Annotated in this window: 47 protein-coding genes (1 of these 47 only partly in view); 30 read left to right on the top strand and 17 right to left on the bottom strand. The window is 60.8% G+C overall.

Annotated features, from left to right (window positions below; translation table 11 throughout):
* The 6 genes in view from CQ009_RS24200 to CQ009_RS24185 are tightly spaced (at most 2 nt apart) and all read right to left on the bottom strand, a layout consistent with a single transcriptional unit that may run on beyond the window.
* Nucleotides 1–144, bottom strand: partial view of a hypothetical protein gene (locus CQ009_RS24200; RefSeq protein WP_105708940.1) — the beginning only. It extends 246 nt beyond the left edge of the window; only the first 144 of its 390 coding nucleotides appear in the window; the start codon lies at nt 142–144; the stop codon falls past the left edge of the window.
* A complete protein-coding gene (locus CQ009_RS29875) occupies nt 141–398 on the bottom strand; it encodes a hypothetical protein (RefSeq protein ID WP_146117569.1) in 258 nt (85 codons plus the stop codon). The genes CQ009_RS24200 and CQ009_RS29875 overlap by 4 nt, the downstream gene beginning before the upstream one ends.
* Nucleotides 395–736, bottom strand: a complete 342-nt coding sequence (locus tag CQ009_RS24195) for a hypothetical protein (RefSeq protein WP_256585489.1) — start codon at nt 734–736, stop codon at nt 395–397. Before CQ009_RS24195 ends, CQ009_RS29875 begins: the two co-directional genes overlap by 4 nt.
* Nucleotides 733–1,356: a paar repeat-containing protein gene (locus tag CQ009_RS24190; RefSeq protein ID WP_105708938.1), complete on the bottom strand. Its 624-nt coding sequence runs from the start codon at nt 1,354–1,356 to the stop codon at nt 733–735. Before CQ009_RS24190 ends, CQ009_RS24195 begins: the two co-directional genes overlap by 4 nt.
* Nucleotides 1,349–1,486, bottom strand: coding sequence for a hypothetical protein (locus CQ009_RS30000; protein WP_158260954.1), 138 nt, complete (start codon nt 1,484–1,486; stop codon nt 1,349–1,351). Before CQ009_RS30000 ends, CQ009_RS24190 begins: the two co-directional genes overlap by 8 nt.
* Before the next feature lie 2 nt (nt 1,487–1,488).
* The gene (locus CQ009_RS24185; protein WP_105708937.1) at nt 1,489–1,986 is read right to left on the bottom strand and encodes a PAAR domain-containing protein; all 498 of its coding nucleotides are present in this window, start codon (nt 1,984–1,986) and stop codon (nt 1,489–1,491) included.
* 682 nt (nt 1,987–2,668) lie between these two features.
* Here CQ009_RS24185 and CQ009_RS24180 point away from each other — a divergent pair.
* Complete coding sequence (locus CQ009_RS24180) at nt 2,669–3,028, top strand: DUF6124 family protein (protein ID WP_105708936.1); 360 nt, start codon at nt 2,669–2,671, stop codon at nt 3,026–3,028.
* A gap of 224 nt (nt 3,029–3,252) precedes the next feature.
* Here the strand turns inward: CQ009_RS24180 and CQ009_RS24175 are convergent, their stop codons facing one another.
* The 3 genes from CQ009_RS24175 to gspI form a co-directional block, all read right to left on the bottom strand.
* Nucleotides 3,253–3,645: a hypothetical protein gene (locus tag CQ009_RS24175; protein ID WP_064387729.1), complete on the bottom strand. Its 393-nt coding sequence runs from the start codon at nt 3,643–3,645 to the stop codon at nt 3,253–3,255.
* A complete protein-coding gene (locus tag CQ009_RS24170) occupies nt 3,632–4,768 on the bottom strand; it encodes a polymorphic toxin type 44 domain-containing protein (RefSeq protein WP_105708935.1) in 1,137 nt (378 codons plus the stop codon). The genes CQ009_RS24175 and CQ009_RS24170 overlap by 14 nt, the downstream gene beginning before the upstream one ends.
* Nucleotides 4,769–5,281: 513 nt before the next feature.
* Nucleotides 5,282–5,668, bottom strand: a complete 387-nt coding sequence (gspI, locus tag CQ009_RS24165) for a type II secretion system minor pseudopilin GspI (RefSeq protein ID WP_105708934.1) — start codon at nt 5,666–5,668, stop codon at nt 5,282–5,284.
* Between the two features lie 147 nt (nt 5,669–5,815).
* Here gspI and gspG point away from each other — a divergent pair, with 147 nt between their 5' ends.
* From gspG to CQ009_RS24115, 10 genes are all read left to right on the top strand, one after another.
* Nucleotides 5,816–6,274 (top strand): type II secretion system major pseudopilin GspG, encoded by a 459-nt coding sequence (gspG, locus tag CQ009_RS24160; RefSeq protein WP_007918211.1) that lies wholly within the window; start codon nt 5,816–5,818, stop codon nt 6,272–6,274.
* Nucleotides 6,275–6,282: 8 nt separating this feature from the next.
* Complete coding sequence (gene gspK, locus CQ009_RS24155) at nt 6,283–7,242, top strand: type II secretion system minor pseudopilin GspK (RefSeq protein ID WP_105708933.1); 960 nt, start codon at nt 6,283–6,285, stop codon at nt 7,240–7,242.
* Nucleotides 7,239–8,417 (top strand): type II secretion system protein GspL, encoded by a 1,179-nt coding sequence (gene gspL / locus CQ009_RS24150; RefSeq protein ID WP_105708932.1) that lies wholly within the window; start codon nt 7,239–7,241, stop codon nt 8,415–8,417. The genes gspK and gspL overlap by 4 nt, the downstream gene beginning before the upstream one ends.
* Complete coding sequence (gspM, locus tag CQ009_RS24145) at nt 8,410–8,955, top strand: type II secretion system protein GspM (RefSeq protein WP_105708931.1); 546 nt, start codon at nt 8,410–8,412, stop codon at nt 8,953–8,955. The genes gspL and gspM overlap by 8 nt, the downstream gene beginning before the upstream one ends.
* Complete coding sequence (gspD, locus tag CQ009_RS24140) at nt 8,952–11,321, top strand: type II secretion system secretin GspD (RefSeq protein ID WP_105708930.1); 2,370 nt, start codon at nt 8,952–8,954, stop codon at nt 11,319–11,321. The genes gspM and gspD overlap by 4 nt, the downstream gene beginning before the upstream one ends.
* Before the next feature lie 151 nt (nt 11,322–11,472).
* Nucleotides 11,473–12,879 (top strand): type II secretion system ATPase GspE, encoded by a 1,407-nt coding sequence (gspE, locus tag CQ009_RS24135; protein ID WP_105708929.1) that lies wholly within the window; start codon nt 11,473–11,475, stop codon nt 12,877–12,879.
* Entirely contained in the window at nt 12,879–14,090 is a 1,212-nt protein-coding gene (gspF, locus tag CQ009_RS24130; protein ID WP_064387720.1) for a type II secretion system inner membrane protein GspF, read from the top strand. Before gspE ends, gspF begins: the two co-directional genes overlap by 1 nt.
* A 454-nt stretch (nt 14,091–14,544) precedes the next feature.
* On the top strand, nt 14,545–15,657 hold the full coding sequence (locus tag CQ009_RS24125) for a substrate-binding domain-containing protein (RefSeq protein WP_105708928.1): 1,113 nt from the start codon (nt 14,545–14,547) through the stop codon (nt 15,655–15,657).
* A 94-nt stretch (nt 15,658–15,751) separates the two neighbouring features.
* Complete coding sequence (locus CQ009_RS24120; RefSeq protein WP_038368811.1) at nt 15,752–16,858, top strand: substrate-binding domain-containing protein; 1,107 nt, start codon at nt 15,752–15,754, stop codon at nt 16,856–16,858.
* 221 nt (nt 16,859–17,079) lie between these two features.
* Nucleotides 17,080–29,577 carry a filamentous haemagglutinin family protein gene (locus CQ009_RS24115; RefSeq protein WP_105708927.1) on the top strand — a complete coding sequence of 4,166 codons (12,498 nt, stop codon included), beginning with the start codon at nt 17,080–17,082 and terminating at the stop codon, nt 29,575–29,577.
* A gap of 46 nt (nt 29,578–29,623) precedes the next feature.
* Here the strand turns inward: CQ009_RS24115 and CQ009_RS24110 are convergent, their stop codons facing one another.
* The 3 genes from CQ009_RS24110 to CQ009_RS24100 form a co-directional block, all read right to left on the bottom strand.
* A complete protein-coding gene (locus tag CQ009_RS24110) occupies nt 29,624–29,851 on the bottom strand; it encodes a type II toxin-antitoxin system RelE/ParE family toxin (RefSeq protein ID WP_241091113.1) in 228 nt (75 codons plus the stop codon).
* A gap of 46 nt (nt 29,852–29,897) precedes the next feature.
* Entirely contained in the window at nt 29,898–30,092 is a 195-nt protein-coding gene (locus CQ009_RS24105; protein ID WP_064120669.1) for a hypothetical protein, read from the bottom strand.
* Nucleotides 30,093–30,347: 255 nt separating this feature from the next.
* Nucleotides 30,348–31,295 (bottom strand): transporter, encoded by a 948-nt coding sequence (locus CQ009_RS24100; RefSeq protein ID WP_105708925.1) that lies wholly within the window; start codon nt 31,293–31,295, stop codon nt 30,348–30,350.
* A 211-nt stretch (nt 31,296–31,506) separates the two neighbouring features.
* Between CQ009_RS24100 and CQ009_RS24095 the strand changes: the two genes are divergently transcribed.
* The 11 genes from CQ009_RS24095 to CQ009_RS24040 all read left to right on the top strand — a co-directional run bounded on the left by CQ009_RS24095 (nt 31,507) and on the right by CQ009_RS24040 (nt 42,465).
* Nucleotides 31,507–32,604 (top strand): AraC family transcriptional regulator, encoded by a 1,098-nt coding sequence (locus CQ009_RS24095; protein ID WP_105708924.1) that lies wholly within the window; start codon nt 31,507–31,509, stop codon nt 32,602–32,604.
* A gap of 253 nt (nt 32,605–32,857) precedes the next feature.
* Nucleotides 32,858–33,745 (top strand): Dyp-type peroxidase, encoded by an 888-nt coding sequence (locus tag CQ009_RS24090; RefSeq protein ID WP_105708923.1) that lies wholly within the window; start codon nt 32,858–32,860, stop codon nt 33,743–33,745.
* A 10-nt stretch (nt 33,746–33,755) separates the two neighbouring features.
* Nucleotides 33,756–34,724: a Gfo/Idh/MocA family protein gene (locus tag CQ009_RS24085; protein WP_105708922.1), complete on the top strand. Its 969-nt coding sequence runs from the start codon at nt 33,756–33,758 to the stop codon at nt 34,722–34,724.
* 210 nt (nt 34,725–34,934) lie between these two features.
* A complete protein-coding gene (locus tag CQ009_RS24075) occupies nt 34,935–35,702 on the top strand; it encodes a GntR family transcriptional regulator (RefSeq protein ID WP_105708921.1) in 768 nt (255 codons plus the stop codon).
* On the top strand, nt 35,699–37,429 hold the full coding sequence (locus CQ009_RS24070) for a fumarate reductase/succinate dehydrogenase flavoprotein subunit (RefSeq protein WP_105708920.1): 1,731 nt from the start codon (nt 35,699–35,701) through the stop codon (nt 37,427–37,429). The genes CQ009_RS24075 and CQ009_RS24070 overlap by 4 nt, the downstream gene beginning before the upstream one ends.
* A 26-nt stretch (nt 37,430–37,455) precedes the next feature.
* Nucleotides 37,456–37,701 (top strand): ferredoxin family protein, encoded by a 246-nt coding sequence (locus CQ009_RS24065; RefSeq protein WP_003225615.1) that lies wholly within the window; start codon nt 37,456–37,458, stop codon nt 37,699–37,701.
* 231 nt (nt 37,702–37,932) lie between these two features.
* The gene (locus tag CQ009_RS24060; RefSeq protein ID WP_105708919.1) at nt 37,933–39,336 is read left to right on the top strand and encodes an ABC transporter substrate-binding protein; all 1,404 of its coding nucleotides are present in this window, start codon (nt 37,933–37,935) and stop codon (nt 39,334–39,336) included.
* A 264-nt stretch (nt 39,337–39,600) separates the two neighbouring features.
* Complete coding sequence (locus CQ009_RS24055; protein WP_105708918.1) at nt 39,601–40,383, top strand: ABC transporter permease; 783 nt, start codon at nt 39,601–39,603, stop codon at nt 40,381–40,383.
* Nucleotides 40,383–41,231: an ABC transporter ATP-binding protein gene (locus CQ009_RS24050; protein WP_064387707.1), complete on the top strand. Its 849-nt coding sequence runs from the start codon at nt 40,383–40,385 to the stop codon at nt 41,229–41,231. The genes CQ009_RS24055 and CQ009_RS24050 overlap by 1 nt, the downstream gene beginning before the upstream one ends.
* Entirely contained in the window at nt 41,228–42,190 is a 963-nt protein-coding gene (locus CQ009_RS24045; protein WP_105708917.1) for a HEAT repeat domain-containing protein, read from the top strand. The genes CQ009_RS24050 and CQ009_RS24045 overlap by 4 nt, the downstream gene beginning before the upstream one ends.
* The gene (locus CQ009_RS24040) at nt 42,187–42,465 is read left to right on the top strand and encodes a DUF971 domain-containing protein (protein WP_105708916.1); all 279 of its coding nucleotides are present in this window, start codon (nt 42,187–42,189) and stop codon (nt 42,463–42,465) included. Before CQ009_RS24045 ends, CQ009_RS24040 begins: the two co-directional genes overlap by 4 nt.
* A gap of 121 nt (nt 42,466–42,586) precedes the next feature.
* Here the strand turns inward: CQ009_RS24040 and CQ009_RS24030 are convergent, their stop codons facing one another.
* The gene (locus CQ009_RS24030) at nt 42,587–43,324 is read right to left on the bottom strand and encodes a TorF family putative porin (protein ID WP_105708914.1); all 738 of its coding nucleotides are present in this window, start codon (nt 43,322–43,324) and stop codon (nt 42,587–42,589) included.
* 184 nt (nt 43,325–43,508) lie between these two features.
* Nucleotides 43,509–45,251: an amidohydrolase gene (locus CQ009_RS24025; protein WP_105708913.1), complete on the bottom strand. Its 1,743-nt coding sequence runs from the start codon at nt 45,249–45,251 to the stop codon at nt 43,509–43,511.
* Nucleotides 45,252–45,354: 103 nt separating this feature from the next.
* On the opposite strand from CQ009_RS24025, the gene CQ009_RS24020 reads away from it, so the two are divergent.
* From CQ009_RS24020 to CQ009_RS23980, 8 genes are all read left to right on the top strand, one after another.
* Nucleotides 45,355–46,272 carry a LysR family transcriptional regulator gene (locus CQ009_RS24020; RefSeq protein WP_105708912.1) on the top strand — a complete coding sequence of 306 codons (918 nt, stop codon included), beginning with the start codon at nt 45,355–45,357 and terminating at the stop codon, nt 46,270–46,272.
* Nucleotides 46,273–46,442: 170 nt separating this feature from the next.
* Nucleotides 46,443–47,060 carry a transcriptional repressor LexA gene (gene lexA, locus CQ009_RS24015; protein WP_105708911.1) on the top strand — a complete coding sequence of 206 codons (618 nt, stop codon included), beginning with the start codon at nt 46,443–46,445 and terminating at the stop codon, nt 47,058–47,060.
* Nucleotides 47,060–47,677: a translesion DNA synthesis-associated protein ImuA gene (imuA, locus tag CQ009_RS24010; RefSeq protein ID WP_105708910.1), complete on the top strand. Its 618-nt coding sequence runs from the start codon at nt 47,060–47,062 to the stop codon at nt 47,675–47,677. Before lexA ends, imuA begins: the two co-directional genes overlap by 1 nt.
* Before the next feature lie 7 nt (nt 47,678–47,684).
* The gene (locus CQ009_RS24005; protein ID WP_064387699.1) at nt 47,685–49,100 is read left to right on the top strand and encodes a DNA polymerase Y family protein; all 1,416 of its coding nucleotides are present in this window, start codon (nt 47,685–47,687) and stop codon (nt 49,098–49,100) included.
* Nucleotides 49,097–52,174, top strand: coding sequence for an error-prone DNA polymerase (locus tag CQ009_RS24000; protein ID WP_105708909.1), 3,078 nt, complete (start codon nt 49,097–49,099; stop codon nt 52,172–52,174). The genes CQ009_RS24005 and CQ009_RS24000 overlap by 4 nt, the downstream gene beginning before the upstream one ends.
* A gap of 265 nt (nt 52,175–52,439) precedes the next feature.
* Nucleotides 52,440–53,126, top strand: a complete 687-nt coding sequence (locus CQ009_RS23990) for a CsgG/HfaB family protein (protein ID WP_161806640.1) — start codon at nt 52,440–52,442, stop codon at nt 53,124–53,126.
* Nucleotides 53,127–53,154: 28 nt separating this feature from the next.
* Entirely contained in the window at nt 53,155–53,523 is a 369-nt protein-coding gene (locus CQ009_RS23985) for a DUF4810 domain-containing protein (protein ID WP_064387696.1), read from the top strand.
* Nucleotides 53,520–54,179, top strand: coding sequence for a DUF799 domain-containing protein (locus tag CQ009_RS23980; RefSeq protein WP_064387695.1), 660 nt, complete (start codon nt 53,520–53,522; stop codon nt 54,177–54,179). Before CQ009_RS23985 ends, CQ009_RS23980 begins: the two co-directional genes overlap by 4 nt.
* A gap of 94 nt (nt 54,180–54,273) precedes the next feature.
* On the opposite strand, the gene CQ009_RS23975 is transcribed toward CQ009_RS23980, so the two are convergent.
* Genes CQ009_RS23975 through CQ009_RS23965 form a run of 3 tightly spaced genes read right to left on the bottom strand, consistent with a single transcriptional unit; the run spans nt 54,274 to nt 57,628 of the window.
* Nucleotides 54,274–54,936, bottom strand: a complete 663-nt coding sequence (locus CQ009_RS23975) for a flavin reductase family protein (protein ID WP_105708907.1) — start codon at nt 54,934–54,936, stop codon at nt 54,274–54,276.
* A gap of 11 nt (nt 54,937–54,947) precedes the next feature.
* On the bottom strand, nt 54,948–56,435 hold the full coding sequence (locus tag CQ009_RS23970; RefSeq protein ID WP_105708906.1) for an amidohydrolase family protein: 1,488 nt from the start codon (nt 56,433–56,435) through the stop codon (nt 54,948–54,950).
* Complete coding sequence (locus CQ009_RS23965) at nt 56,432–57,628, bottom strand: amidohydrolase family protein (RefSeq protein ID WP_105708905.1); 1,197 nt, start codon at nt 57,626–57,628, stop codon at nt 56,432–56,434. The genes CQ009_RS23970 and CQ009_RS23965 overlap by 4 nt, the downstream gene beginning before the upstream one ends.
* Nucleotides 57,629–57,671: the final 43 nt, after the last annotated feature.

The following is a 57,671-nucleotide window of genomic DNA, read 5'->3' as shown; positions in this document are numbered from 1 at the left end:
CTTGGATTTGGCCGCAGCCAAACGCTCACCGACGACGATGTCTGCTGGTCCTCGCCGGTCGTTTGGCGCCTGTGAGGCATCGGCAAACGTTGCGCTGATACCCGTGCAATAAAGTGCGACAAGTACGAGGGTTGAAGCCTTCATTTGGTTGTTCCTCCAGCCGATTTGTAGCTCGACAAAAACTCTGGATACTCGACGTAATGTTGCGGGGGATAGTGATTCTTTTTGCCGGGCCCTTCGGGAAGTGCCGCCCACCTTGTTGCTGCTTTAGGCATCGCGCCCGGAATGTCACCGGCCTTGATCTTGTCAATCACGCCTAGCAAAAAAGGGACTGATTTATTTCCATAAAATAAATCAGTCCACTTTGTTATCACTTTGTTTTCGATTTCTGGTTTCAATCCTTTTCAGGACATTTGAAGTTCCAGGAATAAACTTTCATGTCTTTGACTTCTTCGCCGACAGTTCCTACACCTAAACAAGCTCCGTTCTTGATGTAGTTGAAGCTGCAGAAACGGACGCCCTCCGTGCAAGACTCGATTTCATTGAAACCTTGTCTTTGTAGGACGTTTTCAACCCCGAAGTCACCTGAGTAGGACGGATTCGGCTTCCAGCCATTTTTGATCAACGCTTTTCGGGCTTTCGAAAATGGCATTCCCTCTTTGATAGGAATGTCTGCTGCGCTAGAAAATAAACTGACGCAACATAAAAGGCTGATGGCTAATATTTTTAGTTTCATTTAACAGTACCGCCAAAGCCTTTAAATATTTTTTCTACTTCGTCGTACTCAGTATAAGGTTGGCCGGACGGCTTTCCATTGATTGGTCGATTTGCCAAGCCCGGCCCCATAGGCAACGCTTCCCATTTTTTTGATGCTTTTCCAACTGCAGTTTTTAAGTCGCCACCGATCAGCGGTTCGATAGCACTCACGTTGCGGAGGAGTTCAACGGCAATCAAGTCCTGCGTTCCGGGGCTGAAGTCAGATAGCCCCATTGCTTTGATGGAGAGTTCCGACCAGGTGGCTTTCGTGATTTGGTACCTTCCAGAAGCTGTAGTTGAACCACCATGACCTGGTCCTGGGTGAGTAGACTCATCACTGAATGTCCACTTCCCGGATTTCCAGCCAGCTGCCCAACCATATCCGAATTTCGCGTGATAATCGCCACCCTCGACTTTTGCCAACGTATCCAGAAAGGCCTTCACATTCTTATTCTTTAGGAACTCCGCATTCTCGGCACGCCTCTTTTGTTGCTTTGCGTCTACGGATACAGCTTTAGGGCTGGAGTCTTTGACAGGCGTCACCGTTCTGGTAGCTACAGATGACATTTTTCGGCCGTTTTTGCTAATGACTTCAGCCATGAAGAAAACTTCCGTTATTTTCTTTGACGCTCGGCTGGCGGCGGTTTTGGAGAGTGGAAATAAAGAAGTTTATATTTTTGGCCATGGAGCCTTGTACACGGTAGCTTTCTTGAGTTTTATCTACATCCATTTTCAATCCTCCAAAAACAGTTGGATCGTTTCGGCGAGGTGCGAGCTAATTACGTGCGTATACCCCATTGAATCGCTGACACCGTGCTCAATGCTGCCGTCAGCTCGCTGGATGGCGTAATCAAGATTAGCTAGCGGCTCCCCTGACTCGTCGTCAATAAGCCTGAACTTGTCGCTGAAGTGCACTGGCATCGGCGTCAGACCGCTGAAAGGAGCTGATACGACGGTGTCGCCAATAATGACCGTTCCGGATCCGCCGATAACCACGTTGCCGTGGCCACCGGTACTGTCTTTAGTCGCAGCGTTCAGCCCATTGATGAAAACCGTAGCGCTGACGGCGCCCGTAATTGGGCTACCGCAGGCGGATTTGTCGGTCATTCGAGCGGCGGCAAGGCCGTCGAAATTCACATTGGGCGAGCCGCTGACAATAGGGTTTGTGCCATGCCCCGGGAGCGGGCAATTGGTTGGATCTGTCACTCGCGCAGCAGGTTTGCCACTCATGAAATGTTCCTTTTCAAAGTTTCAGTTTTCCTTGACCGGAATGGAGTCGATATGGGGCGAGGGGTATCGGCCGCCAAAATAATGCGGGGGTGTCCAGCGTGTACGCGCGAAGAAAAGGGCATGTCCTTGGAGGGGCGCATAAAGTTTTACTGTCCATGTAAATGTGCTGCGCGCAGCATGCCCCAGGCAGGCGGCGTGCTCAATATTTACTTACAAATTATTGGTTGACTGTTGGGTGTGGTCGCAACGCTGGGGGCAAGCTCGGGTGATCTCTGGCAACACGTGACAGGATCGATTTTAGAAAATCGGGATGCGATGAGGCTCGATAAACACCAACTTTTAAAAAGACATCTCCAGACACTCTCTCAGGCTACATATCCTTGCGCCTTTGCCTACAGCTACGCCAGAATCCGCCGGCTTGTGCGCCTAGGGTGCGGGTTCTATTGTGGTGCGGTCGCTGATGAATCAGCGACCGGGTTTAGCGACTCGACTTTTTGTAATAGGTGCATCAGCGTTCCATGCTTTGTCGCAGACTCGATGTCTGCGACTCCGCTATGGTGGCTGTATGCGGGAGACCCTCGGGTCTGCCGGGTGCCTATAACCGGTTCGCTAACCTGCGTACAGCCGCCACCTTTCTGTTTAGCGACAGTTATGGCGGCTCCACACTAATAGGAGCTTCACCATGATCAAACCAACACCCAACCCGCCCGAAACCGCCTCGGTTTCCCCCTACGAATCCATCGATTCCAGAAAACTCCACGAAGCCGCCGACCGCGCGCTCGACCATTACCTCTGTCCGCCCGGCTCCACGCCGCCGCCACGTAAAAACCGTGGGATGTACGCTGTGACAGCGGATAACAAAACCGAAGAACTGCTGGTCGATGCCAGTGCAACACTCGCTTCGGCCAAAACCATCGCCCAGAACGTCTCCAGCCTGTTGCCGGCGTCGCAGCGGCATGCGCTGGCGGGGATTGCGCAGTTGATCATGCTCGGGGAGTTGGCGGTGAATCGGGCGTTGGATAATCTGCAATTGCCGGGGTGATGCGGGTGTCGGGATCACCTGGTGATTGATCGGGTGTCCGTTCTGGCGCCTTCGCGAGCAGGCTCGCTCCCACCTTTGAGCATGTTCCAAGGTGGGAGTGCGCTGGCTCTCCAGTCGCGATAAGTTTCGAAACGATGAACATCCTCAGAAATCACAGCAAGGGTTTGCGAAACCGTTTTTACGTACTCTGGGCCGAAAGCAGCCACCTATAGCTTGGCTAAATCCTACTTGCAAACCTTCAATCGCGTTCCATCAGTGCCACTGCTTTCACTGGTGTCAATCTCGCCGTTACGGTCAATATGAATTTCCGTTGTCGGCCACTGGGGAGTAATGCTGATGCAACGGTTCTGGCCCTTTGCATTCCACCAGTCCAGACGCATGAAGAACTCATCGTCAGGAAAGATATGTCCCGCATCACCCGTTGTTTTTCCCGGCAGCAGTTCACCGCGAACGATGGTGTGCTGTGTGTTCAGGACGTAATTAATGTTCTTGGTGCCGTCTTTTGAGTAGTAAACGACAACTCGCGGTATAGCTATGTACCAGCACGCCACAGCACCAATGAGAAATAGCCCTATCCACCGGCCAATATGTCGTGGTCTATTTTCACTTGCAGACATGTATTTGAACCCCTGTACCCCAGTCAGCAATTGGCACGGCCAACACCTTGTCCATGATGATTTGTGCAGTGACACCGCTGTTCGGATATTCCTTGTAGAGTTCCATTCCGAGGATGATCGACACTCTATCAGGCGCATCGTCCCATGCTCGCATCCCTTCGACACCTTCTGTCCTTCGTGGGCCATCAAACCTCTTGGGGTCTTTGAGGAAGCGCCAACTGTCTGATCCTATTTGCTCAACTCCAGCGCCATCCAACTGCACGCTGTCAGAGAGTCCACCGGCTAAGCCGACGTACCCATAATGGATGTTCGACCAGATATCGTAGTAGAAGTCATACGGCCCCTGTTTATGCCAAGGTGCGCCAAATAGTTTGGCCAATTTGGGCTTGTGATCCCAATCCTGACCCTGTCCCACCTTATTCGTCCAGATGGCGAAAGCCTTCGCCTTTTTTCCAAGTGCCATGCTGTAAAACTGGGGGGCCTGCCCTAGGCGTAGGTAGAGCGGAAGCTCTATGAATTTCTTGGTTTCCCCCTCAGGATCGAAGCTGTTTAATTCTTTCATTTCCAAGACTGCTGGGTCATTGATATTGCGGTTCATCTCATCGGCGATGTAACTGGCCAGTTGCTCCATCATGTCAGGGTCTTTGCACGTTGTAGGTGCTTCCGGCTCTGTCTTCGCTTCGGGTTTTTCGGTACTGGCTTGCGGATCTACCAATGCATTCGCCGCCAGAGCTTTCTCTGTCAAATTTGGATCTGCGAGCAAGGTCGCCATCTTTTCATCGTCCACGGTCCCATCTGGGCGGAACGCTCCCAGTGCCATGAAGTTGATGATGGATGCACCGCCAGCATCGCCCATGACAAACCCGCCACCTACATCGCCTGACCCGGTGATGATGGTTCCACCATGGCTGGTAGGACTGCCAAGGTGGGCCATAGGACGGCCATTCACTTGAATCGATGAGAAACCTGTGGTGATTACAGCGCCACACCCACATGTATCACCAACGCGGGCGGAGCCCATAAAGTTGATATTTACGTCGCCACTGGCGGAGGCAATCGGGGTAGTGCCATGGCCGGGCAAAGGGCAGACATGTTTATTACCCAGTCGTGCAGAAGCAATCATGTATCGTCCTTGAATCGTTGCGAGGCGTGCCAGCTTATGGCTGCGGTAGTCTGACTTTACCGGGAAGCTCAAAAAATGGCTGCAAGACAAATCCTAAAAGCCTTGTTGAAAAATCTCCCTTTTCCGTGTCAGTTGTTTTCTATGACTGAGTTGTCTTGCGGGGTACGGCGACCTAGAAGACCTTGGCGATTATGGCTTTGGTTAAGGGCCTTATCGGTTATGGCTTTGGTGATTCTGGAGGCTGCGTGAGTGGACGCGGCCCTCACCCCAGCCCTCTCCCGGAGGGAGAGGGGGCCGACCGAGGTGTCTTGCGGGGTACGTCGACCTGGAAGATTCTGGCGATTATGGTTCGGTGAAGGAACGTAGCGATTATGGCTTTGGTGAAGGGCCTTCGATTTGGCTTTGTGAGCTTGGCGATTTTGGATTCAACGAAAGACGTTCAAGTCGGTGTAGCTCTCGAATTTCCCCGAATCGGTCCCCTCTACCTCTGGGCGGTCCGACGTTTCGGGAGGGCTAGGGTGAGGGGCTTTCCGTTCGTGACAACAATGTCTCCAGCCTGGCCAACGGCGGAGCATCCTGATTACGGTCAAATACCTGAATACCAATCTTGAGCAACCGCCCATTTTCGGCTGCACCAATCACCTGCTCACACCGCAACAACAACCGCCCCTGATCACACTCAACGGCCTTCATGCCAACCGGCAACCGACCCTCAAGCCGCAACTCCGCCATCCGACTCTGCGCCGCAATCATCGCCACCGACCGATCCCGTAAAACCCCGCTGCTCTGCGTCATCAACCCCGCCACCCGCACAGCCGCCGACATCGCCACGGCAATAATCGCCAGCGCCACCAGCACCTCAATCAACGTGAAACCCGCTTCCCGCGAACGCGCACGCATAAACCGCCCAAAACCAAAACCCAGCCCTCGACGCTAACCCGCGTCCTTGACGGCTTGACGACGAAAACACCCGAGGATTTTCAACATCACTGACATATCTTCTTGCAACACTGCGCGTCGAATCGAATCAAGCCAGGGTATGTCGAGATGGATATCGCACCTTTCAAATCGCTTCAGCAACCGTTGCGCACGCCGCGTGGGCAGCAGGGTTTTACCCTGATCGAGATCATGGTGGTGGTGGTGATTCTGGGGATTTTGGCGGCGATGGTGGTGCCCAAAGTGCTCGACCGGCCGGATCAGGCGCGGGCGACGGCGGCGAAGCAGGATATTGGTGGGTTGATGCAGGCGCTGAAGTTGTATCGCCTCGATCACGGCACTTATCCGAGCATGAACCAGGGGCTGAAGGTGTTGGTGGAGCGGCCGGCGGATGCGAAGAACAGCAATTGGCGCTCGTATCTGGAACGCTTGCCGAACGATCCGTGGGGGCGTCCTTATCAGTACCTCAACCCTGGCGCCAATGGCGAGATCGACATCTTTTCCCTCGGTGCCGACGGTCAGCCTGACGGCGACGGCGTGAATGCCGATATCGGTTCCTGGCAGTTGTAAGGCCGGCCATGAACAGCCGCTCGCCTGAGGGGGCGAAGCAACAGGGCATGGCGATTATCAGCGCGTTGTTGATTGCGGCCGTGGTGGCGGTGATTGCGGCGGGCATGTTGACGCGTCAGAGCGTGTCGACCCGTGCGCTGGAGGCGGATCAGCAGCGTGTGCAGGGGCGTTGGCTGGTGCTGGGTGGGTTGGAGATCAGCCGTCAATTGTTGTGGGATGCACGTCAGCGCGATCCGTTGACCCGGCTCGATCAGCCGTGGGCGCAGCGTCTCTCCGCGCAAGGTTTTGAAGGGCGGCTGGAGGATGAACAGGGCAAGTTCAACTTGCGCAATCTGGTGGCCAATGAGCGGGTTGATGAGGCGCAGGTCGCGGCGTTTCAGCGCTTGTGCGAGTTGATCGGGGTCAGTGCCGGGTTGAGTCAGCGCATCAGTCAGCGGGTGATTGCCTCTTACCCGCGACTGCTGAATCCGCAGATGGCCGAGGCGCCGAAAAGTGGTTTCGACAGCGGCCGTGCGACCTCGCCCAATGCCTCGCGCAAACCGCAGAATCCGACAATGCCGATGCTGCGCAGCCTTGATGATTTGCGCAGTGTCGACGGCGTGAATGAGGCGGTGATGGGCAAACTGGCGCCGTACCTGACGGTGATCCCCGCGACGACCTGGCTCAACGGCAACACCGCCACCGCGCCGGTGTTGGCCGCGTATGTGCCGGGGCTGTCGCTGGAGCGCGCCAATGTGCTGATTGCCGAGCGCGATGCCGGGCGCTGGTTTATCAACCGTGGCGATTTCGTTAACCGTTTGCGCATGCCGCAACTGGAGCTGACCAGCGTCAAGGTCGGCATCACCAGTGACTGGTTTCGCCTGCGCGGCGAGGCGCGGCGCGATCAGCGGCGGGTCAGTCTTGAGGCGTTGTTGCATCGCAGCCAGGACCGCTTGCCGCAGGTGATTTGGTCGCGGGTGGGCGTATGAGCCAGTTGAAAGTGGCGTTGCCGCCCTTGGCGGAGCTGGATTTACAGAGTGAATTGCATTGCGCCTGGCTGGATCGTCAGGGCCAGGTCATGCGCGAAGAACGCCTCAGTCTGAGCCAGTTGAGTGAGCAGTCGAAACTGCCGCCGCTGGTGTGTTTTCTGCACCCGGCTGACAGCCTGTTGGCGAGTCTCGATTTGCCGCCGCTGCCCGCCAACAAGATCGTTGCAGCGGTGCAGTGTGCGGCGCAGGCGTTGATGCTCGGCGACAGTAGCGAGATGCACATCGCGCACAGTTCGCGGGACGAGGCCGGGCAGGTGCAGATCGCTTGGGCGCCTCGGCAGCGCTTGTTGGGTTTTGCTCAGTTGCTGAAAAGTGCTGGGCTGCACCTGCGCGGTCTCTACCCGGCGCCGTTTAGTTTGCCGGTGCTGCCGGGCACCGTTGCTTGCGTGCAGGACGGGCATTTGTTGTTGCGCGATAGCGTGCAAGCGGCGCGGGTGCAGCCGTTGTTTGATGACAGCCTCGACAGTGTTGTGTGGGAACCGGGTGTCACTTTGCATTGGATCGGTGAGCAACCGCCGCCGGGTGCCGAATTGCCGATGACCGATGCGCAGCGCTGGACCGGGCCGCTACCGGGTTGGGGGCTGCATGGCGCGGTCCAGCAGCAACAAACCGAGCATCGCGGCTGGGGCAGGGCGATCGCCCTGTCAGCGTTGGCCGTGGCGGTGTGGGTGATCGGTTTGAACCTGTATGCCGCTCGCGAGGCCGGGCAGGGTCAACAACTGAAAACCCAGATGAATCTGCGGGTAAAGCAGGCCTTCCCCGAGTTGCCGGTGATCCTCAACCCGTTGCAGCAGGCGCGTCAGCAATTGGCGGCGCGGCAGAAGGGCGCGGCGGATGATCCGGCGCAGACTTTTAATCGTCTGGTGTTGCAGGCGGGCAGCGGCATGCCGTCGATGGCCGGCAGTGTCGAGCGGCTGACGTTTGTCGACGGCGCGTTGCAGTTGAGTCTGCTGAGTGAAGCCCGTCGCGGCGGCAATGATCAGGAGTGGCAAAGCACCTTGGCCCAGGCCGGTATCAGCGTCACGGCAGACGACGAGGGTTGGACCTTGCGTCCGGCCACTGAAGCCACCCCAAGCGACAGCGATGACAGCGGCGGAGCAGAAGAAGATGAATAAGGCCTCGCTCGCGCTGTACCGCGCCAAGTGGCAACGCTTCAACGCTCATGTGCAGGCGCGTTGGCAGCCGTTGGCGCTGCGCGAAAAACGCATGGTCGCTGGGATGGCCATCGCGCTGATCGGGCTGCTGCTGTGGGTTGCGCTGATCCAGCCGCCGCTGAAGAAAATCGCCTATTGGCAAACCGAAACGCCAAAGCTGCGCGCCCAGACCGAAGCGCTGGAAGTGCTGCTGCGCGAAGTCAGCGTGCGCCCGGCCGGGCAAAGCGTGGCGCAGTCGCTGGAGCAAACCCTTCAGGCCAGTGGCTTGGCGGGGCATTACCAACTACAGGAGGCACAGGGCGCCTGGTTGTTGACCTTCGACGCGGCGCCGGCCGACGCCGTGCTCGACTGGCTGTTGAGCAACCCGGCACAACTTTCTCTGCAAGTGGTCGAGGCCCGTTTGCAACGCGCAGACAACCCCTCGACCGAAGTCACTGCCGGCACTTTGTCAGGCACCGTTCGCATGGATCAGGCGCTGGGCGCTAAGGAAGCTTCATGAAGGGGTCAGGATCCAAACCGGCACGGCTGGCGTTGCCGATGTTGCTGATGGCGTTGAGCGCGTGCAGCAACACCAATGCGCCACAAAACCAACCGCCGCTGCTGGTCGACAGTGAACTCGGTCGGCCATTGGCCAATACCCAGCGCAGCGGCGATGCGGTGGCCGATCGCGAACGGGCGCAAGCGCAGGCGCGTCCAGCGCCCAAGCAACTGCACAACATCAGCAAAAGTGCACGTACGGGCGCCGTTGCACCGAGCAGCGCGGCGCTGGGCAATCCACTGGGCGATCAACCGGTGACGCTGAATTTCGTCGATGCCGATATTCAAGCGGTGGTGCGTTCATTGTCGCGTTCCAGCGGCCGGCAGTTTCTGGTCGATCCACGGGTCAAGGGCACTCTGACGTTGGTCTCGGAAGGTCAGGTCCCAGCGAAGCAGGCGTACGACATGCTGCTGGCGTCGTTGCGCATGCAGGGTTTCAGCGTGGTCGATGTCGGCGGCGTGGCGCATGTGGTGCCCGAAGCTGATGCCAAATTGCTTGGCGGGCCGGTTTACAGCGCCGACCAGCCTGCGGGCAACGGCATGCTCACGCGCACGTTCCGGCTGCAATACGAGAACGCGGTGAACCTGATTCCGGTGCTGCGTCCGATCGTGTCGCCGAACAACCCGATCAACGCGTATCCGGGCAACAACACCATTGTCGTCACCGATTACGCCGATAACCTCAACCGTGTGGCGCAGTTGATTGCCAGCATCGATTCGCCCAGTGCGATCGATACCGATGTGGTGCAGATCCAGAACGGCATCGCTGCCGACATCGCGCCGATGGTCGCCGAGCTGCTGGATGCGCCAGGCAATGATCCGACGCAGAAAATAGCGGTGATCGGTGATCCGCGTTCCAACACCATCATCATTCGTTCTGGCAGCCCGGAGCGTACGGAACTGGCGCGCAACCTGATCTACAAGCTGGATAACGCGCAGAGCAATCCGAGCAATCTGCACGTGGTTTATCTGCGTAACGCGCAAGCGGCGAAACTGGCGCAGGCGTTGCGTGGGTTGCTCACTGGCGAGAGCGATAGCGGCACCAGCGACAGTGCGCGTTCGGTGCTCAGTGCGATGGGTGCAAGTACTGGCGGCAGCGCTGGGCAGAACGGCCAGAGCGGTACGCAAACCAGCGGCACAACATCGACCAACAGCAGCGGCAGCACGGGCGGCAGTTACGCTCAGGGCAGCAATGGCAGCGCAACTGGCAGTGGCGGTGCGCAAAGCAGCGAGCAGAACGTCGCCTTCAGTGCTGGCGGGGTGACCATTCAGGCTGACGCCACCACCAACACCTTGCTGATTTCCGCGCCGGAGCCGGTGTATCGCAACCTGCGTGAGGTGATCGACTTGCTCGACCAGCGCCGCGCGCAAGTGGTCATCGAAAGCCTGATCGTCGAAGTCGGCGAGGACGATGCCAGTGAGTTCGGCGTGCAATGGCAGACCGGCAATCTCGGTGGCAACGGCGTGATCGGCGGCGCGAATCTAGGTGGTTCGGGGATCAACGTCAACGGCAAGACCAGCATCGATGTGCTGCCGCAAGGCTTGAACCTCGGCTACGTCAACGGCACCGTGGACATTCCCGGGATCGGCAAGATTCTTGACCTCAAAGTGCTGGCCCGGGCGTTGAAGAGCAAGGGCGGCACCAACGTGTTGTCGACGCCAAACCTGCTGACCCTCGATAACGAAGCGGCGAGTATTTTTGTCGGCCAGACCATTCCGTTTGTCAGCGGCAGTTACGTGACTGGCGGTGGCGGCACCAGCAATAACCCGTTCCAGACCGTGACCCGTGAAGAGGTCGGTTTGAAGCTCAATGTGCGCCCGCAGATTTCCGAGGGCGGCACGGTGAAGCTCGATATCTATCAGGAAGTCAGCAGCATCGACGAACGCGCTTCCAACAGCGCGACATCGACGGGCATCGTCACCAACAAACGTGCAATCGACACCAGTATTTTGCTCGACGACGGTCAGATCATGGTGCTCGGTGGTTTGCTGCAGGACGGCTACAGCCAGAGTAACGACGCAGTGCCATGGCTCGGCAGCCTACCGGGCATCGGCGCGCTGTTTCGCAACGAACGTCGGGCGATTACCAAGACCAACCTGATGGTGTTTCTGCGTCCGTACATCATCCGCGACAGCGAAGCGGGGCGCAGCATCACCCTCAACCGTTACGACTTCATGCGCCGCGCCCAGGGCGGTTTGCAGCCCGAGCGCAGCTGGGCGATGCCGGACATGCAGGCGCCGCAGTTGCCGACGGCGGCGCAGGGTGTGCCGGCGGTTTTACCTGGGTCGGGTCCGCGCGCCACTATCAAAGCGGTGCCCATCCAATGACGCCGACATCACCTCTTGATCTGGAAAACCGACGTGTAGGAGCTGCCGAAGGCTGCGATCTGTTGATCTTGCTCTTCGACGGACCCACGCGGCCAAAGATCAAAAGATCGCAGCCTTCGGCAGCTCCTACAGGAATTGGGGAGGGCATGAGATGAGTGTGTTGCCTTACGCCTGGGCCAAGGCGCAGCGCATTCTTTTGTGCGATGGCGTGCTGACGGTGTGCCCGTCGACGCCGGGCTGGTCGATCAGCGAGGCGCGGCGGCAGTTTGGTGCGACCACGATTCAGCGGGTGCGTGATGATGAGCTGGATGGTTTGCTAGCAGCCGCTTATGCCGACACTGGTAGTGCAGCGGCGGTGGTTGGGGCTGCGGAAAACGAAGTCGACCTCGACCGCCTGATGCAGGACATGCCGGAAATCACCGACTTGCTCGACACTCAGGACGGCGCGCCGGTGATCCGCATGATCAACGCCTTGCTGACGCAAGCCGCGCGCGATGAAGCCAGCGACATCCATATCGAACCGTTCGAAACCCATTCGGTGGTGCGCTATCGGGTCGACGGCACCCTGCGTGACGTGGTCTCACCGCGCAAGGCGTTGCACGGTGCGCTGGTGTCGCGGATCAAGATCATGGCGCAACTCGACATCGCCGAAAAACGCCTGCCGCAGGACGGTCGCATCGCGTTGCGCGTGGCTGGGCGGCCGATCGATATTCGTGTCTCCACCGTACCGACCGGGCATGGTGAAAGGGTGGTGATGCGTCTGCTCGACAAACAGGCCGGGCGTCTGCATCTGGAAACACTGGGCATGGACGCGCAGGTGTTGGCCAAGCTCGATCACCTGATCCGCCAGCCCCACGGCATTGTCCTGGTCACTGGCCCCACTGGCAGCGGCAAAACCACCAGCCTCTACGCCGCACTGGCGCGACTCGATGCGAGCACCAGCAACATCCTCACCGTCGAGGATCCGGTGGAATACGACTTGCCGGGGATCAGCCAGATTCAGGTGAATGCCAAGATCGACATGACTTTTGCCCTGGCGCTGCGAGCGATTCTGCGCCAGGACCCGGACATCATCATGATCGGCGAAATCCGCGATCTCGAAACCGCGCAAATCGCCGTGCAGGCCTCGCTGACCGGTCACCTCGTGCTGGCAACCTTGCACACCAACGACGCGGTCTCGGCGGTCAACCGCTTGATCGACATGGGCGTCGAACCGTTTCTGTTGGCGTCTTCAATGCTCGGCGTTTTGGCGCAGCGCTTGGTGCGGCGCCTGTGCAATCAGTGCAAGCAAGAAGACCCAACGGCGCCGGGCACTTGGCGCCCGGTCGGCTGCCCAGCGTGCAATCAAACCGGCTACAGCGGCCGCACCGGTATTCACGAATTATTCTGCATCGACGACGACATTCGCACGCTGATTCACCAAGGGGCAGGGGAGCAGGCCTTGCGCGCATCAGCGGCGAAAGCCGGGATGTTCAGCCTGCGTGAGGACGGTGAGCGCTGGATCCGCAGCGGCGCCACCGCCCCTGAAGAAATCCTCCGTGTGACACGGGACGCCTGATGAATCGCTATCGTTTTGAAGCCGCCGACGCGACCGGCAAGATTGAATCCGGGCACCTTGAGGCGGACAGCCAAGGCGCTGCGTTCAGTGTTTTGCGTGGACGCGGATTGACTGCGCTGTCGGTAAGCAAAGAAAGCAACGTCGCCAGTCACGGCGGCGGTGGACTGTTCAGCGCCAAGCTTTCAGACAACGACTTGGCTTGGGCCACGCGGCAATTGGCGAGTCTGTTGGGCGCGAGTCTGCCGTTGGAAGCAGCGCTGAGTGCCACGGTCGAACAGGCCGAAAAAAAGCACATCGCCCATACGCTCAGTGCCGTTCGTGCGGATGTGCGCAGTGGCATGCGTCTGGCGGAATCGCTGGCGGCGCGGCCACGGGATTTTCCCGAGATTTATCGCGCATTGATTGCGGCGGGCGAGGAATCGGGTGATCTGGCGCAGGTCATGGAACGGCTGGCCGACTACATCGAGGAGCGCAACAACCTGCGCGGCAAGATTCTCACCGCGTTCATCTATCCGGGCGTGGTCGGGCTGGTGTCGATCGGCATCGTGATTTTCTTGCTCAGTTATGTGGTACCGCAGGTGGTCAGCGCGTTTTCTCAGGCGCGGCAGGACTTGCCGGGGCTGACGTTGGCGATGCTCAACGCCAGTGATTTCATAAGGGCGTGGGGCTGGTTGTGTGCGGCGATCATCGCAGGCGCGTTCTGGAGCTGGCGTCTGTACCTGCGCAATCCAGCGGCTCGTTTGAGTTGGCATCATCGTGTGCTGAAATTGCCGCTGTTCGGGCGCTTCATCCTCGGTCTGAACACCGCGCGTTTTGCCTCGACGTTGGCGATTCTCGGCGGCGCCGGGGTGCCGTTGTTGCGTGCGCTGGAGGCGGCGCGGCAGACGTTGTCCAATGATCGCCTGAGTTTGAGCGTCACTGAGGCTACGGCCAAGGTGCGCGAGGGTGTGAACCTGGCGGCGGCGTTGCGGGTGGAGAATGTGTTTCCGCCGGTGCTGATTCACCTGATTGCCAGCGGCGAGAAAACCGGGTCGTTGCCACCGATGCTCGAGCGGGCGGCGCAAACCCTGTCCCGCGATATCGAACGGCGGGCGATGGGCATGACGGCGCTGCTTGAGCCGCTGATGATTGTGGTGATGGGCGGGGTGGTGCTGGTGATTGTGATGGCGGTTTTGTTGCCGATCATTGAGATTAATCAGCTGGTCCAGTAGTGGTGTTGTTGCGCAGGGCCTCATCGCGAGCAGGCTCACTCCTACAGGGGTACGCATTTCAAATGTAGGAGTGAGCCTGCTCGCGAAGGGGCCAGTCAGGGCAACAAATAATCCAATCTTTTTTCCAGGGCTTCAGCATCACCCGACCCTCAAAAGAACCATCCTCGGGTTCTCCTTTCTGTCATCTGCAACCACCCGCCAACGGCTCCAGCCCGATTCCGCCAAACCCCTGATCCAGACCCTTCGCCGGCCCCAACAAACACCCGAGAAAATCCCTTCGGAAACGCCTCACAGCTCCCGAGGTTTTTTCCTTTATCTGTCACCGGAAACTGCGAATTTCTCAGTGCGACTTAACCAAGGCCAACGCTAGCGAGGGCCCCGGTGAGTCTTCCCAGTGTCATGCAAGCAACCCCGAAAACCTGTGTTCACAAACCAGTTGAAAAGGAGATTCTTCATGTTCAAGCGCACTCTGATCGCAGCTTCCCTGACCGTCGCCGCTCTGGCTTCCGCGCAAGCCATGGCCGTTACCGGTGGTGGTGCAACGCTGCCTGCCGCTCTGTACAAAGGTTCTGCCGACAGCATCCTGCCAGCCAACTTCTCCTACGCCGCCATCGGTAGCGGCGGTGGCAAGACTGCTTTCCTGAAGAACAACCCTGCTGGCTTCGGCACCACCGGCACCGTGCACTTCGCCGGTAGCGACTCGATCCTCAGCACTGCGGAACTCAGCACCTACACCACCGAATTCGGTGCTTCGTACGGCCCGCTGATCCAACTGCCTTCGGTGGCCACTTCGGTTGCCATCCCGTACAAAAAGGCCGGCCAGACTGCTCTGAACCTGACCAGCGCTCAGCTGTGCGATGCTTTCTCCGGCGCTAAAACCACTTGGGGCGCTCTGCTGGGCACGGCTGACACCACCCCGATCCGCGTGGTTTATCGCAACGTTTCCAGCGGTACTTCGGAAATCCTCAGCCGTCACTTGAACTCGGTCTGCCCGACCCAGTTCGCCACCAACTCCACCTTCACCAATGCTCGTCTGCCAGCCGGTTCGGCACTGCCGTCGAACTGGGTCGGCGTCGCTAACACTTCCGACGTCGCCACTACCGTGAACGCGGTTGACGGTTCGATCGGTTATGTCGGTCCGGACGGTGTTGACGCTACCAGCAACGCTGTTGTGGCTCGCGTCAACGGTGTTCAGCCTACTTCGCTGAACGTGACTCTGGCACTGTCTTCGGTGTCGGCTCCTTCGACTCCAGCCCAGGCTGCCAACCCTGCCAACTGGTCGCCAGTGGTGGCTAACCCGGCATTGGGTTACAAACTCGCTGCCTACACCAACTTCATCTTCGGTCAGTGCTACAAGGACGCAGCCGTGGCCGCTTCCGTGAAGGCCTTCCTGACCACTCACTACAGCATCCCGGGCAACAACACGGCGACTCAGGCGCACAAGTTCGTCGCCGTGCCTGATTCGTGGAAAAACGCTGTAACCGCCAACTTCATCACCAACACGTCGGGCAACAACCTGGACATCAACAACACCACCGTGTGCAACACCATCGGTCGTCCTTTGTAAGTCGGTTGGTTCAGTCAGCGGTATGAATGGCAGCCCCTCGGGGCTGCCATTTTTTTTGCCCTCGTGCGGAGGGCACTTGATAAGGAGGTTGAGTATGTTCAAGCAGCGAATGATGGTCGCGGTGTTATCAGGCGTAGCACTGGTGTCGAGTTCGGCAGGGGCCGTTACCGGGGGCGGCGCAACCATCCCGGCCAAGCTTTACAAAGGGGCATCTGACAGTATTTTTCCTGCCAGTTTCAGCTATGCAGCGACGGGAAGCGGTATTGGTAAATCTGCATTTCTAACCAACAACGCGGCACAATTCGGGACGACCGGGACGGTACATTTTGCGGCGAGCGAGTCGATTCTCACCGCTACTGAAATTGCAACTTACAACGCTTCCCTCGCTTCTGCCTATGGGCCTTTGATACAGATTCCGTCGGTGGTTACCCCGGTGGTCATTGTTTATAAAAAGGCAGGTCAAACCGCTCTGAATCTGACCTCGGCGCAACTGTGCGACGCGATGTCCGGCGCTGCTACCACTTGGGGAGCGCTTCTGGGCACGAGTGACAGCACTCCAATCCGGCTTGTTTACCCCAGCTATTCGAGTGGCGGCACTGAAGTACTCAGTCGTCATTTGAACGCGGTCTGCCCGATCCGGTTTTCGACCAACGCTATTTTCACCAGTGCGCGCATCAATGCGGGTTCCTCGATACCTTCAAACTGGGTAAGTGTCGGCGCGGATGGCGATGTCAATGCGATGGTCAACAGTGTTGATGGTTCCATCGGCTATCTGGGGCCGGATGGTCTGGATGTGAAGAACAATGCCGTAGTCGCTCGGATCAACGGCGTTCTGCCCACACTCGCTGATTCGACTTTGGCACTGGTGCCTGTTTTGCATCCGCCAACCAGAGTTGTTGAACCGTCAGCCTGGGGGCAAGTGATTGCCAAACCCAGCAGCGGTTACTCGATTTCCGCGACGTCCAACCTGATTTTCTCTCAGTGTTACAAGGATGCCGCGGTCGCCAGCGAGATCAAGAGTTTTCTCAGCAAGCACTACAGCTACCCGGGAAATGTGCCTTCCAACCGTGCTCATGGTTTCGTGGGTATGGCGGACAAAATGAGAGAGGCGGTGATCGCCAACTTTGTTACGAATACTTCGGGCGAAAACCTCGATATCAACAACCCGTCCATTTGTAACGGTATCGGTCGACCTCTTTGAAATACGCCTTCGTTGAGCCAATGGCAGCTGCGTTCGCCACTGCCATTTTCGGTTCTGGCACTCAGCCATCGTGCTCGCAATTACTCCCCTAACATGAAGTTTGTGTGACATCCGTTCGGTCGCGGCCCTCGCCAACGGCCTATGTCGTAACAGCAGGTTTTTGCAGGCCTGCGGCAGCTTTGGCCACCCAAGTGTGGCAATCAAAAAAGGATCTCGTAGTGATGCTCGCTCGCCCATCCCGTCGTCGTACCCGTGTTCTGTCCTCCAAGCGTGAAGCTGTGGAGCCGACGCTGTGGCTGCTCAAGCCGTTGGCGCACGCCGTGGCGTTGTGTCTGGTGGCGGGCAGTGCGCAGGCGCAGACGGCGTTCAGTTCGAGCTGGTTTGCTGCCAAGGGCGCAGCGCAGCAAGCTGCGGCGGCGCGTCCGAGCATGGGCGGCTTGCCGGGGATGACACCGCCGCTGGCTCAACAGCAGAAGGCCAATCAGCAGTTGCAGCGTTCGATCCAGACGTTGAACAACACCGTTGCCGCGATTGCCGCGCAACAAGCGGCGCAGGCGGCCGGCCGTGCTGCCGCCTTGGGCACGGTGCAGTTTGTGCCGGACGGTCTGGGTGAGGGCGGTTTGAAAGTCGATAACAGCCTCGCCCAGGGTTGGCAGAACGCCAAGGGCCCACAGCAGACTCAGGCTGACGGCAAGACCACGGTGAAGATCGAGCAGACCGCAGACAAGGCGATCCTCAACTGGGAAACCTTCAACGTCGGGCGCAACACCACGGTCGAATTCGCTCAGCAAGCGAACTGGGCGGTGCTCAACCGGGTCAACGACCCGAGTGCGCGGGCCAGTCAGATTCAGGGGCAGATCAAGGGCGCCGGCACGGTGATGCTGGTCAACCGCAACGGCATCGTTTTCAGCGGCAGCAGCCAGGTCAACGTGCGTAACCTGGTGGCGGCGGCGGCCAATATCACCGATATCCAGTTCCGCGACCGTGGGCTGTATTTCGACAGCACCGGCACTCAGCCGACGTTCACCGACGCGGCTGGCAAGGTGTTGGTGGAGCGCGGCGCGTCCATCGAGACACACAAACCGGCGGTGTCCACCGATGCCGGTGGCTATGCGTTACTGCTGGGCAACGAAGTGCAGAACGACGGCAGCATCAGTACCGCCAAAGGGCAGACGGTGTTGGCTGCTGGTGATCGCTTTTACATTCGCAAAGGCTCGGGCACTGAGGGTAATACCTTTTCGACGACGTTTGGCAGTGAGGTCACGCCGGGCTTCAAGGCCGGGGCCGTTGCCGGCAAAGTCACCAACAACGGGCTGATTCAGTCCGCCACCGGCGACATCACCCTGGCCGGTCATGAGGTGGTGCAGAACGGTGTTTTGCTCGCCAGCACTTCGGTGTCCACGCGCGGCACAATTCATTTGCTCAACCCGAGCACTGACAGCACCGGCAGCGTCACGCTGGGGCAGGGCAGCGCCACGGCAATCATGCTCGACAGCAGCGACCTCACGGCGCTCGACAGTCAACGTGACGCCGCGCTGACCGGCGTCAACGCCAACAACCGCATCCGTGGCGATCAATCGCGCATCGAGATCCAGAGCGGCGGCAGCGTCGAGTTCCAGAACGGCTCGATTACCTTGGCCACCGGCGGCCAGGTCGCGGTCAGTGCGCAACGTCGCAGTCTGGTACGCGACGGCGCGATGATCGATGTGTCCGGCGCCCTCGGCGTCAAGGTCGCGATGGAAAACAACAACATCAAGATCAACGTGCAGGGCAACGAACAGCGCGACGCGTCGATCAACCGCGAGAAGGGCGCGCTCAACAGCAACGACGTCTGGGTCGATGTCCGCGAATTGGTCTACGTGCCGGCCGGCACCAACGGCTATGCCACGGATCGCTGGTACACGGCGGGTGGCTTGCTGGAAGTGGGCGGCTACCTCGGCACCCAGGGCCACAGCATCGGCGAGTGGATGGCCCAGGGCGGTACGGTGAGTTTCGCCGGTAACGACGTGGTCACCGAGAAGGGGTCGCTGATCAATCTGTCTGGCGGCACGCTGGATGTGCAGAGCGGCCAGATTCGTCAGAGCTGGCTGCGCGGTGCCGACGGCAAACTTTACGAAGTCTCGCGCGCGCCGGGCGATCTGCTCTACACCGGGTTGTACAAAGGCTATGAGGACAGCAGCGAACGCTGGGGCCAGACGAGCTATTTCTACAACCCGCTGATCGCGCCGCGCTCACGGTTCGAGTCGGGTTACACCGTCGGCCGCGACGCCGGGCAACTGGTGATCGCCACTGCCAATGCGGTACTCGACGGGCAAATGATCGGCGAGGTGTATCAGGGCGAACGGCAGAATCAGGCGCCGAAACCGGTGCTCGACGGCTATGAACAAAGTCAGACAGCACTGGCGCGGCGAGCGCAATTGATCGTCGGCAGTTACGAGCCGACCTACGTCGCTGCGGCGAGTGGCTTGTTGTATACGCTCAATCCGACGCTGGACCAGGTGCAAATGGGCGGCGAACGTCCGCTTGCCGGCAGTGATCTGGACCTGGCCGGGGCGGTGTCCGATGCACGCAAGGGCAAGTTGTTTCTCGATAACGATCAACTCAATGGTGTGCGCCTCGGTGCGCTCAAAGTGGCGGCTAAGGATCAGGTCGTCGTCGACGGCGCACTGACGGTCGATAACGGTGGCGACATCACCCTGTATGCCCCGGATGTGCAGATCGGCGCTGACCTGACTGCGCGTGGCGGTAGCCTGCGCCTGGGCAACGTGCTCAATCAATTCCTCTCCAGCGATACCGCCGACACTCGGCTCACGGCCAAGGCCGACAAGGCGACGCAGGTCAACGTGGCCGACGGTGTGCGACTCGATACGCGTGGCGTGTGGAGCAATTTGCGCACTAACCCGGACGATGGCGCGAACCTCGCGTACTTGAATGGCGGCCTGGTATCGGTCCGCAGCAGTGGCGATATCGATATCGGCGCGGGCAGTCTGCTCGATGTGTCCTCCGGCGGCGCTGTGCTGGCCAACGGCAAGACCCGTGGTGGCAAGGGCGGCGACTTGACGCTGGAATCCAGTGCGATTTCGGCGCCCGGTAAAACCCATCTCGACCTTGCGGGTGAATTGCGTGGCTACGGCGTTACGGGCGGCGGCACGCTGACGGTGCAGGCCAACAAGATCCTCGTTGGCCAGACCGACCAGGCATTGGCCGACAACACCCTGCAACTGTCCGGCGATCTGTTCAGCAAGGGTTTTTCCGCCTACAACCTGATCGGCCTGAGCGGGCTGGATGTTGCCGAAGGCACCGCGATTGACGTCACCCTGCCGGTGTTCCGGTTTGGTGATGCCGCGCCGAATCAGGTCAGTGGTGTCGATCCGCAAACGGCGCTTGAGTTGTGGACGCCGACGCTGTTCCAGGAGAACCCGACCAAGGGCCTGCTGACCCAACGCGCCGGCGCCAGCCTGACGCTGCAGGGTGGCGCCAGCCTGATCGGCTTGATCGATGCCGCCAACAGCCCGTTGACCCTGGGCCGTGGTTCGCGCATCAGTGTCGATCCGGGGCAGAGCATCAAGCTGCGCGGGGCGGGGCAGATCACGGTCGAAGGTGAACTGAATGCCTGGGGCGGGACGATTGATATTCGTCAGCAACAGTTTGGCGCGATCAACCCGGGCACCTCCAATCAAGTGGCGGATTCGACTGCGCACAACCGTTCGATCTGGATCGGCGAGCAGGCCGTACTGGATGTCGCCGGACGCGCCAATACGGCCATTGATGTTCTGGGGCGCACGTACGGTCAGGTCGGCAAGGGCGGCAGCATCATCATCGGCGGCGAAATAGACACGAAACTGGCGACGGCCACAGCGGCCGATGCCTATGTCATCGTGCGTCAGGGGGCTCGACTCGATGCGTCCGGCACCGAAGCGGTTGTCGATATCGCCGGTCAGGGGCCGACCCGCGTCGCAACCGATGGCGGGCGCATCAGCCTGAGTGCCTACAACGGCGTGTTCGTGGAGGGCAGCTTGCGTGCGGCGGCCGGAGGTGTCGGCGCTGCCGGTGGGCGTCTGGAGCTGGCGCTTGAGGTCCCGTTGTACTTGGATTCGGCAAGCAATGCGGTGCGCGCGCCGAGGGAAATCATTATCGGCCAAGGCCCCGGCGACGCGCGGTTGTCCGCTAGTTTGCGGCCGGGCGAGGGCGCCGACAGTTTGCGCTACGGCCAGACGCGCCTGAGCGCGGATGAGTTGATGGCCGGCGGTTTCGACAACCTGAGTCTGCTGAGCAACGGCTTGCTGTCGTTTGACGGTGACGTCAATTTGCACATGAACCAGAGCCTCAATCTGTATGCCGGGGCGCTCTCGCTGGCAGAAAATTCCACTGATGCGGCACGTATCGATTTGCGCGCGCCGTACCTGCGCCTGTCCGGTGTCGGTACTTACTTTGAAGCGCCCACCATGACGCGGCCACGGGTGACCCTCAATCCCACGAACCGATTGTCGCAGGCCACGTTCAATGCCTCGGCGAACCTGCTGGATGTCGGCAACGGGCTGTCGTTCGGTACGCAGGGGGCGATCTTGCAACAGCAAGGACCTGCCGTTGCATACAGCCGCCGGGCATTCGGCCTGGTGTCGCTCGACAGCATCGGTGACCTGCGTTTCCTCGCGCCCAATGACCGTGCTGAAAAAACCCGCCTGTGGACCCCGGGAGACTTGAATCTCGGTGCGGCGCAAATCTACCCCGCCACGGGCGTGCAGGCTGACGTCCGCGCCGGCTATCAGGGCGCCGACCGGGCGAACGAACACACCCTGCGGATCAGCGGTCGCGGCGTGGCACCTGCGGCGGTGCCTTATTCTGTATTCGGCAGTTTGAGCCTGACTGCAGGCATCATCGAGCAGGGCGGGGTGATCCGTGCACCGTTGGGCCTGATTACCCTGGGTGACGATGTTCTGACCGCCACACGTGAGGTGCGCCTGTTGCCGGGCAGCATGACGTCGGTCAGCGCCGCCGGGTTGGTCATGCCTTACGGTGGCACCACCGACGGCATCGACTATCGCTACAACGACAAGTCGGTCATCTTGAATGGCATCACTGGCCAAACCAATGGCGTGGTCGTCAACTCGCAATACATCGATGTACAGGGCGGTGCGACTCTTGATCTGTCCGGTGGCGGTGATCTTCGCGGCGCCGGTTTCGTTTCAGGGCGCGGCGGCTCCACCGATGCCCGTCTCAATCCGTTGGTGCGCAATGCCGCCGACGGCACCTTCAGCTTGCCAGGGCTTGCGAGCAATCCGGTCTACGCCATCGTGCCGGGTAATCAGAGCGTGTATGCGCCGGTGGTGGCAGAGGCCGCTGCAGTGGATCCGCGGGTCGGCCAGCAGATCACCCTTGGCGCCGGCGTGCCCGGTCTGGCAGCCGGTACTTACACCTTGCTGCCCTCCAATTTTGCCCTGTTGCCGGGGGCATTCCGCGTTGAAGTGAATGCTCAGGCGACGCCGAGCGGGACGACGCCTGCGCTACAACTGCGCAACGGTTCCTGGACCAGCAGCGGGCAGATGTCGATTGCCAATACCGCTTTGCGTGACAGCCTCGCCAGTCAGGTGATCCTGACGTCTGCCGATATGTTGCGCCGCTACTCGCAATACAACGAAACCAGCTTGACCCAGTTCATCTACAGCGATGCCGCGCGACGGGGCGTGCCGCGTGCGCTGGCACCCATGGACGGCAAGACGCTGGACTTGCGTCTGAACGCCGGTGGCGAACAAGACATTGCTTTGCAGTTCAACGGGCAGGCGCTGTTCAAGGCCGCCGAGGGTGGCTTTACCGGCACCGCCGTACTGCGCGGGGGCAATGCCGGCGCGAACTTTGAAATCCTTGGTGCAGGGCATGCGCCAACCGCTGACTTCGATGGCGTCTCGGTCTACGCTGACACGCTCAACAACCTCAACGCCGGACGCCTGAGCATCGGAGCGATGCCGAATGTCATGTACGGCAACTCGGCCAACATCATCGGATTCCTTGGCACCAGCAAAGACATTGTTCTGCGTGAAGGGGCGATCCTGTCAGCGCCGGAAGTGCTCTTGCGCACCACGTCGACCCTTGGTGGCATCACGGTCGAGGCGGGAGCGGGGATCAATACCCTGGGACGCGGCGATGTGGCCTACGACTCAACGGCCGGCTATTTCTATCAGCCTGACCAATCCAGCCTGTTGCTGGCTTCCAACGGCTGGACTCATGTTCTGGCGCCGAAAGCGGCCAGCGGCATTTCCGGCGGTGGCAGGATCCGCATCGGTGTCTGCACCACGGCTGTGTGCAGCAACCCGGCGATCCTTTATTCGGACGGCAGTCTGACGGCCGCCACGGATAATCAATTCGAACTCGACGAAGCGGTGCGTTTCGGCACGCGCCACCTGGCGCTTTCGGTCGGCTCGGTCAACGCCGGCAGCGCCGAAGCACTGGCAGCGGCAGGCAGTCGCGTACCGGCGGGGTTGATGCTCAACCAGAACGTGCTCAATCGACTGCTGCGTGGCGATACGCAGTACGGCGCACCGGCGCTGGAAACCCTGAGCCTGACCACTCGCGATGCTTTCAATTTCTACGGCAACGTGAGCCTCGACACTCTCGATCCGCAGACCGGCCAGAGTAAATTGCAGAACCTGGTGCTGGTCACTCCGGCGATCTATGGCTTGGGCAATGCCAACGATGTGGCGAGCATCCGCACCGCCAATTTCATCTGGAACGGCGCCACGCAAAGCCCTGGCGGCGTGATCACCGCTGGCGCCGGTACGGGCAGCGGCACGCTGGACATTCAGGCGCAACGTATCGAGTTGGGTTACGACTCGATGCCGCAAGCGAGCGGCCTGGATCAGAACAATCGTCTGGCGCTGGGTTTTGCCAACGTCAACCTGACCGCCAGCGACCGCATCACCGCCAACCACAAGGGCAGCCTCGCGGTATATCAGGAGCAGGGCACTTACGACCCGGTCAAGGGTTACCGCTACAGCGGCGGCAACCTGAATCTGCGTACGCCGTTGCTTACCGGTGAAGCGGCGTCGGTCAGTGTGCTCAAGGCTGGCAACAATCTGACGCTCAGCGGTGGCGGGGCGGCCGGGGTGGCGGACGCGCTGGGTGCCGAGTTGAACCTTGAGGCTCGCAACATCGTGCTCGATAGCCGTATCGCCCTGGCCAGCGGCAAGCTGACGGTCAAGTCCGAAGGCGATTTGACCCTTGGCAATGCTGCGGTGCTGGACATGGCCGGGCGTACGTTGCCGTTCAACGATGTGAATAAATACAGCTGGGGCGGCGACGTGTCGCTGTACAGCGCCAACGGCAATATCCGGCAGGCGGCGGGCTCGCGGATTGATCTGTCGGCGAAGAATCATCAGGCCGGCAACCTCACGGCCACCGCGCTGGGCGACGCTGCCGGGACAGTCGATTTGCAGGGTGAAATCCTCGGCGGCAGCAGCGGTTATTACGATGCCGGCGGCACGCTGGTGCCTTACAAGGCCGGGAGCGTGGACATTCGCGCGCAAAACCTCGGCGGGGATGCCACGGCGCAGTTTGCCGCGCTCAATCAACGCCTGAACGCCGGACAGGTGTTCGGCAGCCGCAGTTTGCAGCTCAAGCAAGGCAATCTTGTGATCGGCGATGGCCTCAAGGCTGGTGACATCAATGTCTCGGTGGACAACGGTAGCCTGACGGTGGCCGGTCTGATCGACGCCAGTGGCGAGCGCGTCGGCAACATTCGTCTGGCGGCGAAAAACGCTCTGACGCTGGCCGGCAACAGCGTGCTCGACGCCCATGGTCGAGTCCTGCGCGTCGACAGCTACGGCAAGATCATCGATGCGCCGAACCGCGCCACGGTGGAGCTCAATTCCGGCGAGGGCGTGCTCACGCTGGCGTCCGGCGCGCGCATCGACCTGCGTCACGGCACCGATGCGCTGCCCGGTTTCCTCGCCGGTCAACACGACGGAATGCTGCGCGGCACCCTGGAATTGAACGCGCCGCGTCTGGGCAGCAATGACATCGCCATCGACGCCAGCGGTGCGTTGACCATTCAGGGCGCTCGCTCCATTGGCCTCAACGCTACACGCCGCTACACCGATGCCCGCGATGGCGTCGATCAAGCGGTCAGTGGCCGACCGTATCAAGTGATCGATCAGGCCATGCTTGATAGCATCCATGGCGACAGCAACACCTTCATCAATGCGGCGCTGGGCAACAGCGATCTGCTGCAACGCAAACTCGCCGGTCTGAACAACGCTGCCTACGCCGATGCATTCCATTTGCGTCCGGGCGTGGAAATCGCCAGCAAAACCGCCGACGGCGACCTGGTGGTGGAGGGCGATCTGGACTTGTCCGGTTATCGCTACGCCAGCCTCAATCCGCACACGCGCTTGAACCCGGCGGTGTACGGTTCCGGTGAGGCCGGCAACCTGGTGATCCGCGCGGGTGGCAACCTCGATATTTACGGCAGCATCAACGACGGTTTCGCGCCGCCGCCGGAAACTCAGGACGATGCCGGCTGGAAATTGATTGCCGGTGTGCAGCCGTTCGGCGGTGATCTGATCGTGCCGGGCAGCGGTGTTTCGCTGGCTGAGGGGACACAGTTCCCGATCGGCGCCACGCTCAATTACGACGTGACAATTCAGGGCGCGGTGCTGGCCAGCGGCACGTTGCTGCCGACTCAGGCAGTATTGGCTGAGGCGTATACCTTTAGCGCCGGCACCGTGTTGGCCGGGGCCATCCATGATGCCAGTGGCAACCTGCTGTACGCGGCGGGGACGTTGCTCAGTGACAGTGTGACGGTGCCGGCGAACAGCCGTTTGGGTGCCGGCATTCGCTTGAACAAAGCGACGAACCTGCAAGCCATGAACTGGCCCAAAGGCGTGCCGTTGCCAGCGGTTTACGATGCCGATCTGAGCAGCACTTCCGGGGTGAGATTGAGTGGATCGCTCGACTTGCTGCGCGGTTCGCTGATTCCGTCGATGACCGACGTGAAACTGGCCGACGGCACTTCACTGATCGAACTGCGTCCGTTTACCGGCGACCAGCAAGGCAAGAATTGGGCGCTGGCGAGCCTGCTGCCTTCGGGCAGTGCGTCGTGGTCGATGCGCGTGGTGGCGGGGGCGGATCTTGGCGCCGCTGACAGTCGTGCGGTGAAGCCGGTATTGACCGATGGCAATCTGCGCCTGGCCGATGCTCATTACGGTGTGACCGTGACGACGGGTACCGGAACAATGGTCTGGGCGCCAGGCAATCCCTACGATCTGCCGGGGTATAACCCTGTGCCCGATGACCAGTTGTTCATGTGCGATTTGATTCCGGGACTTTGTCAGCCGATGGCGCGTTGGGTCTGGGCGCCCGGCAGCGGGTTGGGGGGGGATTACGAGCCGGTGCCTGAAGAGGCGCTGATCCTCTGTGACATCTACCCGAACCTGTGTATCGGCAATAATCCGGGCACAACCGCCAAAGCTCATAGCCAGATGTTCAGCGTCCTGCGTACCGGTACCGGCGATCTCGACCTGATCGCCGCCGGCAACCTGAGCATGGACTCGCCGTTCGGCGTGTATACCGCAGGCACTCAGTCAGCCAACGTTGATCCGCTCTATAACCAGAAACGCGGGCATCTCTCGGACAGCGATTCGGTGCTGGGCACGGCGGGTGCTGACTATGAGAAATGGGTCAACGGTGGCGCGGACAGCTTGTATCAAGCCTGGTATCCGCAGTTGGGTGGCAACCTGACGATCAACGCCGGGGGCTCGGTTTCCGCCGATTCAGTAGGCAAGAAGGCGCTCTCGTCGGGTGGCGGTTTCCGTGAGCAGATTGCCAGCGCGTCAGTGGGTAACTGGCTGTGGCGCCAAGGCACAGGCAATCCGGATGTACCCACCGCCTGGTGGATCAACTTCGGCAGTTATGCCACTCAGTTGATGACAGCCGACGGCAATACCGAACCGTACCTGATCGGCTTCACCGGTTTCGGCACCTTGGGCGGCGGTAATATCAGCCTGCGTGCCGGAGGTGACGCCGGTATGCTCAAACCGTTGGGCGATGCCATCAACTATCCGCGCAGCCAAGGGCTTATCGTTGCCGTGGGTAGCACGGGTCGTATAGCCAGCGATGGCAGTGTGCAGATGACCGGCGGTGGCGATATGGACATTCGCATCGGCGGCGCGCTGAACCCATCGCTGCAAGCGCGGGCCGGAGACAATGGGACGAGGGCGCCGAGGCACGACCTGCAAGGCGCGCTGATCAATTTGCGCGGGGCGGCGCAATTGACGGGCGGGGCACTGGGCGGCATCAATCTGCAATACGGTGCCCTTTCACAGTCGCATGATGTCCGTGAAACCCGACCGCTGGATCCTTTCACCTCGACCACCAGCAACGCGTCCGGTGGTCTGGTGCTGATTCCAGGTGACTCGGGCATGAGCCTCAACACCCGGGGTGATCTGGTGCTGGGCGGCGCGGCCGATCCCGGTCGGGTGCGTCTGTTCAATGCCTCGCCACTGCTCGATAGCAGCGGCAATATGGGTATCGGCGGCATCCTGAGCGGCTTCTCGCTCTGGACCGATCACACCGCCATCGATCTGTTTTCTGCCGGTGGCAATCTCACGCCGAGTACTCAATTGGCGGAGGTCGACAGCAATCTCACCCCGGTGAGCGGCGCCAATACCTCGCCCACCGATGGACGCTTTGTCTATCCGTCGATTCTTCGGGCTGTGGCGGCTCAGGGGTCGATTTATGCCGGTCCATCGGCAACATACGGCGAGGGCAACGCAGCGCCGACTACCGCGTACTCACTGTTGTTGGCACCTTCGACAGCCGGACAACTCGAACTGTTGGCCGGCGATTCCATCTATGCCGGTGGCTATGCGATCAATCAATCCGGCGCTAGCCCACTGGCCATTGCCACGCCTTTCAAACCGGCATTCCAAGCCTTCGCCAGCAGTAGGGTCCAGAAGCCCCTCAACAGCAACTACGCCAGCGACGGTGTTAAGCCTGACGCCAATTCGCGTTATCCGTTGTTCGCTTTTGGCCCCAACAGCTATTCCGGATTGAATGACGTGCAGGGACCCGCAAGGTTTTATGCCTTGACCGGCGATCTGGTGGGGATACGCAGTGGTGAGACGTTGAGATTCGATAACTCGAAACGCACGTGGTACGAAGCAACAGGCCCGGTCTGGATGGTTGCCGGACGTGACATCGTGGCATCCGGGACCAACCTGGGCCAACCGACAGCCGTGCGGCCCGATGAGATGGGCGTGGGTCAGGAAGTCATCACCTCGACCGGCAACCTGTTCGTTCATAACGACCCGCGAGATGTATCGCGGGTGTCGGCCGGACGCGACATCCTTTACAGCAGCTTCGATATTGCCGGCCCGGGTACGCTGGACATTAATGCCGGGCGCAACATCCTCATGGAAGACCGTGCCAGCATCACCAGCCTGGGTTCGTTGGTGGCCGGGGATCAGCGGCCTGGCGCCAGTGTGGTGCTGCAGGCGGGCACAGGCGCGCAAGGGCTGGATTACTCACGGTTCATCGCGCGTTACCTGAACCCGCGGAACCTCGCTGATCCGCAGGCCTCTCTCAACGGCCAGCCGGGCAAAGTGGTCAAGACCTACCTGGACGAGTTGCAGAGCTGGCTGACCCTCGGCTATGGCTTCAGCGGTAATGCCGAACAGGCGCAAGCGTTCTACGCCGCGATGCCGAGCGCCGAACAGGCAATCTTCGCCCGCCAGGTGTACTTCGCTGAACTGCGTGCCGGCGGTCTGGAATACAACGACGTCGATGGCCCGCGCACTGGCAGTTATCTGCGCGGTCGCAACGCGATTGCGGCGCTGTTCCCGAGCACTGATGTGGCCGGCAATCCGATTCGCTACGACGGCGATATCACGCTGTACGGCGGGGCAGGGGTCAAGACCCTGTTCGGCGGCGACATCCAGATGCTCACACCGGGTGGCGGTCAGGTATTCGGCATCGAAGGCGCGGCGCCACCCTCGACGGCGGGGATCATCACTCAGGGTTCGGGCAACATTCAGCTCTATTCGCAGGGCAGCATTTTGCTCGGCCAGAGCCGGATCATGACCACCTTCGGTGGCTCGATTCTCGGCTGGTCCGCCGAGGGCGACATCAACGCCGGTCGCGGCTCGAAAACCACGGTGGTCTACACCCCGCCGAAACGTGTTTACGACACCTGGGGCAACGTCACACTGTCGCCGTCGGTGCCGAGCACCGGCGCCGGTATCGCTACGCTCAACCCGATTGCCGAAGTGAAACCGGGCGACATCGACCTGATCGCGCCGCTGGGCACCATCGATGCCGGCGAGGCGGGGATTCGCGTGTCGGGCAACGTCAACATCGCCGCGCTGACGGTGGTCAACGCCGCGAATATTTCGGTGCAGGGCAAGTCGACCGGCGTACCGGTGGTCTCGGCAGTGAATACCGGCGCGATCACCTCGGCCAGTTCCGCTGCATCCTCGGCCACCCAAGCGGCGGAAGACGTGGCGCGTCAGCAGCAAGCGGCGTCGCGACAGAATCAGGCGTCGGTGTTCACCGTGCAGGTACTGAGCTTCGGCAACGAACAACTCGCGCCGTCCCGCGATGGTGCCAGCCGCGCGCCGGCGCCGGGTTACAACCCGGACAGCCCGGTGCAGGTGTTGGGCGCCGGGGCGCTGGATGAACAGGCGAAACAGCAGTTGACCGAAGAGGAGCGCGGGCAACTGACGCTGTAAAAGACTCTCGTGCAGTACGTTTGGGCGGCCGGTTGGTCGCCCTTTTTTATGTTGATGAGGTTAGTGGGTATTGTTGTCGAGTGTGGACTAACGTCAGTATTTTGATGTGCCCGTTCACTCGATAGACCAGTAGATAGTTTGGATTGACCACCATTTCCCGAGTGCCCGGTACCCGACCGGATCTGTAACCATAGGGAATTGATGAAAGCCTTTGCGTTGCTGCACCCACCTTGCGCTGCAGAGCCGCTGAAGCGTTGGAATTGTATTGTTCAATGTAATCGATAATGTCAGCCAGATCGTCCAGAGCTTGATCGCTCCATTCAAGCGGCAGCGCGTCGATTCTTGCGTTTCTCTTCTAATAATTGGTCGAGCCGCACCATGGCTTCCTCATGGGGAATGCCTGGGCGAGGATCATCCAGTGCAGCCTGCACCTTGGCACGAAACCAGCGATCGTAGCTCTCGGCCTCTTCTTCGGATTCGAAGTCAGAGTAAAACGGGGAAAGTAATATGCTCATAGTGATCTCCGTGATCAATCTCGGCAGTTTAAGGGGGGACATGGCCCATTGTCGTCACTGGCAGACGATGCACCCCATGAGCCCTTGAGGAACCATGGGATAACGGAGCCCAGTATCTGCAAGCGCCCCCTTTAAATCTGCCAGACGTTTCCCCCCGTTGTCCGGTAATCTCGACCGCCGCTGTAGGCGTATTCCACCTATGCGTTTTTCGGGTTTTCAGGCTACAAATCCAGGTGCGCTTTCCTACAAATGCACTCAGAACGCATAGGGAATACTCACCTTCGCCCACAACATTTCCCCCTCCGGCCGGTTCTCCACATCAAATTCCTTGGCCCAGCGGATCTCCGCACTGGCGTACTTGAGAAAGGTGAAATGCAGCGCCGGGCCGATGGCGAACACCTTGCCACGTACGCCGTCGTCGACGTCCTGCCCGGCGAACTGCACGGTATGGCCGAACTGTTTGTCGTCGGTGGTCTGCTTGAGGTAGTAGCCGTTGATGCCGAGCATCAGATCATCGGTGAGCTTGTAGCTGGCCGAATAATCGAAGTGGAAGATCTGCCCGGATTTGTAGTCAGTGTCCTTGTTCTTCTCGTTGAAGCTGTAGGTGGTCTTCATCGAGACTTCGGTCTTGTCGGTCGGCAGCCAGGTGAAGGAGAACAGCGGTTTGTAGGTGTAGAAATTATTGCTGGTGTTGGCCAGCCGATCGACGCTGTATTCGCCGGTCGGCACGGTGATTTCCAGCGCGGCGCCAAGGGTCAGATTCTTGCCCATGTCCCACAGAATGATCGGTGCAATGGTGGTATCGCCCATGCCTTCGCGGGTGTCGCTCAAGCCGAATACCGAGACTTCCTGCTTCAGCCACGGCTGGGCGATGTAGCCGGCCAGGCGCCCGCCGAAGATACGCACGGGGCTCAAGTAGTCGAGACGCGGAATCACCGCGGTGGACTCGATTTCGACGTTGGGCACCTTGCCGCCGAACGAGCTGATGTTGAGTTTGGTCGCCTTGTAATGGTTGTAGTAGAGGTTGAACGCGACCATGTTCTCCGGAAGGCTGTCGACCTCCAGCGGCAGCATGAAAAAACCGTCGGTGCCGGTGCCGATGTTGTCGACGCCGGCTTCGGTGGCCAGTGCCGGTATCGTCACGGCGCAACCCAGCAAGGAAAGGGCCAGGCGCAGAGGGAATGTCGCGCGGTTCGGGTGCATATCAGTCCTCATTATTATTGTGTTTTGGGCGCAACGCCGGCACGCAGTGCGCGCGGCACTCTAGAAATAAGCGCTTGGCGCCCGGCGGGGCAGGGTTTTGGCGGACACTGAGGGGGACTTCTGCGGACAGCTGGCAAACCCTGTGCTAACTTCCTTCGACATAACCGGTAACAAAAATAACAATCAAGCGTGATCCGGAATGTCATCCCCCATGAATGTAAAAGTCCAAGACCCGACTTTCGAACTGGCGCTGGTCTCGCCGTTTCTCCTGCAAACCCTTGCCGAAGTCGTGCAGAACAAGGGCATCGATCCCGAAAGCCTGTGCCGTGGCCTGGGTTTTACGCTGGAAGACTTACAGGATCCGACGCAGCGGATTTCCTATCGCCAGGCCGTGGCGATGATTCAACGTGCGCTCAAAGTGCTGCCCCATCAGGGCCTGGGCCTATGGGTGGGCGCACAGAATGTACTCGGCACACTCGGGTTGCTCGGGCATGTGCTGTCGTTGTGCAAAACCCTGCGCGACGCCTTTGCGCTGGGGATTCGCCACCAGCACACCTCGGGCGGGATTGTGGTGTCGAGCGTCGACGTGGTCGGTGCGCAGGTGCATCTGGATGCTGAATGCCGCCTGCCATTCGCCGATGTGCAGGTGTTTGCCGTCGAGGAGTTCTTCGCCAGTCTGCTGGTGTATGGCCGCGCACTGGTGGGGGTTGATTTCAAGGCGATTGCCGTGGAGTTCGTGCATGCCGCACCGGATTACCTCAGCGAATACCACCGCCTGCTCGGGCCGGACGTGCGCTTCGGTTGTCTGCACAACCGCATGCTGATCGATGCGCAGTGGCTTGACGTGAACCTGCCCAATCACCATTCGCTGGCGCTGCGTCAGGCGGTCGCCTTGCTGGAGCTGGAAGCGGCGCAGGTGCATCAGAAGCTTGATCTGATTCAGGCGGTCGAGCGGGCGATTGCCAGGGATTTGACCTCTGGCAGCCATATCGAAAAGATTGCCGGTGATTTGAATATGAGCAGTCGTACTTTGCGCCGGCGTTTGACTGAGCATGCGCTGACGTTCGAGGCGCTGCTGGAGCAGGTGCGGCAGGCGCGGACGATGAGTCTGCTGGCCAATCCGGATATGCCGATCGAGCGGATTACCGAGGAAGTGGGGTACAGCGATGTGCGCAGTTTTCGCCGGGCGTTCAAGCGTTGGACCGGGATGAGCCCGAGTGCCTGGCGTAATGACGCAAACCCTCACCCCAGCCCTCTCCCAGAGGGAGAGGGGGCCGACTGCAGTGTCTTGCGAGTTACATCGACCTGAAGAATTGCGTCGATTATGGACTTGAGAGAGGGGGCCGACCGCAGTGTCTTTCGTCGTACATCGACCTGAAAGATTTTTGTCGATTATGGATTCACCGATACACGTTCAAGTCGGCGTAGCTCTTCAATATCCCCCATTCAGTCCCCTCTCCCCCCGGGAGAGGGCTAGGGTGAGGGGCTTTTGACTTCCATCCAAACCCACACAAACCCTCCGGCCACAGGTAAACTCCCGCGCACTTTCCCAAGGAGTTCACATGAGTTACTACCAGCCGGGCATTCTCGCCACCCCAGTTCCTGCGCAAGCACGTCACCTGTTTTTCGCCCTTGAATCGGCTGAAGCCCTGCCGCAAGCGATCGACAATCTGCTGAATCAGGTGGACGGCAAGTCGGCGGTGGTCGGTTTCGGTGAATCCCTGGCCAAGGCCCTCAACGTACAAATTGAAGGCCTGCGCAGCTTCCCGGCCATGACCGGCGTCGGCGTCGAGAACCCGTCGACCCAGCACGCGCTGTGGGTCTGGCTGCACGGCGTCGACCGTGGTGAACTGCTTAACCGTTGCAACGCCCTCGAAGCCGCACTGGCGCCGGCCCTGCGCCTGGTAGAAATGCAGGAAGCCTTCCGCCACAAGGACGGCCACGACCTGACCGGTTACGAAGACGGCACCGAAAACCCGCACGACGAAGCCGCCATCGCCGCCGCCCTGCAAAGCGCCGGCACTGACGGCATGGTCGGTGGCAGCTTTGCCGCGATCCAGCAGTGGCAGCATGACCTCAAGGGTTTCCACAAACTGTCCGCCGACGACAAAGACAACATCATGGGCCGTCGCCTCAGCGACAACGAAGAGATCGACGACGCGCCGGTGTCCGCCCACGTCAAACGCACCGCGCAGGAAAGCTTCGCCCCCGAAGCGTTCGTCGTGCGCCGCTCGATGCCGTGGATCGAAGGTGATCGCGCTGGTTTGATGTTCCTCGCTTTCGGTTTCTCGCTGGACGCCTTCGAAGCGCAACTGCGCCGTATGAGCGGCCTGGAAGACGGCATCACCGATGGTCTGTATCGCATCAGTCGACCGATCACTGGCGGCTACTACTGGTGCCCACCGTTGAAGGACGGTCACCTCGATCTGCGCGCGTTGCGCATCGGCTAAAGGAACAGACATGGACGTGGTGCGCTGGGGCATGATCGGTTGTGGCAGCGTCGCTGAACGCAAGAGCGGGCCGGCCTTTTACAAGGCGCCCGGTTCGGCGCTGGTGGCGGTGATGGGCCGACGGCTTGAAGCGGTCAGCGATTACGCTTTGCGTCATGGCATCGACCGCGTCTACACCGACGTCGATGCGCTGATCAACGATCCCGAGGTCGACGCGGTGTACATCGCCACGCCGCCCGACAGCCATCACGCCTACAGCCTGAAAGTCGCTGCCGCTGGCAAGCATTGCTGCGTCGAAAAACCGATGGCGCTGAATGCCGGACAAAGCCGCGAGATGCAGCAGGTGTTTGCCGAGGCCGGATTGCACTTGTTTGTGTCCTACTACCGCCGCTCGTTGCCGCGCTTTGCGCAAGTGCGGCAGTGGCTGGAGGAGGGACGCATCGGTGAGGTTCGGCATCTGAGCTGGACGTTGACCAAAGCGCCGTCGCCGGCGGATCTGGACGGTCGCGATAACTGGCGCACCGATCCGGCGGTGGCCGGGGGCGGTTACTTCGCTGATCTGGCCAGTCATGGTTTTGACCTGTTCCAGTATCTGCTCGGCGACATTGTTGAAGTCGCCGGATTCACCGCGCGTCAGGCCGGCTTATATGCAGCGGAAGATGCCGTCAGCGCCAGTTGGCGGTTTGCCTCCGGGGCGTTGGGTATGGGTTGCTGGAGTTTTGTTGCGGATCGGCGCGAGGATCGGGTCGAGATCATCGGCAGTGAAGGGCGGATCAGTTTTTCGGTGTTTGATGAACATCCCGTGCAATTGCATGCCGATGAAATCATCAGCCTGGAAATCCCGCATCACGAACATATTCAGTGGCATCACGTGCTGGGCATGAATGCTCACATTCGTGGCGACTCACAACACCCCGCCGTCGCCGAACAAGCGCTCAAGACCGATTGGGTCATGGACCAGATCCTCAAACGCCAGTAGCACACAATTCCCCTGTAGGCCTTCGCCTGCTCGCGATAGCGGTGTGTCACGCACCGGATTCGTATCTGATACACCGCTATCGCGAGCAGGCTCACTCCTACAAGAAGCGATCGTGTGAAGTATCTAAGGTTATGCCCAAACAATATTTCTCAACCTCGTCATAACACCCCTAAGATCACGTCATAACTCGTTATAACAAGTGATCCCGTGATGACCGATAACGTTCTCTCTCTTAGCCCGCTCTCCTTATCAAGTGTCCCGCTGCACACCCAACTGCGCGATGTCCTGCGTGCGCGAATTCTCGACGGCGAATACCCGCAAGACAGCCAGATGCCTTCCGAAAGCGAACTCGGTGCGCTGTTCAAAGTCAGCCGCATCACCGTGCGCCAGGCGCTCGGCGATCTGCAAAAGGAAGGGCTGATCTTCAAGATCCACGGCAAAGGCACCTTCGTCGCCAAGCCGAAAACCTTTCAGAACGTCAGCAGCCTGCAAGGCCTAGCCGAGTCGATGACCGGCCGTGGCTACGAGGTGATCAATCGCCTGCGCAGTTTCAAATTCATCCCCGCCGACAAGCGCGTTGCCGAACGTTTGCAGGTCGCCGAGGGCGAGATCGTCGCGCAGATCAAACGCGTACGGCTGATCAACCGTGAGCCGATCTCGCTGGAAATCACCTACCTGCCCAAAGCCGTCGGCGAGCGCCTGGAGAAGGCCGATCTGGTCACCCGCGACATCTTCCTGATCCTCGAAAACGACTGCGGCATCGCCCTCGGCCACGCCGATCTGGCCATCGACGCGGTGCTCGCCGACAGCGACTTGACCCAGGCGCTGAACGTCGAGGCCGGCTCGCCGATCATGCGCATCGAGCGTCTGACCCACGACGCGCAAGGCCAGCCGCTGGACTTCGAATACCTTTACTACCGTGGCGATGCGTTCCAGTACCGCCTGCGGATCGACCGGCAAAAAGGGGAGCAGGCATGACCCGCAACGTGCTCGAACAGGAATACGACATCGTCGTCATCGGCGGTGGCACCGCCGGGCCGATGGCCGCGATCAAGGCCAAGGAAAACAACCGCGATCTGCGCGTGTTGCTGGTCGACAAGGCCAACGTCAAACGCAGCGGCGCGATCAGCATGGGCATGGACGGCCTGAACAACGCGATCATCCCCGGCCACTCGACGCCGGAGCAGTACACCAAGGAAATCACCATCGCCAACGACGGCATCGTCAATCAGGCCGCCGTTTACGCCTACGCGACCCATAGCTTCGAAACCATCGAACAGCTTGATCGCTGGGGCGTGAAGTTCGAGAAGGACGAAACCGGCGATTACGCGGTTAAAAAAGTCCACCATATGGGCGCCTACGTGCTGCCGATGCCGGAAGGGCACGACATCAAAAAGGTCCTTTATCGCCAGTTGAAACGCGCCCGGGTGAGCATCACCAATCGCCTCGTCTGCACGCGGTTGCTGACTGACGAGGAGGGCGCCGTCAACGGTGTGATGGGCTTCGATTGCCGCACCGCCGACTTCCATGTGATCAAGGCCAAAGCGGTGATCCTCGCCTGCGGTGCTGCCGGACGCCTGGGTTTGCCGTCGTCGGGCTACCTGATGGGCACCTACGAAAACCCGACCAACGCCGGCGACGGCTACGCGATGGCCTATCACGCCGGCGCCGAACTGGCCAACCTCGAATGCTTCCAGATCAACCCGCTGATCAAGGATTACAACGGCCCGGCCTGCGCCTACGTCACCGGCCCGCTGGGCGGCTACACCGCCAACAACAAGGGCGAACGCTTCATCGAGTGCGACTACTGGAGCGGGCAGATGATGTGGGAATTTCACCAGGAACTGGAGAGCGGCAACGGCCCGGTGTTTCTCAAGCTCGATCACCTGGCCGAAGAAACCATCCAGAACATCGAGGAAATCCTGCACAGCAACGAACGCCCGAGTCGCGGCCAGTTCCACGCCAATCGCGGCACCGACTACCGCACGCAGATGGTCGAAATGCACATCTCCGAAATCGGTTTTTGCAGCGGCCACTCGGCGTCTGGCGTGTGGGTCAACGAACGCGCCGAGACTTCGGTGAAAGGCTTGTATTCGGCGGGTGACATGGCTGCCGTGCCGCACAACTACATGCTCGGCGCCTTCACCTACGGCTGGTTTGCCGGGCACAACGCCGCCGATTTTGTCGCCGGTCGCGAGTTTTCCGCGCTGGATGCCGAGCAGATCGAGAAGGAAAAGGCCCGGGTTTACGCACCGCTGGATCGCGAACACGGTCTGCCGCCAGCACAGGTCGAGTACAAGCTGCGGCGCTTCGTCAACGATTACCTGCAACCGCCGAAAGTGACCAAAAAGATGCAGATCGGTCTACAGCGCTTCAGCGACATCGAACGCGATCTCGATCAGATGAAAGCCAACAACGCCCATGAACTGATGCGCGCCATGGAAACCAGCGTGATCCGCGACTGCGCCGAAATGGCCGCCCGCGCCTCGTTGTTCCGCGCCGAAAGCCGCTGGGGGTTGTACCACTATCGCGTCGACCACCCGCAGCGCAACGATAGCGAATGGTTCTGCCATTGCCATTTGAAGAAGGGCGACGACGGCCAGATGACCAGTTTCAAGAAAGCCGTCGAACCTTACATCATTCCGCTCGATGCTGAAGAAATGCAGGCCTACGACCGCTTGCGGGTCGGCGCTTTCGCCGCTTGATGCACTACTAAAAGAGAGTCCGAACCATGGCCTATCAAGCTCAGGAAATCTTCTTTCGCTCCAACGCCCCCGTCACCGTGGACGAGGACAAATGCATCGCCGAAAAGGGCTGCACCGTGTGCGTGGATGTCTGCCCGATGGACTTGCTGGCGATCAATCCGGCAACGCAGAAGGCCTACATGGCGTTCGACGAATGCTGGTACTGCATGCCGTGCGAGAAGGATTGCCCGACGGGCGCCGTCAAGGTCGACATCCCCTATCTCCTGCGTTGAAACGCGATCCTCTGTAGGAGTGAGCCTGCTCGCGATAGCAGTGTGTCAGTCAGCACATCAACATCTGGAAAACCGCTATCGCGAGCAGGCTCACTCCTACATTTGAACTGTGACAACCCAAAGCCATCCGGTGAACCCCGGACGCTGGATTCACCGAAAACCCCTCGTTTCCCACCGCGCCCTGATCGCGGCGGAGACGAACTCAAATAAATGATTCGAGGGGAAACAACCATGTTGCGTGCAGCAATCGCCGGTCTGGTACTGGCTTCGTTCACTTTGTCGGCCTCGGCCGAAACCATCCGCATCGCCATCGGCACCCAGGACACCACCATCAACTGCGCCGCTGGCGGGTTGTTGATTCGTGAACTGGGCCTGCTCGACAAATACCTGCCCCACGACGGCCCCTACAAAGACGCGAAGTACGACGTGCAGTGGAAGAACTTCACCAGCGGCGCACCGCTGACCAACGAGATGGTCGCCGGCAAACTCGACTTCGGTGCCATGGCTGATTTCCCCGGAGCATTCAACGGCGTCGCTTTTGAAACCGCCGGCAAGCACAGCCTGTTCATCAGCGTGCTGTCGGGGAGCATCAAGGGCAGCGGCAACGGCATCGTCGTGCCGAGCGCGTCCGGCGTGCAGGCGCTCAGCGAACTCAAAGGCAAGACGATTTCCGTGCCGTTCGCCTCCACCGCCCACGGCATGCTGCTGCGTGCCGTGGCGGCGCAGGGCTGGGATCCGCTCAAGGATGTCAACATCATCGCCCAGCCGCCGGAAGTCGCCGGCTCGGCGTTGCAGGCCGGCAAGATCGACGCCCACGCCGATTTTGTGCCGTTCGCCGAACTGTTCCCGAGCCGGGGTTTCGCCCGCAAGATTTATGACGGTGCTCAGGCGAATGCGCCGACGTTCCACGGTGCGCTGGTGGATCAGGCGTATGCGAAGAAGTACCCGGAAGTCGTCGTCGCTTACCTGCGCGCGAGTATCGAGGCCAATCAGTTGCTGGCGGCGGAGCCGGAGAAATACAGCGAGCTGATCGCCAAAGTGACCGGCGTCGATGCTGAGGTGAACTACCTGTTCCACGGCCCGCTCGGCGTACAGACCCGCGACCTGAGCTGGAAGCCGGAATATCGCCAGGCGGTGGGCACCGCGATTGATACGTTGAAGCTGCTGAAGAAGGCTGATCGCGGGCTCGATCTGAACAACTTCATTGACGACCAATACATCCGTGCGGCGTTCAAGGCGTCGAACCTGGATTACACGGCGCAACTGGCGAACTACGCGCAGACGCCGTTGCAGGCGACGGATGCGGCGACCGGTAAAGCTATTACTGACTTCAGTCATGTTGCGGAAATCTGGGTGCGCGGCGAAGACAAGGTGCGCCAATACGCCTCGGCGGAAGAAGCGTTTACCGCGCTGGCGGCTTTGAAGCAGGAAGGTAAAAACATCCGTGCGGTGTATGCGCAGGCCAGTGACAGTGGGATCAAGTTGCTTGCCGAACAAGCCTGGTTTGCCAGTGATGCGAAAGGGCGTCTGAGCGCGTTTTTGCTCAAGGGGCAGGCTCAGCAATTTGCCTCGGCGCAGGGTGGCAAGGTTTTTGATTTCACTGATGCCACTACCCAGGCGGTTGCTGCTCGTTAGTTGAAGATCAAGAGCCCCTCACCCTAGCCCTCTCCCAAAGGGAGAGGGGACTGACCGCGGTGTTTGGACTAGCTACGCCGACCTGAAATACCGAGTCGAACTCAGGTTTGAAAGGTATGAAGATCGGCTCCTTCTTGAGCCGAACTCAGGTTTTGAAAAACGTGAAGATCGGCTCCCTTTCCCCCTCGCCCCCTTGGGGGAGAGGGCTGGGGTGAGGGGGTAGATCTCAGCCATCACACAGCTCCACAACCGGAAACCCGCTCCATGAAAACACCCACCCTACGCTGGACATCAAGAGCCGCCTCACTGCTGCTCTGCCTGCTGTTCTGGCAACTCGCCGCCAGCCATCACTGGAACCTCGGCCTCATCACCTTTGCCAACGTGCCAACCCCTTTGGCCGTGGTAGAAGCAGCGCTGGGCCTCGGCGACTCCGGCAAGCTCCTGCAACACCTCACCGCCAGCCTAAGCCGCGTCTTCGCCGGCTACCTCGCCGCACTGCTGATCGGCATCGCCCTCGGCCTCGCCATCGGCCGCTCAAAATGGGCCGAAGACCTGCTGCTGCCACCGCTGGAAGTCCTGCGCCCAATCCCCGCCGTTGCGTGGATCCCGTTGGCGATCCTGATGTTTCCGTCCTCGGAACTGTCGATGGTCTTCATCACCTTCACCGGTGCACTGTTCCCGATCCTGCTCAACACCGTGCACGGCGTCGAAGGTGTCGATCCACGCCTGATCGCCTCGGCAAAAAGCCTCGGGGCGGGGCGCCGCGCGATTCTGCTGGAAGTGATTTTGCCCGGCGCCGCGCCGAGCATCATCACCGGTCTGGCGATCGGCATGGGTACTTCTTGGTTCTGTCTGGTGACTGCAGAAATGATCTCCGGCCAGTTCGGCATCGGCTATTACACCTGGGAGTCCTACACCATTCAGAACTACGCCGACATCGTCGTCGGCATGCTCCTGATCGGGGTGTTGGGCATGGGCAGCAGTCTGCTGATCAAACGTCTGGGCGGGTTGTTCACGCCCTGGCATCGACCGCGAGGAAAAGCCTGATGAGCGCGATGCAAACTCCGGAAGGGCGGATCGACATCCGCCAATTGTCCATCGTCCTCGGCCAAGGAAGTGAAGCGTTCGAAGCGGTGCGAGAACTCGATTGCCAGATCGAGTCGGGCCAGTTCGTGTGCATTCTCGGCCCCTCCGGTTGCGGCAAATCGACCTTGCTCGGCGCTTTGGCCGGGCATCTGAATGCGCACGCCGGCAGCCTGAAAGTCGATGGCGCGGCAGTGTCCGGCCCGTCGCCGCAGCGCGGCATGGTGTTCCAGCATCACACGCTGTTTCCGTGGCGCACGGTGCGCGACAACGTCGCTTTCGGCCTGAAGATGCGTGGCATCGGCAAAGCCGAGCGTCATCGTGCTGCCGACGACATCCTCAAATTGGTCGGCCTCGAAGGTTTCGCCGAACGCTGGCCTGATCAACTCTCCGGCGGCATGCAGCAACGCGTCGAAATCGCCCGTGTGCTGGTCAATCGCCCGCGCCTGTTACTGATGGACGAGCCATTCGGCGCGCTGGATGCGCTGACCCGTTTGAACATGCAGGAACTGCTGCTGGACATCTGGACGCGCATCCGCACCACCGTGGTGTTCGTCACTCACGACATCGACGAGGCGCTGTTCCTCGCTGACCGCTTGCTGGTGATGAGCGCGCGACCGGGGCGGATCATCGAAGATTTACGCCTCGACTTTACCCGACCGCGCACCAGTGAACTGGTGACCAGTCCTGAATTCTCCCGCCTCAAGCGCCACTGCCTCGACCTGTTGCGCCACGACAACGACCGACCGCTGCCGCGCCTTAATCCGCTTGGCCTGCCTCCCGAAAACCCTTTACCGCGATTTGCCCTATGACCTCTATTTTTGCTGTGACCGATAACGATGAAATCCTCGCCCTGCAACCGCGTCTGACTGCTGAAGATGCTGGCGTGCGGCGTATTGCGCTGATTGATCTGGCGGATCTGGAGGAGCCCGATGGCTTGCTCTGGCTGGTCGATCGCCTCGGCCAGGATCCTGCCGAAGACGTCCGCGCTGAAGCCGCGCGTTTGCTGGAAGCCTGGGAGGATGAAGACGTTGTGCAAGCCTTGTGCGAGGCGCTGACCGACTCGTCGCCCGCCGTGCAATCCGCTGCTGCGCAGAGCTTGAGTCTGCTCAAGACTGAAGCAGCGGGGCGGGTGATTCTGCCGTGGACCGATCATGCCGACGTCAGCGTGCGTATCGCGGCGTTCCGCGCCTTGCGTGAACTGCGTTTCGCCGATGCTGCACCTGCTGCGGTCTCTGCGCTGAACGATGCCGATGCCAACGTGCGCCGCGAAGCCGTCGGCGTGCTCGGTTGGCTCAAGCAACTCGACGCACTGTCTGCCTTGGCGCGATTGGCCAGCGACGATCCGGACACCGAAGTACGCCGCGCCGCCACCGGTGCTCTCGGTTTGGCCTCCAGCGCTGAAGTCCTCCCGGCCCTACGCCAGGCCTTGCAGGACAACGCCTGGCAAGTGCGCGAAGAAGCCGCAACGACACTGGGCAAAGTCGGCCACCGCGACGCCGGCCCGGCGCTGGTCGAAGCGCTGAGCGATGACTACTGGCAAGTACGCCTGCGCGCTACTCGCAGCCTCGGCCGTTTGCAATTTGCCCCGGCGCTGGACGCATTGATCGAGACCCTCGGTCATCGCATCAGCAATCTGCGCAAAGAGGCCGCGCTGGCCTTGGGTGAGTTGAATGATCGCGGCGCCGTGGCGGCCTTGCAGGCCGCGCAGGACGACGGCGACCCGGAAGTGCGCAAAGCCGTGCGCATTGCCCTGAGTCAGTTGCAATGAACCCGCTGTCAGTCGGTAACTCGCAAAGCGAGCAAACCCTTCGGCTGACTTGGCCTGACGGGCAAGAACAACAACTTAACCACGCCGAGCTGCGCCGCCAGTGCCCGTGCTCGCAATGCCGCGCGTTTCGCCTCAAGGGCCTGACGCCGCTGGTCGATGACCGCGTGCGCCTGATTGAACTCAACCCCCAGGGCTACGGCGTGCAACTGGTGTTCAGCGACGGCCACCAGCGCGGCATCTACCCGTGGGCCTATCTGGCAAACCTCAATTCCTGATACACCACGATCCCCTGTAGGAGTGAGCCTGCTCGCGATAGCGGTGTGTCATTCAACAATGATGTTGCCTTATCCACCGCTATCGCGAGCAGGCTCACTCCTACAGGGGGATTTCGGTGGGTCAGAAGGATTTGCTGAGGCTGGCGACGACGGTGGCAGTGCAGACGTCTTTGAAACCCCAATTGCTCAGACATTGGGTTTGTGAAAGATCGGTATCGATGTAGCTCAACCCCAGCACCACCCCGGCCAGATTGTGGGTGAGTTTGACCTCCCATTCGCGGTACGACTCTTCAGCGCTGCCCGACGCCGAGTACAAGTGCGGATCCTTGAAATCCATATTGCCGTAACGCAGCTTCAGACCTGAATCAAACGGCAACTCGGTTTCATAACCGATGTAGCTGTACAGCGAACTCTGTTTGCTATCGATCCCCGGTGCATCGCTGGAGTAATACGCCGCCAGTTTCACCCCGTACACCCCGAGAATCCCGTAAACCTCGCTCTGGTTGAACTGGCTTTCCTTGGGGTAGGCGTACTTGATGTAACCCAGATCGAGACTGACATCCTCGGTCGGCTGCCACAGCCAACCGCCGTAGTAATCGACCTCCTGACGGGTTTTTAGCCCCCCGCCGAAATCGACATTCGAGCTCCACGCGCCGAGGTACAGGCCGCTGCTGTGAGCGAGGGTCAGACCGGCCTGCACCGCCGGGTCGTTTTGCGTTTGCGAGATGCCGCGAGTGCGGTAATCGCTGGCTAAATTCAGGTCCACCACCAGCGCAAAATCATCATTCAAAGGGATCGCTTGGCTGCTCAAGGGCAGCGCGCTCAACAAACTCAGGGCGAACAGGGGCAAGGCTTTCATGTGGAGTCCCGATGTTGTGATTATTTTTGGGCAGAAAGAGAACTGCGGGGGGATTCGATTTCGACCACCCTCACAGACCCTGTGGGAGCGAGCCTGCTCGCGAAAGCGGTGGTTCATTCAGCATTGATGGCGACTGATACGCCGCCTTCGCGAGCAGGCTCGCTCCCACAGGGGAACAGTGTTGTTATTTTGCGGCGGTGTAGACCTGACGACCGCCGAACCAGGTTTGCAAAACCTGGGTGTCATGCAGGGCCTTGTTGTCGACGCTGAACACGTCGCGGTCGAGGACGATAAAATCAGCCTGCTTGCCCGGCGTCAGCGAGCCAATCTGCTGCTCCAGGCCAATCGTCCGTGCCGCGTTGACGGTGTAGGCGTAGAACATCGTTTCGCGATCCAGACGTTCATCGGCATTGAGCACGCCCAACGGGCCGACGCGGGTGATCGCCTGCGCCATGGCGTTGAACGGATTCGGCGTCGACACCGGCCAGTCACTCGCGCCGGCAATCGTCGCGCCCTGTTTGAGCAGCGAATGCGCCGGGTACTGATAGCGAAAGGCGAGGGCGCTGACGTAGGGCTTGATCATGTCGGTGGTGTAGTCATCGGCACTGGCCCACAGCAGTTGCATTGAGGCGATGACATTGAGCGGTTTGAAGCGGGCGAACTCTTTCGGATTGACCATTTGCAGGTGAGTGATCGAGTGGGTCACGCCGCTCTGTCGATCCTTGCGCGCCTGAGCGATGCCGTTCAGCGATTCACGCACGGCGCGGTCGCCGATCGCATGGATATGCACCAGCCAGCCGCGCTGATCGATGGCGCTGACCAGTTCGCCGAAATGCTGCGGGTCGATTAGCAGTTCGCCCTGTTTGTGCGAGTTGCTGTACGGATCGATCATCGCCGCGCTCTGCGCCGGGAATTCAATCACGCCGTCGGCGAAGATCTTGATGCCGGGCAGCGTCAGGTTGGGGATGCCCTGAAATTGCTGGCGCACCTTGTCCAGCGTATCGAGGTCGGCGGGCACGCTTTTCGGGTTGGCCACCAGCAACGCGGCGACGTGCACGCTCATTGCGCCGCTTTGCGACAGCGCTTTATAGGCCGGCAGCACGCCGACGGTTTTCTCGGTCGGTTTGAGCGCGAACACTGCTTCGCCCGGTGCGGCGTTGGCGGCTGGGTCCATCCAGGCAGTGATGCCGAGGCTGTTGTTGTAGCGCACTGCGGATTTGGCGGCGTTCAACATGTCGGCGGGGCTCGGCACCGGCATTTTCGAGGCGACCCGATCCCATCCGGCGTCGACCACAAAACCGTTCGGCTCGCCACTGGCCAGTTTGCCGATGGTGTCTTTTTCCGCATCGGGCAGGGTTTTCAGCAGCGCCGCGTCAATCCCGGCACGCTTGAGCATGACGTTGTTGGCCCATGCCGTGTGGTGGTCGCTGCCGATAAACACCACCGGCACATTGGCCCATTCGCCGCTATTGAAGGTGTTGCCCAAGGCTTCGGCTTGCGCCCAATAAGCCGAACTCATGCCGGCAATGCTCAGCACGTCGCCATGTTTGGCCTTGCCGTCTTCACGCCAGTCGCGCAGGCGTTTTTGCAGTTCGTCGAGGTTGACGACTTCGTCCTCCATGTTCGCCGAGACCATTTCCAGACCGCCGAAAATCGCGTGGGAATGGCTGTCGATCAGGCCGGGCATCAGCGCTTTGCCCTTGAGGTCGATGACTTTTGTGCCGGGTTCGATCAAGGCTTTGATCTGCGCGTCGCTGCCGACTTTCAGCACTTTGCCGTTCTCTACGGCCAGTGCTTGCACCTTGGGTTGCGCGCGGTCGGCGGTGAAAATCTTGCCGTTGAGCAGCACCAGATCGGTGGCGGCCATGGCTTCCATCGAGGCAAAACTTACAGCGGCTGCCAACAGACTCGGGATGAATCTTTTCATTGAAGATTTCCTTGTTATTGCGTCTGATGGCGAGATTAGTGGCTGGTAGCGTCTGACAGAACGCCTGCCTCACGAAAAACGTTTTTGCCTAAATGGAAAAAGCATGGACAAGTTGGGTGCATTGAAAATGTTCGTGGTCACCGCGCAGCTCGGCAGTTTCAGCCGCGCCGCCGAGCAGTTGGGCAAGACCCCGTCGGCGCTGACCAAAGCGGTCAATCACCTGGAAGCGGAGCTGGGCGCACGGCTGTTCGAGCGCAGCACGCGGCGGATTTTGCTCACCGAAATCGGCCGGGTGTACCTGGAAACCGCGCGGCTGGTGTTGCAGCGGCTCGATGAGGCCAGCGAGGAAATCGAACAGTTGCAGCACGGTTTGCGCGGCAGCCTGAAAATCACCGCGCCGCTGGCGTATGGGCGGGCGTTTCTCGATCAGGTGTGTGACGGATTTTTGCAGCAATACCCGCAGATCAGTCTGCAAGTGGACCTGTGCGATGCCTTCGTCAATCTGCTGGAAAGTGGCTACGACCTGGCGTTGCGTGAGGGCCACGATGACTTGCCGGGGCTGATTGCGCGGGTGGTCGGCAGCAATCGTCTGGCCCTGTGTGGCAGCCCGGAGTATCTGGCGCGCAAGGGCTTGCCGGTCAATCCGCAGACCCTTGAACAGCATGAATGGCTGCTCTATCAGCATCCGTTGCTCAGCCGCGAATTCTGGTGGGCCGAGCGCGACGGGCAGCGCTTGAGCCTGGCGCAACCGGCGGCACCGCTGTTGCGCAGCGATAATTACGATTTGTTGCTGGCCAGTGCTTTGGCCGGGCGCGGTTTGCTGCACACGCCGCTGTGGAGCGCCGCGCCGTACATTGCCGACGGGCGATTGGTGCGGGTAATGGCGGATTACGAGATCGACCCGGACACCTTTGGCCCGCACATTCTCGCGGTGTACCCGAGTCATCGACGGGCGACGGCCAAGGTTGTCGCCTTCATCGATTACATCGCCGAATTCCTCGCCGAACGCGGCCTTGGCTAACACCCCCGCGCTGATCGTTCCCACGCTCCGGCGTGGGAATGCAGCCCGTGACGCTCCGCGTCACTGGACGCAGAGCGTCCCTAGAGGCATTCCCACGCAGAGCGTGGGAACGATCAACGTGGGGTGGGCCGACTGGCGGCGCTTGTCAGGAAAAAGCCAAAAGAGTACAAATGTACTCCATGACGAACCTCACTCCCCGCCGTACCGCCATCCTGACCTTCATCCGCGATCGCATCGCCGAACACGGTCAGCCCCCAAGCCTTGCTGAAATCAGCGAGGCTTTTGGTTTTGCCTCGCGCAGCGTGGCGCGCAAGCACGTGCTCGCGCTGACCGAAGCGGGGTTTATCGAGGTCAACCCCAATCAGGCCCGGGGCATTCGCCTGCTCGGGCAACCGCCGCGCCCGGAACTGCTCGACATTCCTGTGCTCGGCCGCGTCGCAGCCGGTGCGCCGATTGGTGCCGATGCCGACATCCATAGCCGCTTGCTGCTCGACCCGGCACTGTTCTCGCGCACACCCGATTACATGCTGCGGGTGCAGGGCGATTCGATGATCGAGGACGGCATTCTCGATGGCGATCTGGTCGGCGTGCGGCGCAATCCCGAGGCGCTCAACGGCCAGATCGTCGTGGCGCGGCTCGACGGTGAAGTCACCATCAAACGCTTCGAACGGCTCGGCGATGAAGTGCGGCTGTTGCCGCGCAACCCGGCGTACCAGCCGATTGTCGTGCGCGACGATCAGGACCTGGCCATCGAAGGGGTGTTCTGCGGTCTGGTGAGGCAAGGCTGATGGGCGCCGTCGTTGCGTTGGATACGCTGTTCAATGGCGGCCAGATCTGGAAGGGCCGGCCTGCGCCACCGGCTGCCAGCCCGCAGCCGACCGGGCATGCGGCGCTGGACGCGGCACTGCCCAGCGGTGGCTGGCCGGAAGCGGCGCTGAGCGAAATCCTCTTGGCCGGCCCCGGTGTCGGCGAACTGCAACTGGTCTGGCCAACGCTGGCGCGGTTGGCGGCGGCGGGTGAGCGCATTGTGCTGGTGGCGCCGCCGTTCGTGCCGTACCCGCAAGCGTGGGAAAACGCCGGGGTCGATCTGCGCCAGTTGTCGGTGATTCAGGCCTCTGAGCGCGATGCCTTGTGGGCGGCGGAACAGTGCCTGCGTTCGGGCAGTTGCGGCGCCGTACTGTGCTGGCCGCACAAGGCCGATGACCGTGCGTTGCGGCGTTTGCAGGTGGCGGCGGAAACCGGTCAGACCCTGGCATTTGCCTGGCGCCCGTTGAGCGAAGCGGTCAACCCGTCACCGGCGGCGTTGCGCATCGCCATCGACGCCAAACCTGCACAGTTGCGCGTCCTCAAGTGCCGTGGCGGACTCGCGCGTACGGCGCCGATTGCCTTTGCCGTGGGTCATTGAGGTCGCCATGCGCTGGGTCTGCATTCTATTCCCGCAATTGGCGCTGGACGCGGTGCTGCGTCAGCGTCCCGATCCCGATGAGCCGTTGGTGCTGCTCAGCGGCCCGGCCCAGCGCCGGGTGCTGCAAGCGGTCAATCCTGCCGCGCGCAAACTCGGTCTGCGCGCCGGCCAGTCGATGACTGCCGCCCAGGCCATGAGCAAGGGGTTTGCCACCGCTGATTACGAGGCCGCCGAGGTCGAGCACTGGCAGCAGTTTTTGGCCGCATGGGCCTACGGTTTCAGCGCGCAGGTCAGCGTGCATTACCCGCGCACCGTGGTGTTCGAGATCGAATCCAGCCTGGGCCTGTTCGGTTCCTGGGCGCAGTTCGAAGCGCGCCTGCGCAAGGAACTGACGGACTTGGGCTTTCGTCATCGCATCGTCGCCGCGCCGAATCCAGTGGCGGCGCGGGTGCTGGCCAATGCTTACGATGGATTGGTGGTGCCCGACGGCGAAGCCTTGCAGCATCACCTTGGCCAGTTGCCTGTCGACCGCGTCGGCCTGGAACCGAGTGTGGCTACAGCGTTGTCGCGTATGGGCCTGCGTAATCTCAGTCAGGTGCAGAGCTTGCCCCGTCAGGCACTGGCCCGACGTTTCGAAGCGCCGATGCTCAAGCACCTCGACACCCTGTTCGGCGCGCGCCCGTTGGCGCTGGCGTTTTACCTGCCGCCGGATCGTTTCGATGTGCGCATCGAGCTGAATTTCGACGTGCAATCGCATCAGGCGTTGCTGTTCCCGTTACGCCGTTTGACCGGCGATCTGTCGGCGTTCCTCTGCGGGCGTGACAGCGGCGTGCAGCGTTTCGATCTGCATCTGGAGCACGCCGGGTTGCCGGACAGCGTAATCAAGGTTGGCCTGCTCAGCGCCGAACGTGATCCGGCGATGCTGTTCGAACTGGCCCGTGGGCGGCTGGAGCAAGTGCAGGTCGAGGCGCCGGTGCGCGGCTTTCGTCTGCGCGCCGAGGACCTGCCGAGCTTCGTCCCGCAGTTTCAGGAGCTGTTCGATGACCGCCCGCAGCAAACCTTGCCGTGGCAGCAGTTGCGCGAACGCTTGCGTGCACGCTTGGGCGATGACGCGGTGCAGGGGCTGCGTTTTCAGGCCGATCATCGGCCCGAGTGCGCATGGCAGAACGGCGTCGACAAACAGCGCTGCACTGCGTTGCCGGGCGTGCACCGTCCGGGCTGGTTGCTCGATGAACCGCAGAGCGTGCCGCAAGGTTCGGCGCGGATTCTCATGGGCCCGGAACGCATCGAGTCGGGCTGGTGGGACGGCGACGATGTGCGCCGCGATTATTACCTGATCCAGAACCGCGCCGGCCAACAGGGTTGGGCTTATCGCGCGGTGGGTGAGGGCGGTCCGTTGTGGCTGCAGGGCTGGTTTGCATGAACGACGGTTATGCCGAACTGCACTGCCTGTCGAACTTCAGTTTCCAGCGCGGTGCCTCCAGTGCGCTGGAACTGTTCCAGCGGGCGAAAAAGCATGGCTATCAGGCGCTGGCGATCACCGATGAATGCACGCTGGCCGGGATTGTGCGGGCGTGGCAAGCGGCGAAATCGGTTGAGCTGCCGCTGATCATCGGCAGTGAAGTGCGCATCGAAAACGGCCCGAAACTGGTGCTGCTGGTGGAGAACCTCGCCGGTTATCAGGCCTTGTGCGGCTTGATCACCCGCGCCCGACGACGCACGCAGAAAGGCCAGTATCAGGTGCTGCGCGAAGATTTCAGCGAGCCGCAACCGGGGCTGCTGGTGTTGTGGGTGCCGGATTCGCTTGAGCAGGTGGAAGAGGGCCGTTGGCTGAAACAGATCTTCGGCGAGCGCCTGTGGCTGGCGGTGCAGTTGCATCGCGGCCAGGACGATCAGCAGCGCTTGGCAAGGTTGTTGAGTCTGGCCGCCGAGTTGCAGATTCCGGCCGTGGCCAGCGGCGATGTGCACATGCACGCCCGAGGCCGACGCGCCTTGCAGGACACCATGACCGCGATCCGCCATCACGTGCCGGTGGCCGAGGCCGGGTTGCGCCTGCACCCCAATGGCGAGCGACATTTGCGCAGTGTCGAGGTGTTGCGCGAGTTGTATCCGCAGGCATTGCTCGACGAATCGGTGAATCTGGCGCGGCGCTGTACTTTCGATCTGGGCGAATTGCGGTATCAATATCCCAAGGAACTGGTGCCCGAGGGATATAGCGCCAGTTCCTGGCTGCGCCATCTGACCGAAGAAGGCATTGCCTGGCGCTGGCCCAAAGGCCCGCAAGCCAAGGTTCTCAAGCAGATCGACGATGAACTGCAACTGATCGCCGAGCTCGGTTATGAAAGCTACTTTCTCACTGTGCACGACGTGGTGCGCTTCGCCCGCGAGCAGCAGATTCTCTGTCAGGGTCGTGGCTCGGCGGCCAACTCGGCGGTGTGTTTTGCCTTGGGCATTACCGAAATCGACCCGGACCGCACCACGTTGCTGTTCGAACGCTTCATGTCCAAGGAGCGCAACGAACCGCCGGATATCGACGTCGACTTCGAACACGAACGCCGCGAAGAAGTCCTGCAATACGTGTTTCGCCGTTACGGCCGTGGTCGCGCGGCGCTGACCGCGGTGGTCAGTACTTACCACGCCGCCGGCGCCGTACGCGACGTGGCCAAGGCCTTGGGCCTGCCGCCGGATCAAATCAACGCACTGGCCGATTGCTGCGGCCACTGGAGCGATGAAACACCGCCGCTGGAACGCTTGCTCGAGGGAGGCTTCGATCCCGAAAGCCCGGTGCTGCGCCGCGTACTGAGCCTGACCGGGCAACTGATCGGCTTCCCCCGACACCTGTCGCAACACCCCGGTGGTTTCGTGATTTCCGAACAGCCGCTGGACACGCTGGTACCGGTCGAGAACGCGGCCATGGCCGAGCGCACGATCATTCAATGGGACAAGGACGACCTCGACGCGGTCGGCCTGCTCAAGGTGGATATCCTTGCCCTCGGCATGCTCAGCGCGATCCGCCGTTGCTTCGACCTGCTGCGCCGACATCGGAATCTGGACTTGAGCCTGGCGACGATTCCGGCCGAGGACAAACCGACTTACGAGATGATCAGCCGCGCCGACACCATCGGCGTGTTTCAGATCGAGTCGCGGGCGCAGATGTCGATGTTGCCGCGCCTGAAACCGGCGAAGTTCTATGACCTGGTGATTGAGGTGGCCATCGTCCGCCCGGGGCCGATTCAGGGCGGGATGGTGCATCCGTATTTGCGGCGTCGAAATAAAGAAGAAAAGGAAACCTACCCGTCGCCGGAGCTGGAAGTGGTGCTCAAACGCACCCTCGGCGTACCGCTGTTTCAGGAACAGGTGATGCAGATCGCCATCGTCGCCGCCGATTACAGCCCAGGCGAGGCCGATCAACTGCGCCGCTCGATGGCCGCGTGGAAACGCCACGGTGGATTGGAGCCGCACAAGGAACGCCTCGCCGCCGGGATGAAGAAAAACGGCTACACACCGGAGTTCGCCGCGCAGATTTTCGAGCAGATCAAAGGCTTCGGCAGCTACGGCTTCCCCGAATCCCACGCTGCCAGTTTTGCCTTGCTGACCTATGCCAGTTGCTGGCTCAAGTGCCACGAACCGGCGGCGTTCGCCTGTGCGCTGATCAACAGTTGGCCGATGGGTTTCTACAGCCCCGATCAGATTCTGCAGGACGCGCGCCGGCATCAGTTGCAGATTCGCCCGGTGGACGTGCGTGCCAGTGACTGGGATTGCAGCCTGGAAACCACCACGGCGGCGCAACCGGCGATTCGCATGGGCTTGCGGATGATCAAGGGCTTTCGCGAGGAGGACGCCCGGCGCATCGAAGCGGCGCGCTCGCGTGGGGCGTTTGCCGATGTCGCCGATCTTGGTGAACGCGCCGCGCTGGACAGCCGGGCGCAGGCGCTGTTGGCGGACTCCGGAGCGCTGCGCGGTTTGGCCGGGCACCGACATCGGGCGCGTTGGGAGGTGGCCGGGGTGCAGAAGCAGCTCGGATTATTTGCCGGGTTGCCCAGCCAGGAAGAACCCGACGTGGTGCTGCCAAAACCCAGCGTCGGCGAGGACCTGCACGCCGATTACGCTACGGTGGGCACCACACTGGGGCCGCATCCACTGGCGCTGTTGCGCGGCGAGTTGAAGGTGCGCCGCTGCCGCAGTTCGCAGGAGTTGCTCGACGTTGAGCATGGCAGGCCGGTGAGCATTGCCGGGCTGGTCACCGGGCGCCAACGACCGGGGACTGCCAGCGGCGTGACGTTTGTGACGCTGGAAGATGAGTTCGGCAACGTCAACGTAGTGGTCTGGCGCGATCTGGCCGAGCGCCAACGGCAAGTGCTGGTCGGTTCGCAATTGCTCAGGGTCGATGGCCGCTGGGAGCGCGAAGGCGACGTGCGCCATCTGATCGCCGGCCGCTTGAGCGACCTCAGCCCATTGCTCAACGGCATCCGCGTGCAGAGCCGCGATTTCCATTAGCGCACCGACCCCTTGTCTGATCGTTCCCACGCTCTGCGTGGTAACGCCTCCCGTGACGCTCCGCGTCACAGCGGACGCGGAGCGTCCGTGGCTGCATTCCCACGCAGAGCGTGGGAACGATCAAGTCCGGAACAGCCAATTCACTGACGTCAAAAAAACCTGTCTTCAATGATGGCACTTTGTCATAATGCCGGCCCTTTTCAGCCCCTGTACCGCATTGCCGTGCCGGGACACCCCCGTTTTTCAAAAGGATTACCCAGTGAGAATGATCTCCCGGATGCTGGTTTCAGGCGTGGCAATTGCCGTGCTTGGCACCCTTGCCACCACACTCTCCGGTTGCGCCACGGAAAGCTCCCGCGCGCTGCCGGTGGCCAAGGTTGAAAGCGCTTCGCAGATCTGGACCGGCGTTCGCGTGCCAATGGCGGTGGGCAAGTTCGACAACCGCTCCAGCTACATGCGCGGGATCTTCTCCGACGGTGTCGACCGCCTCGGCGGCCAGGCCAAGACCATCCTGATCACTCACTTGCAGCAGACCAACCGCTTCAGCGTGCTGGATCGCGACAACATGGGCGAAATCCAGCAGGAAGCGGCCATCAAAGGCCAGGCCCAGCGCCTCAAAGGTGCTGATTACGTGGTCACCGGTGACGTCACCGAGTTCGGTCGCAAAGAGACTGGCGATCACCAATTGTTCGGCATTCTCGGCCGCGGCAAGACCCAGGTCGCTTACGCCAAGGTCAACCTGAACATCGTCAACATCAGCACCTCCGAAGTGGTTTATTCGACCCAGGGCGCTGGCGAATACGCCTTGTCCAACCGCGAAATCATCGGCTTCGGCGGCACCGCTGCCTACGATTCGACCCTCAACGGCAAAGTCCTCGATCTGGCCATGCGCGAGGCGATCAATCGTCTGGTCGATGGCATGAACGCCGGTGCCTGGAAACCGGGCAACTGATCGACGCCCATTGCAAGGAGCAATACCCATGAATCTGACTTTGTCGCGCTCGCTGATGGCGCTGACGCTGGCCGCCAGCGCCTTGCTGGCCGGTTGCAGCAGCCCGCAAACCCTGTACCAGTGGGAAGGTTACGAGCCCCAGGTCTACGAATACTTCAAAGGCGAAGAGCCGAAAGAGGCGCAGGCCGAAGCACTGGAACGTGATCTGCAAAAGATCCGCTCCACCGGCAAAGCCGTACCGCCGGGCTACCACGCGCACTTGGGCCTGCTGTACCTGAGCATGGGCAAGGACGATCAGATGGTGCAGCAGTTCAACACCGAGAAAACCCTGTTCCCCGAGTCCGGCACGTACATGGATTTTCTGCTTAAAAACGCCAAGGCCGGAGTCGTGCAATGATCTCGCGCACCTTGAAACTGCTGGCCGGTGCGCTGGCCCTGACGCTGCTTGGCGGCTGTGTCGCGCCGAAGACCGTGGACTACTCGGCGTACAAACAGGCGCGGCCCAAGACCATTCTGGTGTTGCCACCGCTGAACACCTCGCCGGACGTGAAGGCGTCGTACAGCCTGCTGTCGCAAGTGACGTTCCCGCTGGCCGAAGCCGGTTATTACGTGTTGCCGATCGCGCTGGTGGACGAAACCTTCCGCCAGAACGGCCTGACCACGCCGGATGACATTCATCAGGCACCGCCGCACAAGCTGCAGGAAATCTTCGGTGCGGATGCGGCGCTGTACATCACCGTGAGCGAATACGGCACGCGTTACATGGTGATCAGCAGCGAAACGGCAGTGACCGCGACAGCGAAACTGGTTGACCTGAAAAGCGGCACCACGCTGTGGACCGGAGCGGCGCGGGCGTCGAGCGAAGAGGGTGGCAACAACGGTGGTGGCGGTCTGATCGGCATGCTGATCACGGCGGCGGTGAAGCAGATCATCAACAGCTCCACTGATGCCGGTTATCCGATTGCCGGTGTGGCGAGCAATCGCCTGCTCTCGGCCGGGCATCCGGCGGGGCTGCTGTACGGCCCGCGTTCGCCGAAGTACGGCACGGACTGATAGATCAAAAGATCGCAGCCTTCGGCAGCTCCTACATTTGGAATGCATTCCCCTGTAGGAGCTGCCGAAGGCTGCGATCTTTTGCTGTTGGCGCTTATTTGGCGGCAGGCCAAAACCGCTCGCCACCCCCCGGTGCTTCCGTCCACGCTTGCAACGAGCGGGTCGGCAGATCGAAGTAATCACGGGTTCGCGCATAACCATGGCCGCCCATGCGCCCGATCGCATCCAGCCCCAACTGATCGATGTACAGCGTCTTCGGATCGATCAACTCATCGCGCACATGCGCCATCAACACCTCGCCAAAAATGATCTCCCGCGACTGGCTGATGTTCAGCGCCATCATCCGTCGGCACTCCAGCGCGACCGGCGCTTCGCCGATCCGTGGGCATTTCACCGTGGTACCGGCAATTGCCGTCAGCCCCGCAGCGGTCAACTCATCGAAACCCGGCGCGAACGGCACGGCGCAGACGTTCATTGCCTCCACCAATGCATCGCTGACGATGTTCACGGTGAATTCCTGGTTCAACTGGATATTGCGCGTGGTGTCTTTCGGGCTCTGATCGCCGTAGTTTTCCACGCCAAGCGCCAGAATCGGTGGGTCCGCCGACAGCGCATTGAAGAAGCTGAACGGCGCGGCATTGACCCGGCCCTCGCCATCGATGGTGGTGACCAGTGCAATGGGCCGGGGCACGACGCTGCCGATCAGGATCTTGTATTTTTCCCGTGGGCTGAGTTGGCTGAAATCAAAACTGTGCATGGCAAAAACCTCTAGGAAAGTGGATCGATGGCACTCAACGGCGCCTTGGCACTGTAGTCATCGGCGAACGGAATGGCTGGCTGGAACAGGGTTTTCCAGTCCGGTCGGCCCACGGCCCGGTCGCTGTGGCTGCGCATGAGTTTTTCGAATTGGCGTTGCGCCTGACGTTGCAGGGCGGGGTAGTCGACACCGTTGACCTGACCGTCGTGCATCACGCAACGACCGTCGATATAACTGGCGATGCAGTCGTCGCCGCGCCCGGCCAATAACAGGTTTTTCAGGGGATCGAACAACGGCCCCAGATGCAGGCCGCGCAGGCTGAACACGGTAATGTCGGCTTTGGCGCCGGGGGCCAGGCGTCCGAGGTCATCGCGACCCAGCGCCCGCGCACCGCCGAGGGTCGCGGCGTTGTACAGATCGAGGCTGCTGGTCAGCGCTGGGCCGCCCTCCATCAACCGCGCGATGTTCAAGCCGTGACGCATGTTTTCCAGCAGATCCGCCGGCCAGGTGTCAGTGCCCAACGCCAGGTTGATGCCTTTGGCGCGATAGCGTCCGAACGAGTTCAACGCCTCGCCATCGCGGGCAAACACCAAAGGGCAATGCACCAGACTCGTGCCACCGTCGACCACTCGTTGCAGGTCGTCATCGCCAGCGGTGTAGATGCCATGCGGCAACAGGCTGCGCGGTGTGAGCAGGTCCAGCCGTTGTAACCAGCTCAACGGCGAATCACCGCGCAACTGCTCAACCATCGTTACTTCGCCGAGCGCCTGACAGCAGTGCAGGCGCATGGGTGCGTTCAGTTCGCGGCTCAGCGCCGAGGTGCGCTGCAGCAATGCCGGCGTGCAGGTCTGGATGCGATCCGGCAGCAGCGCAGCGCGAATCAAACCGTTGTGCGCACCGTCGAAATCCTTGAAGAAGCGTTCAGCGGTATCCAGTCCGGCCAGCCCGCGATCCTCATCCCAGTGATGGGCGAGGGTGCCGTCAGCCTGCCAGTAACTCATGCCGCTCATGTAGCAGGGGCCGAGGTAAGTGCGCAGACCCAGTTCGCCGGCAACGCCTGCGACGGCGGTAAACTCGTCGTAGGTTTCCGCCCACTGGCGGTAGTACATCGAGGTGATCGGCATCGCCGTGGTGATGCCGTTGCGGATCAGCTGGGTGAAGGCGTAGCGGTATTTGAAAACTTCTTCTTCCGGGCTGTAAGTCTCACGCGGGCCAGCGGCCAGATAGTCTGACGACCACATGCGCCCCATGGCACGCTCGTCGCCGTTATCCAGGGTCAGCACCGTGGAGTCGAGGTCGCCCAGCGCATCCAGATCGATGAAGCCGGGGCCGATCAACGCATTGCCGTAGTCGATCCACTGATCCACCGGCCCCGCGTAACCACGCCCGACGAACTCGATGTGCGACCCGGCAAACACCACTTCGCCGTCGCGCCACAGCACATGCTGCGTGCCGTCGAAACCGACCACGCAACTGGCGCGCAGACCGATGCGTTTCACAGACGGCTGCTCAGCAAACGGCCACCTTCGGCGATCAAGACACCGCCGCGATAGACCTGACGCAATGGCCGCGCAACCACCGCTTCGCCAAGGGTTTCAACCGGCATCAACAAGAAGTCAGCACGCTGCCCGAGGGCAAAGCCGTAATCCTCGACGCCCAGCGCCCGCGCACCGTTAACCGTGGCCGCCTCGAACGCCGCCGCCAGTTCATCGTCCTTGCCCAGGTCAAAGCGAAACGCCAGCAGCATCGCCCGTTCGAGCATGTCGCCATTGCCCATCGGCGACCACGCATCGCGGATGCCGTCAGAGCCCAGGCAGACATTCACGCCAGTCTCATGCAATGCCAGAAACGGCGGCACGGCGGTGTCGGCCGGCGCCGAACTCATCAGCGAAATCCCCAACACCGCCAACCGCTCGGCAAGCGGTTTGACCTGACTCCACGGCAGCATGCCGAGGCAGTAGGCGTGGCTGATCATCACGCGGTTTTGCAGGCTGAAACGCTCGGTGTAATCGGCGATCAGCGCGATCTGCCACAGACCCAACTCACCTTTGTCATGCAGGTGAATGTCCACGCCTCGGCCAAACTCAGCCGCCAGTTTGAAGATGAAATCCAGTTGTGCGATCGGGTCGTTGTCGATGCCGCACGGGTCGAGCCCACCGACGTTTTCGACGCCCAATGCCATCGCTTCACGCATCAGTTCGGCGGTACCGGGGCGGCTGATCAAACCGGTTTGCGGGAACACCACCAGTTGCAGGTCGATGAGGTCTTTGTAGCGTTCGCGCAACTGCTGCATGGCCTCGACGTGACGCAAGCCGAATTCCGGGTCGATATCGACATGGCAGCGCATGGTCAGCGAACCGCGAGCGATGCAGTTTTCCAGCAGCGCGCCTGCGCGTTCGGCGATGGGTGCGGTCACTTCACGGAGGATGCGGCGTTCGTTGCTGATGTAATCCTTGAGCGTCGGCCCGGCGCTGTTCGGGCGCCAGGGTTGGCCGTAGAGGGTTTTGTCAAGGTGGACGTGGCTTTCGACCAGCGCGCTGGTGAGCAGTTGATTGTGGCCGTCGATGTCGGTGCCGGCCAGCGGCGTGTTGCTGGCCGGGCGGCGCTGGGCGAATCGGCCGTTTTCGATCAGCAGGTCTTCGGCTTGGGCGCCGTAGGGGCGCACGTTGCGGAGCCAGTGTGGCTGGGTCATTTCTTTACCTCTGGTTCAATGGTGTCTGGGCGGGTCTCATCGC

The sequence above is a fragment of the Pseudomonas sp. MYb2 genome (genome assembly GCF_002979955.1).
Taxonomy (GTDB): domain Bacteria; phylum Pseudomonadota; class Gammaproteobacteria; order Pseudomonadales; family Pseudomonadaceae; genus Aquipseudomonas.
The sequence above is the reverse complement of the archived record's forward strand: the minus strand, read 5'-3'. Positions and strand labels throughout refer to the sequence as shown.

Bases quoted from the DNA above. Each gene is read 5' to 3' on its own strand.
- CQ009_RS24115 (WP_105708927.1), top strand. From the start codon at position 17,080: ATGCTCGCTCGCCCATCCCGTCGTCGTACCCGTGTTCTGTCCTCCAAG.
- CQ009_RS24185 (WP_105708937.1), bottom strand. From the start codon at position 1,986: ATGAGTGGCAAACCTGCTGCGCGAGTGACAGATCCAACCAATTGCCCG.
- CQ009_RS23985 (WP_064387696.1), top strand. From the start codon at position 53,155: ATGAATCTGACTTTGTCGCGCTCGCTGATGGCGCTGACGCTGGCCGCC.
- gspM (WP_105708931.1), top strand. From the start codon at position 8,410: ATGAATAAGGCCTCGCTCGCGCTGTACCGCGCCAAGTGGCAACGCTTC.
- CQ009_RS24045 (WP_105708917.1), top strand. From the start codon at position 41,228: ATGACCTCTATTTTTGCTGTGACCGATAACGATGAAATCCTCGCCCTG.
- CQ009_RS24095 (WP_105708924.1), top strand. From the start codon at position 31,507: ATGAATGTAAAAGTCCAAGACCCGACTTTCGAACTGGCGCTGGTCTCG.
- lexA (WP_105708911.1), top strand. From the start codon at position 46,443: ATGTACTCCATGACGAACCTCACTCCCCGCCGTACCGCCATCCTGACC.
- gspE (WP_105708929.1), top strand. From the start codon at position 11,473: ATGAGTGTGTTGCCTTACGCCTGGGCCAAGGCGCAGCGCATTCTTTTG.
- CQ009_RS24020 (WP_105708912.1), top strand. From the start codon at position 45,355: ATGGACAAGTTGGGTGCATTGAAAATGTTCGTGGTCACCGCGCAGCTC.
- CQ009_RS24000 (WP_105708909.1), top strand. From the start codon at position 49,097: ATGAACGACGGTTATGCCGAACTGCACTGCCTGTCGAACTTCAGTTTC.
- CQ009_RS23990 (WP_161806640.1), top strand. From the start codon at position 52,440: ATGATCTCCCGGATGCTGGTTTCAGGCGTGGCAATTGCCGTGCTTGGC.
- CQ009_RS24075 (WP_105708921.1), top strand. From the start codon at position 34,935: ATGACCGATAACGTTCTCTCTCTTAGCCCGCTCTCCTTATCAAGTGTC.
- CQ009_RS24085 (WP_105708922.1), top strand. From the start codon at position 33,756: ATGGACGTGGTGCGCTGGGGCATGATCGGTTGTGGCAGCGTCGCTGAA.
- CQ009_RS24190 (WP_105708938.1), bottom strand. From the start codon at position 1,356: ATGGCTGAAGTCATTAGCAAAAACGGCCGAAAAATGTCATCTGTAGCT.
- CQ009_RS24170 (WP_105708935.1), bottom strand. From the start codon at position 4,768: ATGATTGCTTCTGCACGACTGGGTAATAAACATGTCTGCCCTTTGCCC.
- CQ009_RS24050 (WP_064387707.1), top strand. From the start codon at position 40,383: ATGAGCGCGATGCAAACTCCGGAAGGGCGGATCGACATCCGCCAATTG.
- CQ009_RS24065 (WP_003225615.1), top strand. From the start codon at position 37,456: ATGGCCTATCAAGCTCAGGAAATCTTCTTTCGCTCCAACGCCCCCGTC.
- CQ009_RS24025 (WP_105708913.1), bottom strand. From the start codon at position 45,251: ATGAAAAGATTCATCCCGAGTCTGTTGGCAGCCGCTGTAAGTTTTGCC.
- CQ009_RS23965 (WP_105708905.1), bottom strand. From the start codon at position 57,628: ATGACCCAGCCACACTGGCTCCGCAACGTGCGCCCCTACGGCGCCCAA.
- CQ009_RS23975 (WP_105708907.1), bottom strand. From the start codon at position 54,936: ATGCACAGTTTTGATTTCAGCCAACTCAGCCCACGGGAAAAATACAAG.
- gspF (WP_064387720.1), top strand. From the start codon at position 12,879: ATGAATCGCTATCGTTTTGAAGCCGCCGACGCGACCGGCAAGATTGAA.
- CQ009_RS30000 (WP_158260954.1), bottom strand. From the start codon at position 1,486: ATGGATGTAGATAAAACTCAAGAAAGCTACCGTGTACAAGGCTCCATG.
- CQ009_RS24125 (WP_105708928.1), top strand. From the start codon at position 14,545: ATGTTCAAGCGCACTCTGATCGCAGCTTCCCTGACCGTCGCCGCTCTG.
- gspL (WP_105708932.1), top strand. From the start codon at position 7,239: ATGAGCCAGTTGAAAGTGGCGTTGCCGCCCTTGGCGGAGCTGGATTTA.
- CQ009_RS24090 (WP_105708923.1), top strand. From the start codon at position 32,858: ATGAGTTACTACCAGCCGGGCATTCTCGCCACCCCAGTTCCTGCGCAA.
- CQ009_RS24070 (WP_105708920.1), top strand. From the start codon at position 35,699: ATGACCCGCAACGTGCTCGAACAGGAATACGACATCGTCGTCATCGGC.
- CQ009_RS24005 (WP_064387699.1), top strand. From the start codon at position 47,685: ATGCGCTGGGTCTGCATTCTATTCCCGCAATTGGCGCTGGACGCGGTG.
- CQ009_RS23980 (WP_064387695.1), top strand. From the start codon at position 53,520: ATGATCTCGCGCACCTTGAAACTGCTGGCCGGTGCGCTGGCCCTGACG.
- gspI (WP_105708934.1), bottom strand. From the start codon at position 5,668: ATGCGTGCGCGTTCGCGGGAAGCGGGTTTCACGTTGATTGAGGTGCTG.
- imuA (WP_105708910.1), top strand. From the start codon at position 47,060: ATGGGCGCCGTCGTTGCGTTGGATACGCTGTTCAATGGCGGCCAGATC.
- CQ009_RS24040 (WP_105708916.1), top strand. From the start codon at position 42,187: ATGAACCCGCTGTCAGTCGGTAACTCGCAAAGCGAGCAAACCCTTCGG.
- CQ009_RS24100 (WP_105708925.1), bottom strand. From the start codon at position 31,295: ATGCACCCGAACCGCGCGACATTCCCTCTGCGCCTGGCCCTTTCCTTG.
- CQ009_RS24060 (WP_105708919.1), top strand. From the start codon at position 37,933: ATGTTGCGTGCAGCAATCGCCGGTCTGGTACTGGCTTCGTTCACTTTG.
- CQ009_RS24105 (WP_064120669.1), bottom strand. From the start codon at position 30,092: ATGAGCATATTACTTTCCCCGTTTTACTCTGACTTCGAATCCGAAGAA.
- CQ009_RS24055 (WP_105708918.1), top strand. From the start codon at position 39,601: ATGAAAACACCCACCCTACGCTGGACATCAAGAGCCGCCTCACTGCTG.
- CQ009_RS24030 (WP_105708914.1), bottom strand. From the start codon at position 43,324: ATGAAAGCCTTGCCCCTGTTCGCCCTGAGTTTGTTGAGCGCGCTGCCC.
- CQ009_RS24175 (WP_064387729.1), bottom strand. From the start codon at position 3,645: ATGTCTGCAAGTGAAAATAGACCACGACATATTGGCCGGTGGATAGGG.
- CQ009_RS24120 (WP_038368811.1), top strand. From the start codon at position 15,752: ATGTTCAAGCAGCGAATGATGGTCGCGGTGTTATCAGGCGTAGCACTG.
- CQ009_RS24195 (WP_256585489.1), bottom strand. From the start codon at position 736: ATGAAACTAAAAATATTAGCCATCAGCCTTTTATGTTGCGTCAGTTTA.
- gspK (WP_105708933.1), top strand. From the start codon at position 6,283: ATGAACAGCCGCTCGCCTGAGGGGGCGAAGCAACAGGGCATGGCGATT.
- gspD (WP_105708930.1), top strand. From the start codon at position 8,952: ATGAAGGGGTCAGGATCCAAACCGGCACGGCTGGCGTTGCCGATGTTG.
- CQ009_RS24180 (WP_105708936.1), top strand. From the start codon at position 2,669: ATGATCAAACCAACACCCAACCCGCCCGAAACCGCCTCGGTTTCCCCC.
- gspG (WP_007918211.1), top strand. From the start codon at position 5,816: ATGGATATCGCACCTTTCAAATCGCTTCAGCAACCGTTGCGCACGCCG.